Below are 57,671 nucleotides of genomic sequence, written 5' to 3'. Positions count from 1 at the left end.
CGGACAACTCGTGGTAGTGATCCACCATCGAGAGTGCCAGGGCACCGATGAGCGCCAGCGCGAAGGTGCTGCCGGACGAGGTCGATTCGCGGTGCTGGCCGCGCAGCCGCACGGTCGCCAGATGGCGTCCCGGTCCCGGCGTCGAAGTCATGATCCGGGCATCGCCGGGGAGCAGGCGCAGCGCCGCCGATTCGAAAGCGCCCGCCGCCACGCTGCGCATGACCTCGACCTCGCGCGAGGGGCACATCGCGGCACCCCCCAGGCCCTGGGGGCGCAGCCGCATGAGCACGCCCATCGCACGCACGTAGCCGGCTTGGGCGTCCGGGGCGGCGACAGTCGACGACAGGGCAATATTGTCGACCTCCGTAAGCCACTCGGAGAAGCGGTGGGCAACTGCCATGGGCTGTTTTTACTCCTTGATCTCGTACATTGAAATTGCCCCACGAAACCCTTTTTGCACCGCATCATTGCGTTGACGGGAAGGCCGGCATACGTATTTTTCCTAGGCCTGCTTGCGATCGGCGCTTCCCTTCGATCCGAAAGCCACCCCGCGCCGCGCCATGAAGGCCGCGCGCCTTGGTCCGCATGGCCTTCAACCCGCAAGCATTTTCCGCAGTTTTCCGCCGCGCAGCGCGAATTCACGGCTCGTGCGGACGGGAACCTTGAGGCGGCATTCGACGCCCCCCGGATTGAACTTGAGATCGACATTGGACTTCAATTCGTGCGCCACGATCTTTTCGATCAGGTCGCGCCCAAAGCCGCGCTTGGCGGGCTCGCTCACCGTCGGCCCCCCTTCCTCGCGCCAATGGATTTCCGCGCAATCGGGCGAGACCAGCGACCAGAAGATGTGAATGCGGCCCTCCACGGTGGTGAGCGCGCCGTATTTCGCGGCGTTGGTTGCCAGTTCGTGGATGGCGAGGCCCAGCGACATGGCGTCGTTCGGCGCCAGCTTGATGTCTGGTCCGGACATTTCGACATGACCCTCGTTGCCGTCCAGGTAGGGCGCCAGCTCGGACCGGACGATGTCCCCCAGCGCCGCGTTGCCCCAGTCGGACTGCGAGAGCAGGTCGTGAGTCGCCGACAGGGCGCGCAGGCGCGCCGTCAGACTTTCGGTGAAATCGTCGATGTCCTTGGAGCGCCGGCGGGTCAGCGCCGCGATCGACAGGACGTTGGCAAGCGTGTTCTTGACGCGGTGGTTGAGTTCGCGGGTCAGCGAATCGCGGATCGAAGCCTGGCTGGTGAGCCATTCGAGCACCCTGCGATCCTCCGCCGCGCGCCGCGTTATCAGCCGGCCGATCGCCATGACCATCAAGGAAGCCAGCATCCCGAAAAACAGCGTGATGCGCGAAAGAGGCGAAAGCACGCCGCCCTTCGTGTCGCTGATCTGAACCACCCAGGAATGGTTGCCGACATCGATCCGCCGTTCCATCGTCGGACCCGTCAGTTCTTCGGCCTGGCGTTCGGCCAGCAGCGTATCGGGCGCGACGTGGTCATCGTAGATCGCCACCTCGATACGGCTGTTACGATAGAGCTCGCTCGCCGAATCGAGGAAACTCGCGGCGCGAAAAGGACTGTAGACGAAGCCCTTGACCTGCCGCTGCCCGCCCCGCGCCACCATCACCGGCATGTAGATCAGGAAACCCGCGACCTCGGGAGCGTTCCGGTCCTGGATGAGCCGGACCTTGCCCGAGGCGACCGGCCCGCCCAGCCGCATCGCATTCTCCATCGCCGAGCGGCGCACTCTCTCCGAAAACATATCGTAGGCCACCACCCGGCGGTTGTCTTGCGAGCGCGGCTCGAGATAGACGATGGGCGCGGCGTACCCCTGATCGCCCGAAGGCCGCGGCCAGACGATGAAATCTTCCTGCCGGTCCTTCTGCAGCGCGGCTTCCAGCGTCGGGATCTGGTCCACCGGAACCAGCGGAGCCCAGCCGATCCCGAGCGAACCGTACAGCGTGCCGTCGCCCTGCAAGTCATCGGCGAATTCCGCGAACTGTTCGGGAGAAACCGTCTCCTGCGTGGCGAACAGCGCGCTGCCCGCGCGCAGCAGGGCGATGTTTTCCGTCACCCGCCGCTGCAACGCCGAGGCGATTTCGGTCAGGTTGCGATCGAGCTCGACCTGGCGCGTCTGCCGATCCGCCCGCTCGATCGCCATGACCGAGACGGCCGTGGTGATGCTGGCCAGGAGGAACAACAGGAAGGGCCAGCCGCGCGGATACCTGTAGAACCACGCCTGCTTGTGCACCCTGTCGAGCAATGCCTGGTCAATCACCCCGCACTTTCCACTTTCCCGAAGCCGACGATCGCGGCCCCCCGCGCCGGCGACAAACCTATGGCAACACTTTGCTTGCAGGGGAACCTTGAAGCAGGTGAATTGTTCCAAGGCCAATTGACGTCCGCGCGCCTTGCCGCCGGACGGGGCTCGCGAAGCGCCCGGCCCACGCCGGCGGCGCACCAGGCTTGACCGGCGCCCGGTCTCGCAGCAAGGATGGTCGGCGAAAGGGAGTTCGTGTTGAGTCAGTCCAATGGACGTGGGCATCCCGCGAAAATATCGGGATTGCCGCCCGAGGTGCGCCGCATCCCGCCAAGGGATGGCGAACCGGGTTGGGCCGGGGGTCTGAGGAAGCTTTACAACTCCGTGGTCGAAGAACCGCTGCCGGACAGCTTCAAGGATCTCCTGAAGAAGCTGGATGACAGCGACGATGCCTGAGCGGATCAAGACCTCCCCCGCCGACGAGAGATTTCGCGATGAACTGCTGGCGGTCCTGCCGCACTTGCGCGCCTTCGCCCGCGGCCTTTCGGGACGCCCCGATTTCGCCGACGATCTCGTCCAGGAAGCCGCGATAAAGGCGTGGACCGCGCGTGATCGCTACGAGCCCGGCACCAACATGCGTGCCTGGACTTTCGCGATCCTGCGCAACCATTATTTGTCCGAACTGCGCCGCAGCAAGCGCCAGACCGACCTGGACGAGGGCGCCGCCGAACGCCTGCTGGTGATGGAACCCGACCAGGAAGGGCCGCTGCACCTGGACGACATGGAAGCGGCTCTCCAGAAGCTCGCTCCCGAACGGCGCGAGGCGGTGCTGCTGGTCGGCGCCTCCGGCTTCAGCTACGAGGAAGCCGCCGATATCGCCGGCTGCCCGATCGGCACCATGAAAAGCCGCGTCGCCCGCGCCCGCGCCGACCTCGCCCGGTTGCTCGATGGCGAGGTCGAGGCCGTTGAGAGCAAGTCACGGCGGCCCTGATACCAAGTCACCTCGAGCGAGACTCATTTTCACCTTTCGTCGTTGCGAAGGCGGCAAGGGGGAAAAGAGAAGAAGAATCTCGCTCCAACAGACTTGGCATGACCGGGCCCGATGTTTTTATGTACAAGGGGGTGCATTGATTGGTTAACCTGCGTTATCATGGCCGCGATGCGATGTATCGGCAGGAAATGGATCGAGAGGCGCCGCCGCGCGGGCGCCGGCGAAGATGATGTCCGCCGAAGGTGAGGATCGCCGGGAGCGGCCCGGCGTCCCCGAGGCCGGGCTGCTGCGCACCTTCTCCAGGCTGACCGCCAAGCAGCACGAAGTCCTGCGCTTCGTCGCGGAGAACCGCACCAGCAAGGAAATCGCCTGGGAACTGGGTATCTCCGAAAGCGCGGTAAATCAGCGGATAGAGGGCGTGCGCATCCGCACCGGCTCACCGCCCCGCGCAGAACTCGCGCGGGCCTATCGCCAGTACCAGCAGGACCTGGAAGCGCAGTGCAAGCCGCGGCCGGACGATATCGCCCAGGCTCCCGAGCCGATTGCCGTCCGGCACGTCCTGATCGGGAGCGAACTGGATGAGACCTTCGTTTTGCCCGATGCGGCGATCTACACGTTCACCGATCCGTGGCCGGAAGAGCGCGCCGGCCGTATCTTTCCAAAGCTGCGCGATGGCCCGCATGCCGGGCTCAGCCGCACCGCCGCGCTGATCGCCATCGTCGCCGGGATTCTTCTCATCGCCGTGGCGGGCCTGGCCGTCGCCGACGCGCTGCGCGATCTGTTCTGACCGGCGGCGGGCGATTTCGCATCCCTGCCGGGCACGATTGGCCTTGCGGGAATCGCGGCGACAGTGATCTATCCGCTCGAAGATTCGCGGTCGCCAGGCGCGGCCCGGTCCGTCGCCGTAAGGAGAGCCTTGCTTGAGCCAGATCGTTACCGTTCCCACCCAGCCCTTCGACGGACAGGCCCCGGGCACCTCCGGCCTGCGCAAGAAGGTCAGGGTGTTCCAGCAGCCGAACTATTCCGAAAACTTCATCCAGGCGGTGTTCGACGTGGTCTCGCCGGAACCCGGCGCAGTGCTGGTGATCGGCGGCGACGGGCGCTTTCACAACCGCACGGTGATCCAGCAGGCGATCCGCATGGCGGCGGCCAACGGCTATGGCCGGGTGCTGGTGGGCAAGGGCGGCATTCTCTCCACCCCGGCGGCCAGCCACGTGATCCGCAAGTACCGGGCGAACGGCGGGCTGGTGCTTTCGGCCAGCCACAATCCCGGCGGGCCGGACGAGGATTTCGGCATCAAGTACAACATCGCCAACGGCGGCCCGGCGCCGGAAGGCGTGACCGGCGCGATCCACGCGCGCACCCTGGAGATCGACCGCTGGCTGACCGTCGAGGCCGACGATATCGATCTCGACGCGATCGGCAATGCGCGGGTGGGCGGCATGACCGTATCGGTGATCGATCCCGTCGCCGACTATGCCGACCTGATGGAGGACCTGTTCGATTTCAGCGCGATCCGCAAGATCGCGGCCTCGGGCTTCACCATGCGCTTCGATGCGATGAGCGCGGTGACCGGGCCCTATGCCATCGAGATTCTCGAGAACCGGCTGGGCTTCGCGCCCGGCACGGTCGTCAACGGCATCCCGCTCGAGGATTTCGGCGGGCACCATCCGGATCCCAACCTGATCCACGCGAAGGACCTTTACGACCTGATGATGTCGCCGGACGCGCCCGACCTCGGCGCCGCCTCGGACGGCGATGGGGACCGCAACCTCATCATCGGGCGCGGGCGCTTCATCACGCCCTCGGACTCGCTGGCGATGCTGGCGGCCAATATCGAGATCGCGCCGGCCTATCGCGGGCGGCTCGCCGGCATCGCCCGCTCGATGCCGACCAGCGCGGCGGCGGATCGCGTCGCCGAGGCGCTGGGCGTGCCGTGCTTCGAGACGCCGACCGGCTGGAAGTTCTTCGGCAACCTGCTCGATGCCGGCATGGCGACGATCTGCGGCGAGGAGAGCGCCGGCACCGGCTCCGACCACGTGCGCGAGAAGGATGGGCTGTGGGCGGTGCTGCTGTGGCTCAACATCCTGGCGGTGCGCGGGATCAGCGTGGACGAACTGGCCCGCGAACACTGGGCCCGCTACGGGCGCAACTACTACGCCCGGCACGATTACGAAGGCATCGAGACAGCGGGCGCAAACGCGCTGATGGACGGCCTGAAAGCCCAACTCGCGGTGCTGCCGGGCAAGCGCTTCGGCCCGCTCACGGTGAGCATGGCCGACAGTTTTTCCTACACCGACCCGGTGGACGGCTCGGTCAGCGCCAACCAGGGGATTCGCGTGCTGTTCGAGGATGGCAGCCGCGTCGTCTTCCGCCTTTCCGGCACCGGCACGCAGGGCGCCACCTTGCGCGTCTATCTGGAAAGCTACGTCGCGCCCTTCGGCCACCTCGATGCCGAGACCACGGCGATGCTGCAACCACAGGTCGCCGCCGCCGAGGACATCGCGGGCATCGCCCGGCACACCGGGCGAACCGGGCCGGACGTGATTACCTGATCTCATCCCCCTTCGCCTCTCCCTTTCGTCGCCCGCGAGGTGGCGAAGCCGCCGCAGCAATCCAGGGCGGTTTGGTGCCGCCCTGGATTGCCACACCGCCTGCGGCGGTTCGCAATTGACGAAGGGAAGGGGGTCCATGCGGGACTTGTTCCTACCGCCTGCGGGCGCCGTCCAATGCCTCGATCCGCTCCGCCGTTCCCGGTTCTTCCAGCAGGTCCTTGAGCGGCGCCGCGAGGCGCCGTCGCCAGTTGGGATGCTCGGTCACCGTGCCCGGCAGGTTGGGCTGCTCGCGCTCCGCCAGCAGATCCTCGAGCGGCGCGATGGCGAGCTGCGAGGCGGAGCCGCCGATGTGGCGCAGCGCGGCTTCGACCACGGGTTCGGGATCGCCGGGCGCGGGGCGCGGGGCCGCGTCGCGGGTGAGCGTCGCCCAGAGCAGGCCGCGATCCCAGTCGCGGCGTCCGGCCTCCCGCTCGGGACTGGAATCGGCGGGCAGGCGCCCGAGCTTTTCCGCCCATTCAAGGTCGTGCCCGCTCCACCACCCGGCGACGGTGGCGGTATCGTGGGTGCCGGTCATGGCGACGCTATCGGGCGCATAGTCCTGCCCGCCGATGAAGCCCCGGTCGGCGGCGCGCTCGAACCACAGCACGCGCATGCCCAGCATCTTCCGGTCGGCAACCGCCTCCGCGAAGCCCGCCGGCATGGTGCCCAGGTCTTCGGCCACGATCAGTGCGCGGGCGCGGTGCGCTTCCAGCGCGACCAGGCGGATCAGGTCGACGAAGGGATAAGCCAGGTATGCCCCCGCGCTCGATGCTTCCCCGGCGGGCACGACCCATAGCCGCGAAAGACCGAAGGCGTGATCGATCCTGAGGCCGCCGGCAAGGCTGAGCGCCGCGCGCAAGGTGGCGATCCATGGGGCATAGCCGCTGCGCACGAGGCCCCTGGGCGAAAAACCCGTGAGCATCCAGTTCTGCCCGTGGGGGCCGAGCGGATCGGGCGGCGCACCGATGGTGAGCCCTTCCAGCATGCTCTCGCGCATCGACCAGGCATCGGCCCCGCCGGTATGGACGCCCACGGCAAGGTCCGCGAGCAGGCCCACCGCCATGCCCTGCTGGCGGGCGTGGGCCTGTACCCTGGCCAGACTCTCGCGCGCCAGCCACTGGGTGAAGAGGTGGAATTCCACCTCTTCCGCGTGCTCCGCTGCGAAAGCCCCGACCGCCGCGCCCTCCGGGTCCTGGTACGGCAGCGGCCAGTCACGCCAGCCATCGGCGCCGCCGGGGCGAAAATGCACATCGAGCGCGTCGAACAGGGCCTGCCGGCGCAGGCCTTCGCCATGGACCGCGTTGTCCCGGGCGATGCGCGCGCGCGCGCCGGCATCGAGGCTGGCGAACAAGGTCCGCAGATCCGCCAGCCGGCGCGGCAGGGCGCCTTCCCAGTCGATCAGCGGGCCGCCCTCGCCCGATGGCAGGGGCGGTGGCAGGGACTGTGGCAGGGACGGCAGGCCCAGCAGCTCGGGGGCGCCCATGGCGCTGTTGAGATAGAGCCGGCTGGAAGGCGAATAGGGCGAGAAACCCATGCCATTGCCGGGAAACAGCGCGTGGACCGGGTTGATCGCAAGCACGTCCGCGCCCCGCGCGGCGAACAGCGAGACCGCTTCGTCCAGCTCCCCGAAATCGCCGAAGGGTCGCGCCGTGCTCCCTCGCAGCGCCGGAATCTGGACGGCGGGTCCCCACAGCTTGCCCTCGGCGAAGTCGCGCACGGCGGGGCAGCGGCGCGGCGCGACCGCAAGGGTCAGTACATGCCCGGCAAGCTCGAGGCGATAATAGCCGGGCTCGGCGATGGGCGGCAGCGTCCAGTCGCCGACCGGCAGCGTCCGCGCGACGCCGTCCTCGCCGGTCAGTTCGGCGCGGGCGATGCTGGCGGGAAGCGGCGTGGGCACGCCGACTTCGGTGACGATCATCGCCGGCGGTTGCCGGCGCTCCGAAGCCTGCTGCTCAAGGCTGCGGGCGATCTCCGCCGCGCTGCCGGCCGCATAGCCGAGGGCGGTGGCGATGCTGGCCAGCGACGCGTCCGAAACCGTCCGCTCGGCCCCGTCGACGCCCCACCACTTGCGGGCAATGCCGATGGCCTCGGCAAGCGCGTGCAACTGCTCTATCTCTGCCTCCACCGCCCGCGCGGACGATGATCCCGCCACGAAGCGACGGCGAGCTTAGCGGCGCGGCCCCATCGCGGCAATCATACGGATAATGCCAAGTCTGCTTGAGCGAGATTCATTTCCCATCCTCGTTTCCCATCCTCGTTGCGAGGCGGCGGAGCTGCCGAAGGCTGGGCACAAGTATTTGTTGTAAATGGGTTAAACGGGAAGTGTCTCGCCTTCGTCCACAAGCAATTCACAGGCAGTTCACAGGCTTGCCCCCGCGCTTGTGCGCGGGCAAAGCGGATCGCGATGACACTTGAACGCTACCTCGCCCGCATCGGCCTCACTGAAACGCCCGCCATCACCGCCCAAGGGCTGAGCGCGCTGCAATCCGCGCATCGGCTGGCGATCGCGTTCGAGAACCTGGACATTCCGCTGGGCCGCCCGATCCGCATCGACAGCGAGAGCGTGTTCGACAAGCTGGTGCTGCGCGGGCGTGGCGGTTACTGCTTCGAGCACAACCGGCTCTATGCGGACATGCTGGCGGCGCTCGGCGTGCCCAGCCGGCCGCTGCTGGCGCGGGTGCGGCTGGGCATTCCCGCAGGCATCACGCCGCCGCGCACTCACGTCTGCCTGCTGGCCGAGGTCGAGGGGCGGTTCTGGCTCGCCGATGCCGGCTTCGGCGGAAGCAATGTTCCGCCGCTGCCGCTCAAGGACGGGGTGCGGGCGCGAACCGCCGACGGCGCGGTGCACCGGCTGCGCCGCATCGGCGAGACCGGCATGGTGCGCGGGCAGTGGCTGCTCGAACGCGCAGGACCGCCCGCCGCCACCGACGGCCGCGCCGCTCCGCACCATGACTGGCAGCCGCAGTACACCTTCGACCTTTCGGAAGTGGCCGCCGACGATCTCGAACAGGCCAGCCACTGGACCGCGACCCGGCCAGGCACCCGCTTCACCACGCTGCACGTCGCCAGCATCCCGCAGGCGGCGGGCTTCGCCTCGATGGTCGATCGCGAGCTGACCGTGCACCATCCGGGCGGCACCGACCAGCGCACGATAGCCGACCCGGCGGACTACGCAGGCACCTTGGGCGCGGTGTTCCGGATCGCGCTGAGCGAAGCGGAGGTGGCGGGACTGGCGCTGTTCGCCTGACGCGCCGGTTCCGCCGGCGGGATCATGCGACAGCAATCGCCAGCGCCCCCTCTCCTTCCTCGATATGCACCGTGCTGCCATCCGGGATTTCGCCGGCCAGCAGCTTCTCTGCCAGCGGATCCTGCAAATAGCGCTGGACCGCGCGCTTCAGCGGACGGGCGCCGTAGACCGGATCGTAGCCCACCCGGCCGAGCCACCGCTCGGCGGCATCGGTAAGCTCCAGCCTGATCTTGCGATCCTTGAGCAGCTTCTGGACGCGGCCGACCTGAATTTCGACGATCGGGCCCATGTGCTCCTGGCCCAGGCGGTGGAACAGGACGATCTCGTCCAGCCGGTTGAGGAACTCCGGCCGGAAGTGCGCGCGCACGACTTCCATGACCTGCGGCTCCACGCTCTCGACATCCTGCCCGTCCGCCAAGGCGGCAAGGTACTGGCTGCCAAGGTTGCTGGTGAGGATGATGAGGGTGTTGGTGAAATCCACCAGCCTGCCCTGCCCGTCGGTGAGGCGGCCGTCGTCGAGCACTTGCAGCAGCACGTTGAATACGTCGGCATGCGCCTTCTCGACTTCGTCGAACAGCACGACCTGATAGGGCCGGCGCCGCACCGCTTCGGTCAGCACGCCGCCCTCCTCGTAGCCGACATAGCCGGGAGGCGCGCCGATCAGCCGCGACACCGCGTGCTTTTCCATGAACTCGCTCATGTCGATGCGCACCATCGCGGTGTCGTCGTCGAACAGGAAGCCGGCGAGCGCCTTGGTCAGTTCGGTCTTGCCGACGCCGGTGGGGCCCAGGAACAGGAACGAGCCCAGCGGCCGGTTCGGGTCCTGCAGGCCGGCCCGGGCGCGGCGCACCGCCTTGGAGACGGCTTCCACCGCATCCTTCTGGCCGATCACGCGCTGGCCGATCACCTCTTCCATCTTGAGCAGCTTCTCGCGCTCGCCCTGCAGCATCTTCTCTACCGGCACGCCGGTCCACTTGCTGACGACGGCGGCGATATCGTCCTCGGTCACTTCCTCGCGCAGCAAGGCGTTGGTCGCTTGCGCCTGGGCTTCGGAAAGCTGCTTTTCCAGGCTCGGGATGGTGCCGTAGGAAAGCTCGCCCGCCCGGGCGAGATCGCCGAGGCGCTGCACCTGCTCCAGTTCGATGCGGGCGGCATCGAGCTGTTCCTTGAGCTTGCCTTCGGCGGCGATCTTGTCGCGCTCGTTCTGCCAGCGGGTGGTCAGTTCGCTCGACTGCTGCTCCAGGTTCGCCAGTTCCTCGCGCAGGGCCTTGAGCCGGTCCTTGGAGGCCTCGTCGGTCTCCTTGCCCAGCGCCATCTCCTCGATCTTGAGCTGGATGATGCGGCGATCGAGCTTCTCGATCTCCTCGGGCTTGGACTCCACTTCCATGCGGATCCGGCTGGCGGCCTCGTCCATCAGGTCGATCGCCTTGTCGGGCAGGAAGCGGTTGGTGATGTAGCGGTTGGACAGCGTCGCCGCCGCCACGATCGCGCCATCGGTGATCCGCACCCCGTGGTGCAGCTCGTACTTCTCCTTGAGCCCGCGCAGGATCGAAACGGTGTCCTCGACGGTCGGCTCGCCCACGAAGATGGGCTGGAAGCGGCGCTGGAGCGCGGCGTCCTTCTCCACGTACTTCTGGTATTCGTCGAGCGTGGTCGCGCCGATGCAGTGAAGCTCGCCGCGCGCCAGCGCGGGCTTCAGGAGATTGCCGGCGTCCATCGAACCTTCCGAGGCGCCCGCGCCGATCAGCGTGTGCATCTCGTCGATGAACAGGATGATGTCGCCCTCGGCGCCCTTGACCTCGTCGAGCACGGCCTTGAGGCGTTCCTCGAACTCACCGCGATACTTGGCGCCGGCGATCAGGGCGCCCATGTCGAGCGCCATCAGTTGCCGGTCCTTGAGGCTGTCGGGCACGTCGCCATTGGCGATGCGCAGCGCCAGTCCCTCGGCGATGGCGGTCTTGCCCACGCCGGGATCGCCGATAAGGACGGGATTGTTCTTGGTGCGGCGGGCGAGGATCTGCACGGTGCGGCGAATTTCCTCGTCGCGGCCGATGACCGGGTCAAGCTTGCCTTCGCGCGCCGCCTGGGTGAGGTCGCGCGCGTACTTCTTCATCGCGTCATAGGCGTTCTCGGCCCCGGCGCTGTCGGCGGTGCGGCCGCCGCGCAGCTCGGTGATGGCGGCCTCCAGCGTCTGGGGCGTGAGGTTGGCGGCCTTGAGCGCCTGCCCCGCCGGGGTGGCGGCGGCAAGCGTCAGCGCCAGCAGCAGCCGCTCGACCGTGACATAGCTGTCGCCCGACTTGGTCGCGGCCTGCTCGGCGGCGTCGAGCAGGCGCACCGTATCGTTGTCCAGCCCAGGCGCGGCCTGCGCCCCGCCGCCCGAGACCGCCGGCACTTTGGCCAGGGCCTTGTCCAGTTCCTGCGTGGCGAAGACCGGATTGCCGCCCGCGCGCTTGATGAGCCCGGCGGCCATGCCCTCGGGATCGTCGAGCAGCGCCTTGAGCACGTGCTCCGGGGTGATGCGCTGGTGGTTCATGCGGATCGCGACGGTCTGCGCCGCCTGCAGGAACCCTTTTGCCCGGTCGGTGAACTTTTCGAGATTCATGGTTTGAGATGCCTCCTGATCCCGATGATGTAGTGTTGTATATTTACAACACAAGAGCCTCTCCGCTCCCTTTTTCCTATGCCGCGCATCTCGCGCGAAAACCTTGATCGAGCACAAGGACAGCAACCGGAGCCGGCCCGCCCACACATGGGGGCGGGTTTTCCGGATTGCCAGTGCCCGAAGAGCCGGCGGAACGACGGTACAGGAATGACGGACTGGCCAAAGCTCCCGGCGCGCATCCGTGAAGGCTTCATCCGGATGCTTTACAGGTCGAGCTGGAGCGACGATGATCGGCCCGATGGGCGATGAACTGCCGAAGCTGTTTTTAAACTTGGGCAAAGCCCTGGAATCGGAGCCGACCGTGCCGCAGCTCCGCGACATTCGCCAGATGTTCGATTCCTACGTCCTGTCGGAAAGCGTGCGGCGTGGACTGGATCGGTTGAACGATCCGTTGAGCGTCGCCCACATGCTTGACACCATCATGCATTGCAAGCGTACCGCTGAAGAGCTGAGATCAAGGCGTCTGAATGCCCGCGAAACTACGCGCCTGGTGGGCATTGCCGGAGGCATAGGGCTTGCTGCGGGAGCAGTGCTTGCCGCATTGGCTTTGACTACGCCCGCGGTAGCGTTCATTCCATTCCTGGCCGGGACGATCATATGCACCCGGTCGATCAAGCAGGCATCCGAGTCGTCGGAGGAAATCACCGTCCTCGATCAGATCATAGAGCGGCTTGGGGAACTGGCGGGAACCTGAGATGACGGAATTCCTTTCCCTATTCACCGGCCGGTCCGCCGAGACATGGATCAATCTTGCGTCCGTCGGCGCAGTCTTGCTTCATCATGTGTGGCTTGTCCGTCTTCGCAGCCGGTCAGGTATTGCGGACGAACTGCTGACGCGAATTTCGCGGCTTTTCGCCGCGTTGCCGCCCCCGCAACGCACCGAACCGGATAGCCCGCCGGTCACTTGACCACCTTGCCACGCAGTTTCTTGCTTCCTGCCAGAAGGGCCAATCTGTGAACCGCTCCAGTTCCCACGCCGCAAAACTTACTCTGCTCACCCTTCCCCTGCTCCTCTCCGCCTGCGCCGGGACCACGCCCCCTCCCTCGCCCGTCGCGCCCGGCGGCGGCGCGCCGGGGGTGGAGCAGAGCGCGGCGCCCGCGTCCGTTTCGCCGGCCGAGCTGGTCGCCAAGGTCGACATTCCCTATGAGAAGTTCCTCCTGCCCAACGGGCTGACGACGATCGTCCACACCGACCGCAAGGCCCCGATCGTGGCGGTCACGCTCTACTACAAGGTCGGATCGAAGAACGAGCCGCGCGGCCGTACCGGCTTCGCGCATCTCTATGAGCACTTGTTCTTCGGCGGCTCGGCCAACGCGCCCGATTTCGACGTTCCGCTGGTGGCCGCCGGCTCGACGCCGACCAACGGCTCGACCTGGTTCGATCGGACCAACTACATCGAGACCGTGCCCACCGGCGCGCTCGACCTGGCGCTGTTCATGGAGAGCGACCGCATGGGCCACCTCCTGCCGGCGGTCACCCAGGACAAGCTCGACAAGCAACGCGGCGTCGTCCAGAACGAAAAGCGGCAGGGCGACAACCAGCCCTATGGCCTGTTCGACTATGCCCAGAGCGAAGGCCTGCTTCCGGTGGGCCATCCCTACCGCCATTCCACCATCGGCTCGATGGCGGATCTCGACGCGGCGACGCTGACCGACGTGCGCCGGTGGTTCGCCGATCACTATGGCCCCAACAACGTCGTCCTGGTGCTGTCGGGAGACATCGACGCGGCGGCGGCGCGCCCGAAAGTGGAGAAGTGGTTCGGCGAGATCCCGCGCGGGCCGCAAGTGGCGCCGGTCGCGGCCGAGCCCTTCACCCTCCCTGCCCCGGTCAAGCGCGACATCGCCGACCAGGTCCCGGTCCTGCGCCTGACCCGCAACTGGACCGCGCCTGGGCTCAACGATCCGGATACCCCGGCGCTGCGGATCGGCATGCACATCCTGGGCGGCCTGGCCAGTTCGCGCCTCGACAACGAACTGGTGCGCGGCAAGGAACTCGCCGTGGCCGTCACCGCCTACGATCAGGTCTTTCAGCAGCTCAGTTTCCTGCAGATGTCGATGGACGTGAAGCCCGGCGTCGATCGCGCCCTGGCCGAAGCCGCGTTCGACAAAGTCCTTGCCGACTATCTGCGCGACGGCCCGACCGAGGACGAAGTGCGGCGCGCGGTCGTGAGCACCTTGTCCGGCGAAATCGGCGGCCTCGAGCGCGTCGGCGGCTTCGACGGGAAAGGGGCGACGCTGGCCGAGGGACAGGTCTATTCGGACGATCCCGCCCGCTACAAGCACGATCTTGCCGCCATGGCCGCGCTCACGCCCGGGGCCGTCAAGGCCGCGCTCGGCAAATGGCTGTCCCGGCCGGTCTACGAACTCGATGTCGTCCCCGGCACGCGCACCGCCAGCGGCGATGCCATGGGCGGCTGGGGCGACGAGGCCGGCCACGCCGCTCCGCCAGCCGACCCCCATGCCAAAGCGCCGGCACTGCCGCCGGCTCCCCGGCGAAGCCCGCCGCCGGTACAGCCGGTGGGCGAACTCGCCTTCCCGCGGATAGAGCGCACGACCCTGTCGAACGGCATCCCCGTCGCGCTGGCGCGCCGCATGGCGGTGCCGAAGCTGGTCCTCTCGCTCGATTTCAATGCCGGCTTCGCCGCCGACGCGCTCGACGCCCCGGGCACGCAGGGCCTGATGCTGGACATGCTCGACGAAGGGACGACCACCCGCAACGCCACCGAGATCGCCGAAGCGCAAGAACGGCTCGGCGCGCAGATCGCGACCGACGGTTCGCTGGACACGAGCAGCGTGATACTCTCGGCCCTGTCCGACAACCTTGCACCCTCGCTGGAACTGATGGCCGACCTCGTCCTGCACCCGGCCTTCGCCGACGATGACGTGGCGCGGGTGAAAGGACAGGCGCAAGCGGAACTGGCGCAAAACCTGTCCACGCCCAATGCCCTGGCGATGCGCACGCTCGGCGCCTCGCTGTTCGGCGCCCACCCTTATGCCCAGCCCACCGACGGCCTCGGCAATGCCGCTTCGCTGGCGGCGCTGACGCCGGCCGCGCTGCGCGCCGCCCACGACAAGTGGCTACGCCCCGATCTCGCGCGGATCACCGTGGTCGGCGACATTTCCATGGACCGGCTCAAGCCGCTGCTGGAACGGGCTTTCGGTTCCTGGCAGACGCCGGCGGGCCCGGCACCGGTCAAGCCGCTCGACGCGGCCATTCCCGCGGCCAGTGACCGCATCATCCTGATCGACCGCCCCAACTCGCCGCAATCGGTCATCATCGCCGGACGGGTCCTGCCCCTGACCGGCCGCACGCCGGACGCCGAGGACCTCGACCTTGCTAACGACGTGCTCGGCGGCGATTTCCTTTCGCGCCTCAACAAGGACCTGCGCGAGGAGAAAGGCTGGAGCTACGGCGTCTACAGCCAGGTCTCCCAGCCCGTCGGTCCGCGCACGCTGGTCGTACGCGCGCCGGTCCAGGCCGATCGCACCGGCGATGCGATCAAGGCCATCATCGCCGACATGCGCGCCTTTCCCGGCCGGAAGCCGATGACGGCCGAAGAGCTGCAACGCGTCACCGAAGGCACGATCCGCGCCCTGCCCAATCAGTTCGAGACGAACGCCGCCGTCCAGGCCAGCATCCGCAAGAACGACCTGCTCGGCCGCCGCGAAGACTACTACGTCACGCTGGCCGCCAAGTACCGCGCGATCGGCGCCGATGCGATATCGACAGCCGCGACACGGTATCTGCGGCCGGCCGGCATGACTTACGTCGTTGTGGGGGACCGCAGGATCGTCGAGCCGCAGCTCAAGAAGGTCGGCCTTGCGCTCGAAGTCCACCAGGCGCCGGCGGCCCCCGCCGAAACGCATTAACCGGAGGAGTTGCGGAATGTCCCCAGGCGGCACTTACGATTGCGTTACGAAGACCCCGCTGGGGAACCAGGCGGGCGTGCTGACCGTGGTGCCCGGTGAAGCGGGCGGCTTCACCGGCAACATCGCCGGCGATCTCGGCTCGATGGAGGTCATCGATGGCCGGATCTCCGGCAACCGGCTGACCTGGCGGATGAAGATGACCATGCCGATGCCGATGGACCTCGAATGCACCGCGACCGTCGAAGGCGATGCGATCACCGGCACGGTCAAGGCCGGGATGTTCGGCACGATGGAACTCAAGGGAACGCGGCGAGCCTGACTTCGCCGCCGCGAAGCATCGTGCCGGGCTTCGGACAAGCGCGGGCGAGCGGACCAGGCATGCGAAAGGCGGCGGTCCGCGAATTTTTAAGGCATTAGGTTTAGGTGCCCGGCCTGTCCCGCATAGGGACGGCGCGGAATGCGTGGATGCGGCGCCCGTCAAGGCGGGTTAGGCCCACGCCTGCGATATCGCGCCCGCACGCCGTGAAAGGGACCGAGTGCCTTCAGCCGCCGCCTTGCCTGACCAGCTCCGGGCCGAATGGTGCGAAGCGCGCCCGCGCGATTTCGCCGCCCGGTTCGAACGCAGGGCACGCGGCGCCGGCAATCCGCCGATGCGCCTGAAGCGCCGCTGGACACTGGGCGTGACGGCCATGGCCGCCATCGCCCTGCCCGCCTTCGCCGCGCCCGGCGGGTGGGATCGCTTCGCCATTGCCGATGCGGTGGCGCAGAAGGCCGCTGTCGAACCCATGCCCTTCGAACAGGCCGGGGCGAGCTTTCCCGGCTCCGCGTTCTACTACCTGGAGGCCGAAGCGCCGGTGCTGCAGGTGGGCGAAGGCATCCGCTTCGACGCCGACGACAGCGTTTCCGGCCCCGCCATCCAGGGCGGGCCGGCGGCGCGGCCACTCCGGATCGACAATTCCGGCGTCGACCGCACCCGGGCGCTGCAATGCCTGACCGCCGCGATCTATTATGAAGCCGCCAGCGAGCCCGACGGCGGCCAGCGGGCGGTGGCGCAAGTGGTACTCAACCGCGTCGCCCACCCGGCCTATCCCAAGACCGTGTGCGGCGTCGTCTACCAGGGCTCGGAACGGTCGACCGGCTGCCAGTTCTCGTTCACGTGCGACGGTTCGCTGGCCCGCCGTCCGTCGCGGATGTTCTGGGACCGCGCCGAAAACGTCGCGCGCCAGGCACTGGCTGGCTACGTCTACATCCCCGTGGGCCTGGCGACGCATTATCACACCGTACAGGTCAATCCCTATTGGGCGCCGAGCCTGCATTACCTGGGCACCATCGGCGCGCACCGCTTCTATAGCTTCAATGGGCAGGCCGGCAGGCCGGCGGCGTTCCGCTTCGCCTATTTCGGCGGCGAACCGGTCGCCGCCCCGCATGCCCGCAGCCAATCCGCCGTTCCGGACGCGGTCGTTGATCCGCTAGCGGTGCAGCGCGTCTTCGATTCGCTGGAACAGGCCAGGATGGCCGGAAAGGTTAACGCCGCCGCGGCCGCCACCGGGACGCCGCCGCTCTACACCAGCGAGCTGCGCGAACGCGGCGGCGATGCGCTCTACCGCGCCCGCAATTTGCCCGAAGCACAAGGAATCAAAGCGGAATACGCCAACACCGGCCGCTGGATCACGCAGCCGGGAAGCTAGGAAGTCAAACGATTGCAAGGGCCTGGCCTCAGGAAAGACTCCGATCGGGTAAATCAAGACTTCGGCAACCAAAGCCTATCATGAATGTTTAGAGTTTCACTGGCTAATTCGATGTTATACGCAGCTGACACGTTAAAGGCCCCCCGACCATGACAATCCGTTTTGCTGCTGCCTGGGGTGGAACGACCCCCGCGATCGTGCGGGCGTTGTGCCCCTCGGCCCCGCTGGGCGCGGTCAACGACAACCGCCGCGCGGTGCGCCTGGCCGTGTGCACGGCGGATCGGGACCGCGCGATGCCATTGATCGCGTCTTCGGCCGACGAACAACTGCTGGTCGAAACGCTGCGCCACTTCGCCCGTTTCGGCCTGGCCGCCGCCGCGAAGGCGCGGGCGGAAGCCGAAGCGGCCGAATCCGCCGGCAACAGCGCCGGCCGTGACCGCTGGATCGCGATCTGCCGCCAGCTCGATCGCCAGATGGCCGATGCCTGCACGCGCGAGCTCATCCCCTAGCAGGCTGATACCAGGTCCGACCGATCGGAACTCTTGTTCCTACTCCTGTTTCGTCGTTGCGAGCCGCCGGAGCCATCGAAGCAATCCTGCGCCTCGCCCACCCTGCCCTGGATTGCTTCGACGGCTCCGCCGTCTCGCAACGACGACGAGAGAAGACGAGTCTCGCTTCAAAAGACTTGGCATGAAATCGCCTTCGCCGCACGGCCCCAGCGACCTTTCCGGCAATCTCCCAGGCCCGGAGCAGTCCCGTTGGCGTTGCCGCGCCGGGCCTGCGCGGGCCTTCCATTCGGGTTTCGGTGAGCCCAAAAATCTATTGTTGCAATTGCGAACTATTATCAGAATCTTCCGCCGCAATAGCCGCGAAATGCGTCGTTTCGCGGTTGCAATGTCGCACGCAGGGGCGTAGGGCGCGCGGTGCAAACACCGGCGCCTGCCTTTAGCGGGATGAAGCAGGCCGCCTTGAAGTCCGGGAATCCCGCCCTGGGAAGGACACGCACGCAATATGGCTCGTAAGAAGATCGCCCTTATCGGCGCTGGCAACATCGGCGGCACGCTGGCACATCTCGCCGCGCAGAAGGAACTGGGCGACATCGTCCTTTTCGACATCGCCGAAGGCATTCCCCAGGGCAAGGCGCTCGACCTGTCGCAGTGCGGCCCGATCGAAGGCTTCGACGCCTTCGTAACCGGCACCAACGATTACAAGGACATCGCAGGCGCGGACGTCATCATCGTCACCGCCGGCGTTCCCCGCAAGCCGGGCATGAGCCGCGACGACCTGCTGGGCATCAACCTCAAGGTCATGAAGTCGGTCGGCGAAGGCATCAAGCAGTATGCCCCGGGCGCCTTCGTGATCTGCATCACCAACCCGCTCGACGCGATGGTCTGGGCGCTGCGCGAATTCTCCGGCCTGCCGCACAACATGGTGGTCGGCATGGCGGGCGTGCTCGATTCGGCGCGCTTCTCGACCTATCTCGCCTGGGAATTCGGCGTCTCGGTGCGCGACGTCACCAGCTTCGTGCTCGGCGGCCACGGCGACCAGATGGTGCCGATCCCCGAATATTCGACCGTCAAGGGCATCCCGGTTCCCGATCTCATCAAGATGGGCAAGTCGACGCAGGAGCGCATCGACGCCATCGTCAAGCGCACCGCCGGCGGCGGCGGCGAGATCGTCGCGCTGCTCAAGACCGGTTCGGCCTTCTATGCGCCCGCGGCCAGCGCCATCTCGATGGCGGAAAGCTACCTCGGCGACATGAAGCGCGTGCTGCCTTGCGCCGCGCACATGACCGGGCAGTACGGCATCGACGACCTCTACGTCGGCGTTCCCGTGGTGATCGGTGCCGGCGGCGTCGAGCAAGTGATCGAAATCGCCCTCGACGACAAGGCCAAGGCCGGCCTGCAGATCTCGATCGACGAAGTGAAGACGCTGATCGCGGCCTGCAAGGAACTCGATCCGAGCCTTGCGTAATTCCCACTATCGCGACGGAAGCGGCGAACGCTTCCGTCGCGTTGACGCAGGAATGTGAAAGACCTAAATTTACACATATCCTGTGTAACCGCGGAATTCGGCCATGACCAAGAACATCACCCTTGCTGTCGACGAAGAAATTCTGGCGCGATACCGGGCCGAAGCGGTGCGCCTGAAAACCAGTGTGAACGCCTTGATCCGCAAGCACATGGAAGAAACCGTCGGCGCACGCAGCGAAGAGCAGCGGGCCGCGATCGCGCGCATGATCGCCCGTTCGAACAACGCCCCCCGGGCGATCGACGCGCCTCGGTTCGACCGGGCCTCGCTTTGGGATCGGGGGGCGGACTGCTGATGCTCGCCGAAACCTTCCTCGACACCAACGTCCTCGTCTACGCGGCCTACCCCAAGCACGACGAAGAGTGGAAGCGCAAGATCGCTTCGGACCTCATCGCGCGCGAGCGATTCGCGATTTCAACGCAAGTCATGGTCGAATTCGTCAATTCGACCACCCGCAAACGCAAGCCGGGGCTTTCGCCCGACACCGTCCGCGAATGGCTAAACGATTTGCGCGCCTCCCCGGTAATCGGCGCCGACGACGTCCTGGTCATGGAGGGCCTGGACCTGGGCCTGCGCTTCAAGATCGACTTCCTTGACGGGCTGATCGTTGCCGCTGCCCGCCGCGCCGGTGCGCGCACGCTCTATACCGAAGATCTCAACCACGGGCAGCGCTATGGTGAGGTCACCGTGGTCAACCCCTTCCTTCCTTTCGCCCATTGAACCGGGAGCAGACATGTCCATCCTCATAGACAAGAACACCAAGGTCATCACCCAGGGCATGACCGGCTCCACCGGCATGTTCCACACCCAGGCCGCGCTCGATTACGGCACGCAGATGGTCGGCGGCGTCACCCCCGGCAAGGGCGGCACCGAGTGCATCGGCCTGCCGGTCTTCGATACCGTGGCCGAGGCCAAGGCCAGGACCGGCGCCACCGCTTCGTGCATCTACGTGCCGCCGCCGTTCGCCGCCGATTCGATCCTGGAGGCGATCGATGCCGAGATGGAACTGATCGTCTGCATCACCGAAGGCATCCCGGTGCTCGACATGGTGCGCGTCAAGCGCGCGCTCAGCGGCAGCAAGTCGCGCCTGATCGGCCCGAACTGCCCCGGCGTGCTGACGCCGAACGAGTGCAAGATCGGCATCATGCCCGGCAACATCTTCTCGAAGGGTTCGGTCGGCGTCGTCAGCCGTTCGGGCACGCTCACGTATGAGGCCGTGTTCCAGACCACCAATGCCGGGCTCGGCCAGACCACCGCGGTGGGCATCGGCGGCGACCCGGTGAACGGCACCAACTTCATCGACGTGCTCGAACTGTTCCTGGCCGACGATGCGACCACGTCGATCATCATGATCGGCGAGATCGGCGGCAGCGCCGAGGAAGAGGCCGCGCAGTTCCTCAAGGACGAGGCCAAGCGCGGCCGCAAGAAGCCGATGGTCGGCTTCATCGCCGGCCGCACTGCCCCTCCGGGACGGCGCATGGGCCATGCCGGCGCGATCGTCTCGGGCGGCCAGGGCGGCGCCGAGGACAAGATCGCGGCGATGGAAGAAGCCGGCATCCGTGTCTCCCCCTCTCCCTCGGAGCTGGGCGTGACACTCGAGGGCCTGCTGAAGGAACTCGCGTAAAGTGATCGGGGCGGCTAAGCCTTCGGTGCCGCATCGAAGGCGTGCCCGCCCCGGCAAAGACATTATTGTACGTACACTGTACTCTGACGACACACTGTACTTTGACGACTCTGACGGATTTCGGGTCTAGTCCTCCCCGGGGACCCTGAGGACCGCCGCGAATGCTCGATGGCGTCGGACCACCTGTTCCGGCGCGGAAAGGTATTTTCCGATGGGCGACGAAAGCTTCGATTTCACTCCCGACTCCGAATTGAACGGAGGCGGCCCGCAGCCCGGCCCCAGCTGGCAGCGCAGCAACTGGCCCCGCGTCGGCGCCGAGTTCGAGGATGACTGGACCCAGGGGCTTGACCCCACGACGCTCAAGGCCGGGATCGAAAGCGCCGCGAAGCGGGCAGGCTTCAAGGTCGACGCCGCCCGCGTGGAAGTGGCGGCCGCCGATTCGATCCGCGCCATGCTGCTGATCCGCACCTACCGCGTGCGCGGGCACCTGGCCGCCGATCTCGATCCCCTGCACCTCTCGCAGCGCGAACTGCCCCAGGACCTGACCCCGGAATACCACGGCTTTTCCGGCGAAGCGCTCGATCGGCCGGTCTATGTCGGCGGCAACCTCGGCCTGGAATGGACGACGGTGCGCAACATCGTGCAGATCCTGCGCGCCAACTACTGCGGCACCGTCGGCCTTGAATACATGCACATCTCCGACACCGAGGAGCGCCGCTTCCTGCAGGACCGCATGGAAGGCGCCGACAAGGAGATCGAGTTCACGCCCGAAGGCAAGAAGGCGATCCTGCGCGCCGTGGTCCGCGGCGAGCAGTACGAGAAGTTCCTGGGCAAGAAATACGTCGGCACCAAGCGCTTCGGCCTCGACGGCGGTGAATCGATGATTCCGGCGCTGGAAAGCGTCATCAAGTACGGCGGCCAGCTCGGCGTCAAGGAGATCGTCTACGGCATGGCCCATCGCGGCCGCCTCAACGTCCTCGCCAACGTCATGGCCAAGCCTTACAAGGTGATCTTCCACGAATTCTCGGGCGGCACCGCCAATCCCGAGGATGTCGGCGGATCGGGCGACGTCAAGTATCACCTGGGAACCTCCACCGACCGCGATTTCGACGGCGTCAAAGTGCACATGAGCCTGATGCCGAACCCCAGCCACCTGGAAACGGTGGACCCGGTGGTGCTCGGCAAGGTCCGCGCCTACCAGGTCATCGCCGACGATATCGGCGACGACATCGGGCCCGGCGCCAGGCACAAGCAGGTCCTACCCGTGCTGATCCACGGCGACGCCGCCTTCGCCGGCCAGGGCATCGTCTGGGAATGCCTCGGCCTTTCCGGCGTGCGCGGCTACAACACCGGCGGCTGCCTGCATTTCATCATCAACAACCAGATCGGCTTCACCACCAGCCCGCAGTTCGCGCGCAACTCGCCCTATCCCTCGGACGTCGCCAAGGGCGTCCAGGCGCCGGTGCTGCACGTCAACGGCGATGATCCGGCGGCGGTGACTTTCGCCTGCAAGCTGGCCATCGATTACCGCCAGACGTTCGGCCGCGATATCGTGATCGACATGTGGTGCTATCGCCGCTTCGGCCACAACGAGGGCGACGAGCCGAGTTTCACGCAGCCGCTGATGTACGCGCAGATCCGCAAGCATCCGCCCGTCAGCCAGATCTACGCCGCCCGGCTCAAGGCCGAAGGCGTGATCGACGACGCGTTCCTGACCGAGACCGAAGCCGCGTTCAACGCCTACCTGGAAGAGCAGTTCGAAGCGGCCAAGACCTACAAGTCGAACCAGGCCGACTGGTTCGGCGGCCAGTGGAGCGGCTTCAACAAGCCCGCCGATCCCGAGACCGCGCGGCGCAACGTCCACACCGGCATCGAGGCCAAGCTGTTCGACAGCCTCGGCCGCGTGCTGACCGCGCCGCCCGAGGACCTGACCATCCACAAGACGCTGGGCCGCGTGATCGATGCCAAGCGCGAGATGTTCAAGACTGGCGAAGGCTTCGACTGGGCCACCGCCGAGGCGCTCGCCTTCGGTTCGCTGTGCTCAGAAGGGTACGCGGTGCGTCTCTCCGGCCAGGACTGCGGGCGCGGCACCTTCAGCCAGCGTCACGCGGTCTGGGTCGACCAGAACGATGAACACAAGTACGTGCCGCTCTCGACCCTGCCGCACGGCCGCTTCGAAGTGCTGGATTCGACGCTGTCCGAATATGGCGTGCTCGGCTTCGAATACGGCTATGCCAGCGCCGATCCCAAGACGCTGGTGCTGTGGGAAGCCCAGTTCGGCGATTTCGCCAACGGCGCGCAGATCATCATCGATCAGTACGTCGCCGCCGCCGAGGCCAAGTGGCTGCGCGCCAACGGCCTCGTCCTGCTGCTGCCCCACGGGTACGAAGGGCAGGGTCCGGAACATTCCTCGGCCCGCCTCGAACGCTTCCTGCAGCTTTGCGCGCAGGACAATATCCAGGTCTGCAACATCACCAGCCCGGCCAACTACTTCCACGTACTGCGCCGGCAGATGCACCGCCCGTTCCGCAAGCCGCTCGTCATCATGACGCCCAAGTCGCTGCTGCGCCATCCGATGGCGAAATCGCGCGCTTCGGACTTTGTCGGCGAAGGCCACTTCTTCCGCATCCTGTCCGATATCCGTCCGGCGGCGGACAAGGACACCCGGAAGGTCATCCTGTGTTCGGGCAAGGTCGCCTACGACTTGTTCGAGGCACGCGACGCGGCCGAGATCGACGATGTGCAGATCATCCGCCTGGAACAGCTCTACCCCTTCCCGGGCGAGCCGCTGGCGCTGCGCCTCAGCCGGATGACCAACCTGGAGGAAATCGTCTGGTGCCAGGAAGAACCGCGCAACAACGGCGCCTGGTTCTTCATCGAATCGCAGATAGAGGAAGCCGCCAAGGAGGCCGGCATCAAGAACCCGCGCCCGCGCTATGCCGGCCGCAACGCGGCGGCCTCGCCCGCCACCGGCCTCGCCAAGCGCCACACCGCCGAACAGGCGGCGCTCGTAGCCGACGCGCTCAGCCTTTCCGTCCGTTCCGAACTCCGTCGCAAGCAGAAGGCTTGAGATAAATCATGTCCACCGAAATCAAGGTTCCCACGCTCGGCGAGTCCGTGTCCGAGGCCACCATCGGCCAGTGGCTGAAGCAGCCCGGCGAGGCCGTCGCCGCCGACGAGCCGATCGCCAGCTTGGAGACCGACAAAGTCGCGATCGACGTCATGGCGCCGCATGCCGGCGTGATGGGCCAGCAATTCGCGCAGCAAGGCGACACCGTTGTCGTCGGCGCGCTGATCGCCACGATAGAGGCAGGCACCGGCACGGTTCCGGCCCCGGCTCCCATCGCGAAAGTCGCCGCGCCCGAGGCACCGAAGGCCAATGCGCCGGCGCAGCCCGCCGCGCCCGCTCCGGCTCGCAGCGCCGAGGAAGCTTCTTCGGATGCCGCGGTGCTCTCGCCCGCGGTGCGCCGCGCGGTGCTCGAATACGGGATCGATCCCTCGACCATCAAGGGCACCGGCAAGGACGGCCGCATCACCAAGGATGACGTCGTCGCCGCCGCCAGGGCCAAGCCCGCCAGCCCCGCGCCCAGTGCCTCGGCTCCGGCCGATGCGGCGCCGGCGCGGCGCGAGGAACGCGTCAAGATGACGCGCCTGCGCCAGACCATCGCCAAGCGGCTCAAGAGCGCGCAGGAAACCGCCGCCCTCCTCACCACCTTCAACGACGTCGACATGTCCGCCGTCATCGCCGCGCGCGACAAGTACAAGGACCTGTTCCAGAAGAAGCACGGCATCAAGCTGGGCTTCATGAGCTTCTTCGCCAAGGCCTCGGTCCTCGCACTCAAGGACATTCCGGCAGTCAACGCGCAGATCGACGGCGACGAGATCGTCTACCACGACTATATCGACATCTCGATCGCGGTCTCCGCACCCAACGGCCTGGTCGTGCCGGTGGTGCGTGACTGCGACAAGCTTTCCTTCGCCGGCATCGAAAGCGCCATCGCCGACTTCGGCAAGCGCGCCAAGGACGGCACGCTGACCATGGAAGACATGAAGGGCGGCACTTTCACCATCTCCAACGGCGGCGTGTTCGGCGGCCTGATGAGCACCCCGATCATCAACCCCCCGCAGTCCGCCGTGCTGGGCCTCCACCGCATCGAGGATCGCCCGGTGGTGCGCGACGGCCAGATCGTCATCCGCCCGATGATGTACATCGCACTCAGCTACGACCACCGCCTGATCGACGGCCGCGAGGCGGTTACCGCGCTCAAGACCATCAAGGAAGCGATCGAGGATCCGACGCGGCTGCTGATCGATCTTTGAGGACGGAAACGTTGCGCGACATCCTTCGACAAGCTCGGGATGAGCGGAGGTGGAGCATCGAGCCCCTCCCCTTCAGGGGAGGGGAGGAAAAACCAACCCCCTTATGATTGACCCAAACCCGCCCAGGCTGAGCTTGTCGAAGCCCGCGCGCCACGGAGGCCTCCATGGCTGAGAACTACGACTACGACGTCCTTGTCATCGGTGCCGGCCCCGGCGGTTATGTCGCGGCGATCCGCGCGGCGCAGCTGGGGCTGAAGACCGCCTGCGCCGAAGGGCGCGAGACGCTGGGCGGCACCTGCCTCAATGTCGGCTGCATCCCGAGCAAGGCCCTGCTCCACGCCTCGGAATACTTCGAGGCGGCGGCCAGCGGCAGGATGGCGGCGATGGGCGTCAAGGTCACTCCCGAGCTCGACCTTCCCACCATGCAGGGCCAGCGCATCGATGCGGTCAAGGGCCTGACCGGCGGCATCGAGTTCCTGTTCAAGAAGAACAAGGTTGACTGGCTGAAAGGCTACGCCACCTTCAAGGATGCGCACACCGTGGATGTCGCGGGCAAGTCCGTCACCGCCAGGAACATCGTCATCGCCACCGGGTCCTCGGTCACCCCCCTGCCCGGCGTCGAGATCGACAACGACCCCGGCAACAAGAACGGGGGCGTGGTGGTGGACAGCACCGGCGCGCTGGAACTCACCGCCGTCCCCAAAAAGATGGTCGTCATCGGCGGCGGCGTGATCGGGCTGGAACTGGGCTCGGTCTGGCGGCGGCTGGGCGCGGAAGTGACCGTCGTCGAATTCCTAGACCAGCTGCTGCCCGGGATGGACGGCGAAGTGCGCAAGGAAGCGGGCAGGATCTTCAAGAAGCAGGGCATGACGCTCAAGCTCTCGACCAAGGTCACCGGCGTCACGGTCAAGGGCAGGAAGGCCACCGTCACGGTCGAACCGGCGGCGGGTTGCGCTACCGAGAAACTGGAAGCCGATGTCGTGCTGGTCTCGATCGGCCGGCGCCCCAACACCGAAGGGCTGGGGCTCGACAAGATCGGGCTGGAACTCAACGCGCGCGGCCAGATCGAAACCGATCATGACTTCGCCACCAAGGTCGACGGCGTCTGGGCGGTCGGGGATGTCATTCCCGGCCCGATGCTGGCGCACAAGGCCGAGGACGAAGGCATTGCCGTGGCCGAGAACATCGCCGGCCTCACCGGCATCGTCAATCACGAGGTGATCCCCGGCGTGGTCTACACCATGCCCGAGATCGCCGGAGTCGGCCTGACCGAGGAAGCCGCCAGGCAGCGCGGCCCGGTCAAGGTCGGCAAGTTCCCGATGCTCGCCAACTCGCGCGCCAAGACCAACCACGAACCCGACGGCTTCGTGAAAGTGATCGCCGACGCCCAGACCGACCGCGTGCTGGGGGTGTGGTGCATCGCCGCGGTCGCCGGCACGATGATCGCCCAGGCCGCGCAGGCCATGGAATTCGGCGCCACCAGCGAGGACATCGCCTACACCTGCCACGCCCACCCGACGCATTCCGAGGCGATCAAGGAAGCGGCGATGGCAGTGACGGGCAAGCCGATCCATATTTGAGGGCAAGACGGCCGCTTTGATCTAGCAAAATGCTCATTCTTGAGGCTATCCCATTCATCTATCTAATTGGCGGGGGGAAATGAGATGCCAGTTATTTGGATCGCAGCGACCACTCTTGCCGTGCCATCGACGGGTATGCCTTTTACCCGGAGTGTGCTGCAAAGTTACCCAACCTGGGCCGCAAGGCAGGGTAAATCGGCCGCTGCAACTTTCGACCTGTTGATTGATGAAGCGGGAAAGCCGATCCGCTGCGAGGTTGGACAGACGTTTGGCGACGACAAGCTTGCGAAGGAGATTTGTCCCATACTGATGAAGCAACGCTGTAAACCGGCAACGCTTCGCGATGGGAAGAAAGTGCCTGGTGTCGTGCGTTCGTGGATCTCGATGTCGGTGGATCAAACGAACCCCTTCGCGGGATTAAAGCTGGCCCCCGATTTTGAACTGCAAGTTAACCACCTTCCTCATGGGGCAGACAGCGCCGAAGTGCGGTTGGTGACAGCCGTCGACCAGACGGGCGCGATTGTCGATTGCGGCCCCGATATAGGTGAGAACGACAACTTGCTCGTCGATGTAGTCTGCGCCAGTCGCAGCTTGCTGAAGCAGTATCCCCGGACGGACAATCAAGGCAATCCGATCGGTTACGTATCTACGACCAAGGTGCGACTGCATATCCCCGAGGCGAAATTCGCCGCCGCACCACAATAGCGAACCTTCTGACGCCTCGTGCCAGACAACGCGTGTACCCCCGCCAGCGTGAACAAACCATAGAGCCATCGGCCCTGCATCAGCGCCTCGGACTACGGCCCTTTGCGGGACCATGCCAAGTTGCTTGGAGTGAGAGTCATCCATTCGCTTCGTCGTTGCGAGGTGGCAAGGCCACCGAAGCAATCCAGGCGACGCAAACTACTCTGGATTGCCGCACCGCCTTCGGCGGCTCGCAAGGGACGAAACGAGGAAAGTTGCAGCTCCAGTCAAGGGAATTCGGGATCAGATCAACCCGTGCCCGTCGACCGCGACCGAGCGGATGCGGCCATCGTCGTCGATGCTGCAGGCATAGCCGCGCCCATCATCGAGCTGGCCTTCGACGCTGTAGCGCTCACCCATGCGGCGCACGCTGTCGACCGAGCCGATCCGGCGTTCGCCGCGCTCGAGTTCGCTGGTGCAGGCATCGACCGCGCCATAGAAGCCGGTGCGGGAACCGTCCCGATAATCGCCTCCGGCATAGGCCGGCTCGGCCGGCGCCCGGCCATAGCCGCGATCCTCGGGCGCGGGACCGCCGGGGTAGCCATAGGGTTCGGCGCGCGGCTCGTCCCGGTCCGAATTGTCCGAGGACTTGCTGGCCATGCTGGCGATCGCCGCGATGCCGCCGATCACCAGCAAGCCGGCCAGCACGTCGCCGCCGTCGATGCCATTGTCATGATGACGATGGTGCCGGCCGCCGCGCCAGCCATCGCGGCCATCCGCCATGGCCGGCGTCGCCGTCATGGCAAGCGCCGCCAGCACGGCAAGCGAGGCGGCGGCACGCGAACGCAGGATCGGCATCGTGTGAAATCCCCATTCCGGCGGCGCACCTTCCGCGCCGCCCAGGGTATCGGAATAGGCGGCTCATGCTTGCCTCGGCATGAACCGCCTGTCCGCTCATGTGCGGTTTACAATCCGCGGATACCCGAAAAATCGAGGTCGGCGACGCGGCCGCGATAATCGGTGGTGCATTCGAACCTGCCGGCATCGTAGCCGCGCAGCCCGCCGTTCCAGCCGCGATAGTCGTTGCCCCAGCCATTGCCGCGGTCACGGTCGCCATGGCGCCAGCCGCGGCCCATCGAATTGACCGCGATGCGGCCCTCGACCCGGTAGCCGTAGGCGCTCCGATCGACATCGCGAATATCGGTCACCCTGGCACTGCCGCCGTAGCTGTAGCGATTGGCGGTGCGGGTAGCGGCGGCGACGCACCGCTCGACCGCGTCGCGCGGGCTGATCCCGTAGCGGGCGCGGCCATAACGGCCGTAATCGCCGCGCTGATCGCCGCGATAGTCGCGGTCATAGCGCACGTCGTAGCGATCGTCGTCGCGGTTGTTGCTGCTGGCGGCGGCTATGGCGGCGATACCGCCGATCACCAGCGCCCCGGCGATCACGTCACCGCCGTCGATGCCGCCGCTGCGGTGGCTGTTGTTGCGGTAGGTGTCGTGGCGGTAGCTGTCAGCAAGGGCCGGAGTCGCCGCCGTGACCGCCATGGTGCCGGCGGCGACGGTTCCGACCAGGGTCTTGATAAAGGTCCGCATGGCTCGTCATCCTCGTATCGCGCCGGACCCATTTGTCCGGCGATGAGGATGGTCTACCAAGGGGCCCGTGAGACGACGCTGAACTGACCTTGCAGTCAACGTTCAGATAATTGACTATTTTCCTGAACGATCCTCCCCATCATCCGGCAGCTTCAGCCCGGTCCATCGCGCCAGGAAGGCCAGGATATCCGCGCCTTCCTCGATCGCCTTGTCGGTCGGCTTGCCCGATCCGTGGCCGGCGCGGGTCTCGATGCGGATGAGGTGCGGCTTGTCGCCCAGCGCCGCAGCCTGCAACGCCGCCGCGTATTTGAACGAGTGCCCCGGCACCACGCGGTCGTCGGTATCGGCGGTGGTGACCAGGATCGCCGGGTAGGCCGCGCCGGCGCGGATGTTATGGTACGGCGAATAGGCGCGCAGCACCTTGAAATCCTCCTCCCGGTCCGGGTGGCCGTAATCGTCGACCCAGTAGCGGCCGGCAGTGAACCGATCGAAGCGCAGCATGTCCATCACCCCCACTTGCGCGACGGCGGCGGCGAACAGGTCCGGCCGCTGGTTCACCACCGCGCCCACCAGCAGGCCGCCGTTGGAGCCGCCCTGGATGGCGAGGCCGTCCTTCTTCGCCACGCCCTGGTCGATCAGGAACTCGGCCGCGGCGATGAAATCGTCGAACACGTTCTGCTTGTTGGCGCCCCTGCCCGCGTCGTGCCATTCGCGCCCATACTCGCCGCCGCCGCGCAAGTTGGCGAGCGCGAAGGCCCCGCCCGCCTCCAGCCAGGCCATGCGCGTCGCCGAAAAGCCCGGCGTCAGCGAAACGTCGAAACCGCCATAGCCGTAGAGCAAGGTCGGCACCGGCCTGCCCGCCTTGGCCACAGCCTTGGCGCGCACGATGAACATCGGCACCCGCGTGCCGTCCTTCGATCGGTAGAAGCGCTGCTCGACGATATAGGCGCTGGGATCGTAGCACAGGCTGGGCTGCGCGAAGGGCACGGTTTCGCCCGAATTCAGGTCCATGCGATAAATCGCGGCGGGGCAGTTGAAGCTGGTGAAGGCGTAGAAGGTCTCGGGATCGCCCGGCCGCCCGCGAAAGCCCGATGCCGTGCCGATGCCGCTCAGCGTCAAGGCGCGCCCGGGCTTGCCGCGAAGGTCGACGATCTCGGCATGGCTGGCGGCATCGCGCATGTAATTGAGCACGAGCTGGTCGCCGACGATCCCGGCACGCTCCAGGATATCCTCGCGCTGGGGCACCAGTTCGACGAAGGTGGGAGTGCGCGCGGCTAGGTCGATCGTGACCAGGCGATAGCGCGGCGCGTCCTGGTTGGTCACGAACCACAGGCGGCGCTCCGCGCCTTCGACGAGCTTCCAGTCGTCGGTGAAGCCGGTGACGATGGGCTTGGCGTTCCAGCCGTCCCGCTCGCGGTGCGCAAGGTCGATCGCCCGCACTTCGTACCGCGCATCGGTGCCGACGTGGCTGGTGATGAGCGCGATCCGCCCGTCCTGCGTCACTTGCGCGGTGTGGCCGTAATCGGGATGGTCGGGCGTCGCATAGACCAGCTCGTCCTGGGCCTGCGGCGTGCCGAGGCGGTGGAAGTAGACCGCCTGGTTGTAATTGAGCGACTGGAAGGCGGCGCCCTGCTCCGGCTCGGGAAAGCGCGAGTAGAGAAAACCCTGCTCGCCGATCCAGGCCAGGCCGGTGAACTTGGCCCAACGGATCTCGTCGGCCAGCGACTTGCCGGTCTTCACGTCGAGCACCCGCAGGATGCGCCAGTCGCTGCCGCCGTCCTGCACGCTGTAGAGCAGGTATTTCCCCTGGTCCGAAGGCTCCCAGGCGTCGAGCGCGGTGGCGCCGTCGCTGGCCCAGCCGTTCGGATCGATCAGCAGGCGCGGCTCGCCCGCAAGCCCCTCGCGCACGAACAGTTGGGCCTGGTTCTGCAGCCCGGTGTTGCGCATGTAGAAATAACGGCCGCCCGCCTTCACCGGCAGGCCGAAGCGCTCATAGTCCATGAAGGCGCGGATACGCTCCTGGAAGCGCGCGCGCTGCGGCAGGCGGGCAAGATACCCCTCGGTCACCGCGTTTTCGCGCGCGACCCAGTCGGCCACCTCGGGCGCGTTGCGCACGTCGGCCTCCAGCCAGCGGTAGGGATCGGCGATCTCCTGGCCGAAATGGGTTTCGACGAGCGAGTCGCGGCGGGTTTCGGGATAAGTGATCTCAGGCATGGATTCCGCCCAGATGGGCCCCGCCGCAGCGCATGACAAGATCGCCAGCGCCACTCCGCCTATCAGCGCCCGCAAACCAAGCATTTTTGTTCTCCCCCAGCCCCTTATGCCGACCGCCCGGCGAAGTGGCCGGCTATCCTGAACTTGCTCCGGGATGGCGGGGCGATCGATCGGGCGATTGGCACTACGCCCTTCCCCTAGAACATCGAACCGAAAATACGAACCACTTTGCTCACCCTGCTCGCCGGGGATCGCCTGTCCGAGGGTTGTTGCATCACGGATAACCGCATTACCGTTTCAGCCTTGGGTCGCAGGCGCCCGATCCCGAGCGGCTTCCGTCGCGCGCCCGGTGTTTTCGCACCCCCTAATTGCGAGTCATTCGCACTTGAGTTAGGGAATGTTCGCCATGTCGACCAATGCTCTTTCCCTGACGCGCCTTCTGATGCGTGAACGGCCGTCGCTGTTGCGGGTGGCGCAAAGAATTGTCGGCAATGCGCCAGCGGCAGAGGATGTGACACAAGCCCTCTGGCTGCGTGTGCAACGGATCGAGGACGATCCGCCCATAGTCCATAAGCGGGCCTTCCTTTACCGGCTCGCCTCGAATCTCGCGACCGATCGGTTGCGCGCCGAGCGGCGATATGACGCGCTGTTTGATTCGGGGGAACCGGCGCTGGACATTCCCCTTGATGCGCCATCGGCGGAACAGCAGCTTCTCGACCGTGAGCAGCTTGACCGCCTGATGTGTGCCGTCGATGACCTCAGCCCAAGGTGCCGGGAAGTGTTCATCCTTCGCAAGCTGGAAGATATGCCCGTCCATGAAATCTGCCAGCGGCTCGGCATCACACGCAGCATGGTCGCGCGTCATATGCACAATGCGCTTCGCCATCTGTTTGCACGGATGCAAGATAACGGCGAATGAGCCCATATTTCACGGGCGCGCATCTACATGCGCCGGTTCCAAACGTCATAGTCTATGACCGGCTCGTGTTGTCACGGTTCCGGGTATGACAGGGAAGGCAAGACTTGGCGGCTGAACGGCCCATGCCCAAAGAGATCCGTGACGCGGCTTCGCACTGGGTGGCGATGCGTGACGCGGGCACCATGACGGCGAGGGACGAATGCGACCTCGCAACGTGGCTTGCAGCCGATCCGCTGCACGCCCGCGCCTTTGCCGAGGCCGAAGCCTTTTGGGGGACCATGAGCGGTGCCCAGGTCAAGGCCGCGCTCCATGATCGCTATGGCAGGACGACAGTGCCGCGGGGGCTGCGCCCGGGCGCTTGGCTGTCGTCGCAATGGGCCCGCCCAGCCTTGGCCGCCAGCCTCGTGTTGATCCTGGTCGGCAGCGCCCAGGATTGGCCGACACGGATACGCGCCGATGCGGTGACGGAAACAGGCGAGCGTCGCGATGTTTCCCTGGACGATGGCTCAATGGTCCAACTCAACACCGGCAGCGCCATCGCGATCGACTATACGGGCAACCGCCGCGTGATCCGCCTGCTGAAAGGAGAAGCGGCCTTCACCGTCGCACCCGATCGAACCCGCCCGTTCACCGTGCGATCGGGCGAGGGATCGACAACGGCGCTTGGGACGCGTTTCATTGTCCGTCACGATGACGAAAGCACGAATGTCACGGTAACGGAGCATCGGGTGCGCGTCGCCTGGCCAACGCCGTATATGGCGACGCTCGATCTCGATGAAGGGCAGGCAACGCGCTACGGACCCGGCGGAATTGAGCCGGCGCATCGCGTTGATGCCAGTGCCGCCACTGCCTGGACGCGCGGCGTGCTGGTGTTCGTCGATCGGCCGCTTGGCGAAGTGGTGGCGGAACTGAACCGCTATCATCCGGGCATCATCCGCGTGATCGGTGCAGACCTCGCCGCTCGGCGTGTCAGTGGCGGTTTCCGTACCGACGATCCGGTCGGGGCGATCGGCACCCTGCAACACACACTCGGCATCCGTTCCACGCGCATCACGAACCGGCTGATCTTCCTGCATTCCTGACCGAGCGGCAGCGGCGGAAAAAGATTCCGGCGCACGTCTACATCTGAAAATCCGAAACGTCTCTATCTATTGAGGATCGTTCTCATTAGCAGAAACGGTTCCCCATTTTCTCATAGGGGGATGAAGGACAGTGCGGATTTTCAAGAGCGAACCGGCAGTTTCTCAAGGGGTTTGTAGAGCGATGGCTTCGGCCTTCCTCGCGGCGACAGTGCTGGCGACCGGCACGCTCATCGCACCGGCAACGGCCAACGCCCAAGCGTCGCAAAGCTATGATATTCCCGCCGGATCGCTTGCAGCCGCGCTCAATCGCTTTGTCGAGGCGAGCGGTGTGGCACTGGTCTACGATTCTGCGTTAACCAGCGGCTTGTCCAGTTCGGGCCTCAAGGGCAGCTTCGGCACCGTAGAAGCCCTGTCCCGGCTACTGGCCGGAACGGGCCTGACCTACCGGCAGACCGGCCCTAATGCTTTCACGCTGGAACGCGCGCCGCAAGCGGCGGCTGGCGCGGTGCAACTTGGCCCGGTGCGAGTCGAAGGAGATGGCGCGGGTGCCACCGGTCGCTATGCCAATATTCAGGAGAGCGGAACCGGCCCGGTCGTGGGCTATGTTGCCAAACGGACGGCCACAGGCACCAAGACCGACACGGCGATCACCGAGATTCCCCAGTCCGTTTCGGTGGTGACAGCCGATCAGGTCGAGGCCTTGAAAGCCCAGAGCCTGACCGAGGCTCTAGCCTATACGCCGGGCATCGCCCGGCTCGAAGGCTATGATCGAACTTCCGATGGCTTCATGGTTCGCGGCTTCGAAGCCTATGCCGGTGGCGGTAGCATCTATCGCGATGGCACCAAATATACCGCCAACCTCTATGACGGACAGCAGGAGCCCTATGGGCTGGAGCGTATCGAGATCCTGCGCGGCGCGGCATCTGTCCTGTTCGGCAGCGCGGCGCCCGGCGGCATCGTGAACACGATCACCAAGAAGCCGACCGATACGCCCTTGCACGAGCTCAATCTGGAACTCGGAAATTATAGCCGCAAGCAGATATCGGCGGACTTCGGTGGACCGCTGACCGAAGGGGGAGCATTATCCTACCGATTGACCGGCCTGATGCGCGATAGCGATACATTTATCGACCATGTGCCGGACAACAGGATCTATATTGCCCCGGCGCTGAAATGGCAGCCGGCGACGGGCACCTCGCTTACCCTGCTCGGCTTTTACCAGCGCAATCGCACCACCTACGCCTATGGCCTTCCCCCGGTTGGGACGCTGTTTGCCAATCCGAATGGCGCCATCCCGAGCACCTTCTTCGTCGGCGAGCCCGACTACGACAAATATGAAGGCGAGATCCTTTCGGCCGGCTATCAGTTCGAACACGGATTGGCGGAGGGCGTGACTCTCCACAACAGCCTGCGCTGGCTGCGGGCCGATATCGCGTTCCCGAACGTCAGCGGGGACTATCTTGATACCGATCAGCGTAGCTTGATCCGGTCCGCCTATGACCGATGGGACCGCTCATCCACGATCAGTAGTGACAGTTCGGTCGAAGTCCGGCGCGCGACCGGTGGCCTTACCCACACAATCCTGATGGGGTTCGACTATACACGGCAGCACTTCGAGACCGAGCGCTATACCCGCACGATCGATCCGATCGACATCTACGCCCCTGTCTACGGCGCCAAACCCGGCGACCCCATGCCGATGGGCTGGTCAAGCATGAGCAAATCGGATCGCTTCGGGGTTTACCTGTCGGATCAGATCAAGGCTGGCAAGCGGTGGGTAATCGTGCTCGGCGGGCGGCATGATTGGTCGCGGGACCGAACCTCGCCCTTTTTCACACCCAGTTGGACCACCGACAAGAGCAGCGCGTTCACGGGGCGCGCCGGTGTCGTCTATCTCGGTGAAAACGGCCTGGCGCCGTTCGTGAGCTTCAGTCAGTCCTTCGAGCCGCAGAGCGGCACGGACAGCGCGGGTGAGCGGTTGAAGCCGACCCGCGGGGAGCAGGTCGAACTGGGTTTGCGCTATCAGCCCGTTGGATCGGACGTGTTGCTATCGGCGGCGGTGTATCAGTTGAAACAGCGCAACGTGGTGTCCTATTCACCTGATTACAGCTTTGCCAATCAGACTGGTGAGGTACGCTCGCGCGGCGTGGAACTGGAAGCCAAGGCCAATCTGAGCGCATCGTTCAGCCTGATCGGGGCCTATGCCTACACCGATGCCAAGATCACCAAGAGCAATAATCCGGACGAGTTGGGCCACCGGCAACATGGCGTTCCGCGCCACCAGGCATCTGTGTGGGGCGAGTATCGCTTTGCCGTCCAGGCGCTGCCTGGCACTTTCAAGGTAGGGCTCGGCGCTCGCTATGTGGACGACATACCGTCCATTTGGTGGGCGGGGGATCTGACGGTGCCCGGTTACACGGTCTTCGACGGCATGTTGGCCTATGAAACCGAAGGCTGGCGCTTCAGCGCCAATGCAACAAATCTTGCGGACAAGAAGTATATATCGAACTGCACGTACGGGAGCTGCTTCTACGGCAACCGCCTTCAAGCTATCGGTGCGGTCCGCTACCGTTGGTAGCGTCACCGACATCTATATCTAGTGGAAGAAGTGCGCGGTTCCGCAATCCGTTGTTCTGGATGGAGGCGTCAATGCTGCTGAATCAGTTCCGCAGCGACACCGATGCTCGGGCGTTGCCGCCCTATGATGTTCCGCCACCGGAGCCCGGCGCGGTCGAACATCATGGCTACCGGTCTTCCGGCAACAATCGCTGGGTCGGCCTCGGCGGCACTGCCCTAGTCTATATGCTGGTGCTGTCGGGATTGTTCCTGACCGTCAACCATATGATCCCGATGAAAGCGCCACCCACGCTGACGGTCATGGACCTCAAGCATCCCGCCTCTCCGCCGGAAACGCCGCCCGAGGAAAAGGAGGCTCCCAACCCCGTCAAGAAGAAGATCACGCTGCCCGAACCGGTCCCGGCGGAGCCGTTCAAACCAACGATCCGGCCCATATCGGAAGTGACGATCCCGATTCCGGACGAAGCCAGACCCGCCGATCCAACTCCGAAGCAAGTGGAGACAGCCGCACCCCGGACCACGCCCGCGCCGCCAGCCCCCGAGGTGTCCGGCAACGGCCCGGACACCTGGGAAGGCCGGGTCCTGGCGGCGCTCAACAAGCATCGCCGCTACCCCCGTTTTGCCATGGCGCGCAGGCAGCAAGGGATGCCGTGGGTTCGCTTCGTCATCGACCGTGACGGCAAGGTGCTGTCGGTGAGCCTCGAACGCTCATCGGGATTCCCTGATCTGGACAGGGAAGCACTGGCCCTGCCCAAACGCGCACAACCCTTGCCCAAGCCGCCGAACGACAGGCAAGGCGACACGATCGAACTGGTCGCGCCTGTCGAGTTCTTCCTCAAATGACGGCGATGCCATGCTGACACTGACCATCGCGCATTGCGCCGGGACGCTCGACGCCAATATCCTCTCATCAATGAAAAACAAGCGGGTCGGGGATTTCGCCGGCTTGCGTAAGTTGGCCACAGCCACGTCCTGGCTGCCGACCGAAATCGCGGCCGAATTCCGGCACCATGCCAAGCGCCCGGTCGATCGTGAGGGGCTTGACGCAGTTGTACGGGAATCGATCGGGATTTATGAAGTCACGCGTAGCGTCGCCGCGTGGAAGGTCGAGCATGCAGCGCGTCGTCGCGCGGTCGATTTGAGCGCTACGCTCGATTCGGTCGCACCGCATCGATAATTCAACAGGATGCGCCACGTCCGTGACGTTTAGTTAGCGATTTAGCTGACGGCGCTGTACAGCGCCGCCTTACCGTTTCGACCGCAAATGACCGCCAATCATGTGGCCTGCAGCGTTCTCCTCCTGAAGACTGAAACCTGACCGATGGAGGCCGCAAGCAAACCGACACCGATAAGCCCGAGAGCGCCATCGACGATCAAGGCCATGCTATCGCCGATGCCTCTGAAAACAGGATGTGCAACAGCAAGGGCGATCAATAGCGCGCCCGTTCCAGCGCGTCCGATCCGCGACAGCGTGGCGGGCGGGAACAGCGCGGCCGCACCAAGCGCTGCAATGCTGACCGCAGCCCATGTCCAGATCAAAGGCCCAACCAAGGGCGTGAACAGCGCGACGATTGCCACGCCTGCCAGCGCGACCGGTTGCCCCCAAAGGCAAGCGGCCCACACGCGCTCCCAGCCCGGCGCCGGCCTGCCCTTGTCCCGCCTTCGCGCCAGCCAGATGTTGACGCCCCCCGCCGCGAGATAGGTAAGGCCAAGGCCCAGCAGGGCATAGGCGATCTTGATGACGCCGCCGCCGAACCAGCCAAAATGCAGGAGCCCGAGCGAGCCAAGGATCTGCTGGCCCACATTATTCCGTGCCGCCTTTTGTTCGTGATAGAGCTTGCCGGTGCGTTCGAACGCGTAGCTGTCCGCGTTGGCCAAGCGGGAAGAGCCGTCCTCGACCTCGAACAGCGCGGCCGCGCCCATTTCCGTGGGATGCTCGACGGCAAGATAACTGATGCGTCCCTCCGGCGCGCGTGCGTCGACACTGGCGAACAGGGGCCGCAGGTCGAGCGGCGGCGCGGGCCGCGCGTCCGCTGCCGGATGGGGCGGCGTGAAGATGGCATAGACCTTGGCGGTATCGCCCTGGAACACCGCAAGGCCGATCGCGCCGACGATGATGGTGCTGAGGCCAAGCAGCGCGCCGGTCAGCGAAACGGTGAAGTGGAAGGGCAGCGCCCACACGCCGATGCGGTTGTGCAGATCGGCTTCCTGCAGGCGCCGCGAGCCGCCCAGCCGCAGGTGGAAGGCATCGCGGAAGATGCGCGGATGGGCGAGCAGACCGGAGATCAGCGAGGAAAGCAGCGCGACGCCGGTCAGGCCGACGATGAAGATGCCCCAGCTTTGCGGCAGATGCAGGTTGATGTGCAGGCGGGTCAGGAATTTCGTCCAGCTCTCGCGAACTTCTCCCATGATGCGGCCCGCGCTGTCGGCGATCCAGGTCGTCTGGGTGCCGTCCGCGGCATCGACCCGCAGCGTCGGCCAGGGGCGATCTTCGCTCGGCATGAGGATGAGGACATGCTCGACCGGCCCGTCGGTGCGGTCGATCGCAGCGCGATAGGCGGCCTGGACAGCGTCCGCAGACATCGTCTCCATGCGCTCGGCGCCAGGATTCTCCCAGCGTTGGAACTCGTTGGCGAACACCGCGATCGTGCCGGTCAGGCACACCAGATACAGCAGCGCGGCGAAGGCCAGGCCCAGGCCGCTATGCCCCTTGAGCACCGCGCGTACGAGATCGGGCGAAGGGAAGCCCGCGCCCTTTTTCGTCTTCGTCATGTGAACCCCTTGAGCATGGCCGCGCCGAACCCGACGATGGCGGTTCCCACCAGCACTGCAGTCGCGCGCAGGATGCGGCTGTCCGCCAGCGTCCACGCCATCGCGCCGCCCCAGGCCAGAGGCACGATCAGGCCGCCGATCAGGAGGCGCGTCTGCATCTCACCGGGTGCCCAGACGGCATAGCTGATCCCCAGCCCCATCGCCGCCACCATCCCGATCGGGCCGGCGAGCGACCAGCGCAGCGTGGTGCGCCAGGCGCTCGGCGCGCGCTCCGCCGGTTCGGGCGCAAGTCCCTCGCGCGCGGCGCGGCCCGCTTTGGCCGGCCGGAGCGTATAGCCGGAAGCGATGACGGCGAAGGCTGCAACCGACAGCAGTGTCAACGCGGTGAATGGACCGCGCGCTTCTCCCAGGACCCATGCGGGCCAGAGGATGCTGAGAGACAGGAGGGACAGTCCCGCCCATCGCCACGGCGCCTTGCCGGCCTTGAGGCTCCAGGCGCGGCGCAGCATCCAGGCTCCCGCGACGCCGCCGCCGAGAATGACCGCCATCGCGCCGGGAACCACCGCGCCCGTCAAAACCCGGCTTCCAGGATCACGCCGACGCTGCGCGGCGTACCGATGATGGAAAAATTGGTGAAGCTGTTGATATATTGGTCGTACTTCTCGTCGAACAGGTTGTTGGCGAACAGCGACAGGCTCCAATGCTCGCCCTCATAGCCGATCCGGGCATTGACCAGCGTTCGCGCGCCGACGCGGCTGTCCGATTGCGGGATCGACACATCGGAATAGACCGCGCTGCGGTAGCTGGCGTTGACATTGGCGTTGAAGCCGCCGCCGAAGCGCACATTGGCGCCGCCCGCCAGCGTCCATCTGGGCGCATAGGGGAATTCTAGACCCGACAGGTCGGTGATGGAGCCGACATCGGTGACGAACTCGTCGAACTTCGTGCGCGTGTGACCCACGCTCGCATACCAGTCGAACGCCGGCGACACGCGATGCGCCAGCTCCAGCTCGAAGCCGTAGAGATGCGACTTGCCGGCATTGACCGTATGCGTGTCATAGGTGCCGTTACCGAAATTGGCGGTGGTCTGCTGGTCGGTCCAGTCGATGTAGAAGGCGTTGGCGTTCACCGTCAGCCGGCCGTCGAGCCAGGCCGAGCGCAGCGACAGTTCGTAGTTCCAGGTGAATTCGGGATCATAGGGGAAAAGCTGCGAGCGGGCGGTGTTGAACCCGCTGCCGCCCGAACGATAGCCGCGCTGCACGACGAAGGCGGTTGCAATGTCCGGCGTCCACGCCATCTCCACGCCGCCCTTGGGCAGGAAGGCATTGAAGGTGCGCGTACCCACCGGGGCCGAACCGCTCGCGTCGTCGACCAGCCCCAGGACAGCGGCGTTGATACCCACGAATGCCGGCGCCAGCGCACCGTAAGCCGTGGGATCGGGCAAGGTGCCGACGAAGGTGGCCACCGCCTCGCCGCCGATCTTGTTGCGCTCGCGATCATAGCGGAAGCCGCCGAGCAGCGAGAGCCGGTCGGTCAGGCGATAGCGCGCGTCTGCGAACACGGCCATGGTCGCGACCTTCGTCGGAAAGTTCGAGGTATAGTCCACCGGGATATTGGGAAGCGCGGCGGTGTAGAGCGACGCCACCTGCGCCGCCGTCTGGGCGCCCAACACAGGAGTCAACAGGTTTGCGATGGTTGGGCCGGGCGTCGGCACCAGGGTGACCTGATGCGCGCGCCGATACTGGTCGCGATTGTAGTAGAACAGGCCGGCCAGGCCGCTCAGCCGGTCGCCCTCATAGTTGAGACGCAGTTCCTGCGTGAACGTCTCGGCCCCGCCGACGATGTCGCTATAGGCTCTGTTGACGGCCGAATTGTCGCCGTCATATTTGCGGATGAAATCAGTGTCCGTCCAAGTGCCCAGCGTGCTCAGCGACAGGCCGCCGCCCAGGTCATAGCGCAGGTCCAGCGTCACCTGGTCGTTATCGACATCGCTGCTGTTGGGATAGTTCGACGGGTTGGTCCGGTTGTCGAAATAATCCCCGACCGATCGGTCGACATAAGTGAAGAGGTAGCCGCCCTTGGTCTCGAAATGATGATAGCCGAGGCGCGCTTCGAAACCAGGCAGTGCGGAGGGTGTCCACAGCAACTTGCCGCGGATCGAGGTGGAATCGACCGGACTCTCCGGCTCATCCCGCGTGATGTTGCGGATGTAACCGTCCGAATCCCGCTTCTCGGCCGAGACGCGGAAGGCGAGTTCCCCGGGCACCAGCGGGCCGCCGCCCGCTACCGCGAATTGCGTGGTGTCGAAGGAGGAGACAAGCGCGCGGCCCTTCAGGCTCCAGTCGAAGGTCGGATCCTGCGTGCGGATATGCACCGCGCCCGCCAGCGCATTGAGGCCCTGGATGGTCGATTGCGGCCCGCGGAAGATCTCGACCTGCGCCACGTCCCACATGTCGGTCGGGCCGTTCGACAGCACGTCCTGCGGCACCGGCGCGCCATCGACGAACACCGTCGCCGTCGCCGCGTCGCCGCCGCCCGAGACGCCGCGCTGATCGATGCCGCGGATCGAGAAGCCGGACGCACCGTAGGTCTCCGAAAGGTTGGCGGTGCGCTGAAAGATTTCCTGGATCGTCACGACATTTTCCTGCGCGATCCTCCGGCTGGTGGTCACGCTGACGGAGGTGGTGGTCTCCTGCAAAGTCCGATCCGTCTTTTCGCCGGTGACAATGATTTCTTCACCGGACGGTCCGGTCAGTTCCTCGGCCAATGCAGATGGTGACCAGAGCCCAGCGATAAGAGACGACGACAACCAAAGCCAAGTGTGACGCATTCATTCCCCCATTTCTTCTCCTTGGCTTAGCATATCGTTAATGCGAGTCAATCGCATCTATGGCGATTGACAGAGCGATCGCATATGAAGCTTCCCTCTCCAAGGTCGTCATCCCGGACTTGCTTCAGGGTGACGATGACGGGGAAAATCGGCGCATATGCGGTCCGCCTTGCGGCCGATCGATCGTCACGGTCGGCTGGGGACCGACCAGGCACTTTTGCTTAACAGCCTGAGGGAGCTGAAATTTTCTCGCACGCTTCTCGATCGGTTCGCACAAGCCTCAGATTGGCATATTGCTAATGCGAATAGATATTACTAGAGGGCGCTGAAACGAAAGGGGTATCATGGTCGCGTCAAAAATATCTCTGCTGTTCTCGGTTTCCGTCTCCCTGGGTATCGCGCCTTTCGCGCACGCGGCCGAGGTCGACGGCGAAGCGTCTGGTGACATCATCGTCACCGGCCGGGCCGAGAAGCTCTATCGCGTGGAATCGACATCCGCCGCGCGTGGAACAAGCGACCCGCTTGACATTCCGCAATCCGTGACAGTCATCAACGAAGCGTTGATCGACGACCAAGGCGCACGCGATGCGACGGACCTCTATCGCAACATCGCCGGTGTCACGATCTTCAGCTATTCGGGCGTCACCTTTCGCGGCTTCCGCCAGGATCGGGTTTTCTACGACAACCTGCGCGGCGACCCGTTCATCGCGTTCTCGGTGCCCAGGCTGTTCAATATCCAGCGCGTGGAAGTGCTCAAGGGGCCATCGGGCATGCTCTACGGTCCCGGAGAGCCGGGCGGCCTCATCAACTATGTCACCAAGACGCCGACGGACGAACTGGCCGCGCAGGCCAGCCTCACGGTCGGCAACTATGATCGCTACGGCGCGTCGGGCGAGATTTCCGGGCCGATCACCGGCAGCGGCGTCCTGCTGGGACGGATGGGCGCTTATTATGAGCAGATGGATCCGTTCCGGAACAACACGCGCGAAAAATCCCTGATCCTCGACGGCGGCCTGACCGTGAAGCTGGGTGAGGATGCCCGGATCATCGGGCAGGTGACGCATTTTGACCAAAAGAACCGCGGAGCGCGGCTGCGCGGGGTGCCCACTGACGACGACGGTAATTTTCTGGCTGACCGAAGCTGGAATACCAACGAGAAAAGCGATTTCCTCAACCTGCGCGCGACCGTCTATCAAGCGCGGCTCCAGGCCGAACCGGCCGACGGCATCGCGGTGGAACTGGCTACCCGTTATTTCAATGCGCGCGAGCGGCAGCAATATCATGAGGCACGCGGTCTGGTGGACACCGACGGCGATGGCGTGGTGGACGCTTCACGGCGCGAGCTGCGCGATCAGGAGCGTACCACTAAGGGGCTGACCCTTTCGGGCAACGCGACCATCGACCGGCGTATCGCGGGCCTCGACAATCGCTTCCTGATCGGCGCCGACTGGTATCGCGAGGATGCGGACTTCTGGGGCCGGACGGTCCCGTTCGCTCGGATCCCGCTGCTCAGCCTTGCCAATCCGGTCTATGGTCTATCCGGCGCGTCCTTCTACAATCTGGAAGCGATCGCCAAGCGGCCCACCGACACGCGCAGCACGCGCTACGGCTTTTATCTCCAGGACCAGCTTCACCTATCGGAACAGTGGATATTGGTCGGCGGTGCCCGCTATGATCGCTACAAGGATGCCGATCTGCTTGGCGGAACCACCTACAGCGACGGCGACTGGACATTCCGGAGCGGGCTGATCTTCAAGCCGCGCTCCGACATCTCGGTCTATGCAAGCTGGTCCGAAGGCTTTGAACCGCAGGCCGTCGCTTCGCAAACCCCCTTGGCTGGCGGGCCCTTCGCGCCGATCACTGGCGAACAGGTCGAAGCCGGCGTCAAGCTGGCGCTGATGGGCGGCAAGCTTCAGGCGAATGCTGCCGTCTATCAGATCAAGCGCCGCAACATGCTGCAAACCGACCCCAACGGAGACAGCTCCGATGGCGTCGACGATCTTACGCCCATCGGCGAAGTCACCAGCAAGGGCTTCGAAATCGAACTGGCGGCTGACGTCACGCCAGACTGGGTGCTGACCGCCAACTATGCCTATAACGATGCGCGCATCACCGCGACCGTGCCGGGCCAGTCGCTGACCAATGCGGTGGGAGATCGCTTCGCCAATGCGCCAAAGCATGAGGCGGGGCTGTGGACCCGCTATCAGTTCCGCTCGACCGGAACCGCCGTCGCGCTCGGCAGCGAATTTGTCGGCGAGCGCCTCAGCATTGAGGGGCAGCGGGTGAAACCCTATGTAATCTTCGACGCTTCGGTGATCCAGCAGATTACTCCGCAACTGAGCGTTCTGCTGCGCATCGACAACATTTTCGACAAGACCTATGCAGCCTCCGGCTTCATCGCCCGCACCGGCCATTTCCCCGGTGAACCGCGCACCGTCTTCGCCGAGTTGCGCTGGAAGCCGTGATGGCGACTGTCGCCGCCACGGGCATGCCAAAGAAAGGTCAGGTCAGGCGCTCGCTCTGGTGGCGGGTCCACCAATGGGCGGGGCTGCAACTCAGCCTGTTCCTTGCCTTCGTTCTGGCGACCGGCACCATCGCGACGCTCTCGCATGAAATCGACTGGCTCCTGACACCCGCCATGCGGGTCGCGCCTCAAGAAACAGCACCAGTCTCTTGGGGAAAGCTGGCCGCTTCGGCGCGCGACGCGGCCGGAGACGCGCGGATCGAGTGGATCTACGCGCCTTCGGAACCGTGGTTCGCGGTCGAAGCGGTCGCCGAGCAGCCGAGCGGCGACCGGTTTCGCATCCAGATCGATCCCTGGACGGCCGAGGTTCGCGGCCGGACGCCCTGGTTCAACGCGCAGCGGCTATTCCGTGAACTTCACCGCAACCTGATGATGCCCACCGCGATCGGCGTTCCGATCGTGACCGCGCTTGCCTTTCCGCTGCTCGCCTCGGTCGTGACCGCCTTCTGGGTCTATAAGAAATGGTGGCGCGGTTTTTTCCGCGCGCCGCGCCGCAGAAAGGGCCGGCGCAATGACGGTCGCCGCTTCACCGGTGACCTGCATCGCTTCGTGGGCCTCTGGAGCCTGTGGTTCGTCGCCCTGATCGGCGTGACCGGCATTTGGTATTTCGTCGAAAAGATGGGCGGTGCTGCGCCCGTCCCGCGACCGCCCGAAATGCTTGCGCCCGCTCAAACCAGCGGAACACAGCTCGACGTGCTGGTAACGAAAGCCCGGCAGGACTTTCCCGATCTGCACATCAGCTCGATTGGATTTCCCAAAGGGAAGCCCGGCGGCATTGTGGTCATGGGACAGGCCAAGGCGCTGCTCGTGCGCGAACGGGCCAACGCCGTGATGCTCGATCCGGACAGTCAGGCCGTGGTCGAAGTCGTGCGTGGCGAGGAACTATCGCTTCACCAGCGCATATCCGAAGCCGCCGACCCGTTGCATTTCGGCACATGGGGCGGCCTGCCAGCGCGGATCGTCTGGTTCCTGCACGGCGCGGCGCTGACCGGCCTCGCCGTTACCGGCGTGCTGATCTACGCGCTGCGGTTACGGCAGGACGTTGCTGCACGGCAAGGCGGCGGCGTCCTCGCCGCCATGTGGCGCGGCATGGGCTTCATGGCATGGCCCTCGCTTGCGCTCGTCATCCTCGCTTTCGCGCTCATCCCCACCAAGCTTACCGGAGAATGACGCCGATCCCTCTTCGAAGGCGGCCTGTGGTATTATCTACCGCTGGATTCCTATGGTGGTCGCGTCCGCATCGATCTTGGCGTGAAGAATATCGGCGATAAGCGCTATTTCTCGGCATTGGGCGGTACGTTCCGCATCACCATTGGCCAGCCGCGCACCTTCTACGGCGGCTTGCGTTTCGAATTCTAAAACTGTCTTCGCCCGAAATCGCGCTGCATCGTTAGCAGCATTCCGACCGCAGGTTTTGCGATTTGTTCGCAATAAGAGAAGTGCTAGTGGTTGGACCTGTCGTCATTGGTAACCAAGGGAGCAGTCGCGGGTGTCTAGGGTGGATACCCTCCAGGTTTTTGTCGCGGCACAGCCGGAGCTTCTCCGTTACGCGGCAAGGCTAACGGGGGATTCGGCCGAAGCTGAGGATGTCGTGCAGGAAGCCTGGTTGCGTTTCCGGGCGGCAACCAGCACGCGCATGCTTGATGAACCTAAAGGCTATCTTTTCCGGATCGTCCACAACCTCGCTCTCGATCGGTATCGGCGTCGGAGGCGCGAGAATCAAATCTTCGGATCGGAAGCTACCGTCGCTGCGGCGTTCGTACCGAGTGACGAGCCGTCGCAGCACACGAATCTGGAGGCGAAGGATGAGCTGGCACTGCTCCACAGGACGGTGACACAGCTGCCGAAACGGACACGGCGGGCCTTTGAAATGCATCGGTTCGAAGACATGAAGCTTGTCGAGATCGCCGCTGAACTGGGTATTTCGAAAAGCCTTGCACAGGAACTGGTGATGGAGGGCGTCGAATATTGCAAAAAGGCTCTTCGGCGTCGTGATTGAGCCGCTGCTGCAAAAACTCCCGGAATTGTGAGAGCCCCGTTCGTTCAATCTATGAAGCCACCCAAAATACTCGTCGGCGGGGCCATGCCCAACATAATGTGGAAGCGGAGATGAAATCGGGAACGACGGCGGACGGGATGCGGGGCGATATCAGTCGTCAAGCCACCGCATGGCTGGTGCAGCTTGAGGACGCCCCCGAAAACGATGCGCTACGCGCGGAATTTATCGATTGGCTTACCACCAGTCCGGCCCATCTTGCTGCATGGGAGGAAACCGCACGGGTCTCCGATCTGATCGCTGCCGCCGGTCCCCTACCTCGGCGGACCATATCCGTCCTGCCAATCGCGTCAGGTCCCCGTGGCTGGTTTCGGAACATCCGGCCCGCTAGCACGCTCGCTTCGCTTACTGTGGCCGCCTGCCTTGCATGGGTCGCGGTGCCATATCTTGCACTCCGGCTCCAATCGGACGCGATGACCGGAACGGGTGAACTGCGTCTTGTGAAGCTCGAAGATGGGAGCACGGTGGAATTGGCGCCGACCACGGCGATCGCTTTCACGAATGAGGCTGCGGGTCGGAGGCTAAGCTTGCTGCAAGGCGAGGCCTGGTTCGACGTCGCGCACGACAAGGAGCGGCCGTTCAGGGTCATGGCGGGCGACAGCAGCGTCACCGTTCTCGGCACAGCCTTTTCGGTGCGATTGACGGACGCTGGGACGGACGTCGCTGTGCAGCGTGGCCGTGTTGCCGTAACCTCGGACCGCGCACGATCCGATCGCGTGGAGCTCGTCGCTGGGCAATCGCTGACGGTGGTCGAGGGCGAGGCCATTCGCGGTGCAATCCGTCCCGACCGGGTGGCGAGCTGGCGCGATGGTGTGGCAATCGTCAACGACCTGCCGATTGGCGATGTCATCGACCGCATCCGCCCCTGGTATGGTGGCTATATCATCGCCAAAGGGCCGGGGCTGAGAGACCGCCGTGTGAGCGGAATATACGATCTGCACGATCCCGATCTCGCGCTGAAAGCGCTGACGCGAGCACATAAGGTTACGGTTTCCCAGGTGTCGCCGTGGCTGAGAATCGTGACAGTCGGCTAGCCGCGCGCAGACTTTTTTCTCCCGCCTGAATTTTTTCCCGGAATTCACCGCCGCTTGAACGTTGAGTTCATGCAAATGACTCGCATTAGCGTATTCATTGCGTATCGAACTTCAACGAGAGGAACAGGCCAGGTGAATTCGGGGGGTATTTTTCAAGAGTTTGGGAAGCGTCGGTTTTGGGCCGGCGCGCTGCTCGCCTCGGTTGCCGTCGGCGGTTTGAGCGCACCGAGCGCCACATGGGCGCAAGCGGCGGCTGCCGAGGAAGTGCGGTCGTTCGACATTGCATCCCAATCGGTGGCCGGCGCGCTGGCGGATTTCGGCCGCCAGTCGGGGTTGCAGGTCAGCATGGACGCCGATCAGGTGCGTGGACTTTCCACGCCGGGCGTCAAGGGCACGATGACAGCGTCACAGGCGCTGGCCCGGCTACTTGCCTCCACCGGCCTTGCCGCGCGGATCGAAGGCGAGATCGTGTCGCTTCACTCCGCAACGGTCGCGTCAGCCGGCCAGTCCGGGGCCGGCACGATCGTGCTCGATTCCCTGCGCGTGGAGGGTGGCAGCGCTACCCCGGCGAATGAAACCGGCGCGGAGCGCGACCTGCGGCAGAAGGATGCGATCTACGATCAGGATCTGTCCTCCACCTACATGGGCAAGGAGGAGGTCGAGCGATACAAGGGCGTGACCCCGTCCGACGTGTTGAAAGGCATGGTCAATGTCTTCAGCGGCGACGCACGCAACAGCGGCGCGATCGATCCCAGCATCCGCGGCATTCAGGGGCCGGGACGCGTGCCGGTCATCATCGACGGCACCGAACAGGCGCTGACCGTCTGGCGCGGCTATAATGGCGCGAGCAACCGCAGCTATATCGACCCAAGCCTGATTGCTGGGGTTCAGGTGCTCAAGGGGCCGGTCTCGACGCGTGATGTCAACGGTTCGACCGGCGGCGCGGTCGTCATCAACACGCTCGATGCCGGCGACATATTGCAGCCAGGCCGGAATTTCGGGATCGAGTTGAAGCTGGAAGGCGGCAATAATTCGACCTCACCGCGCCTGCCGACCCTGCTCACCGGGCAGGATTACCGCACCGTGGAGGGGTTTCCGGGTTCTCCGGGGACGCCGGGCTATCCGACCTCGCCCTATGCCGACCCGTCGCTGCGCGTGACGCTGCGGACAGCGGAGGACAATGACTTTCTTTCAATGGGAGACAAGGCGGCGCGCCTCGCGGTCGCCGGCCGCATAGGCGACATCGACGTGTTCGGCGCCTACGCCTGGCGCAAGCGCGGCAACTATTTCTCGGGCGAGAATGGGGCAGGCTATTACTCGCAAGACGATGTGGAACAATCCTCGGCGACCTACATCCAGCGCATGGCGCTCAGCTATGAGCCGGGCAACGAGGTACCCAACACCTCGTCCGAAACGAAGTCCTGGCTGTTCAAGGGCACCTGGCACATTGCCGATGACCAGTATCTCCAGTTCGGCTTCCGTGACAGCAAGTCGGAATATGGCGAGATCATGCCCTCGCGCATCCTTTCCGCCGAGGATTTCGGGGCGATCCAGTGGCCGCTGAGCCGCGTCCATGCGCAGGCCTACAACGCCGAGTACAAGTGGCAGCCCGAAAGCCGGTGGATTGATCTCAAGGCCAATCTCTGGGCGACCCGCACGGCCAGCCATACCTACAGCGCGGGCGGCTTTCCGAACTACGCTTCATACGACGATCCCATCCTGCGCAACACGGCGATTGCCAATTCGCAGAACAACCGGATCGGCTTTTCCGCCAGCAACCAGATGAAGCTGTCGTCGCGGCTCGACCTGCTTCTCGAAGGAAACTGGAGCCATGAAAAACTGCGTTCGCAGGATGAATGGAACGGCGTCTATGACGGCTGGCGCCAATATCCGCGCGCGGGACGGCGCGAGGAGTATCGCATCAACCTGAAAGGTGAATGGCGCCCGGTCAGTTTCCTGAAGTTCAATGCCGGCCTCACCTATTCCGGTTATTCGGCGGTCGACGACTTCATGCGTGCGCAGATCGCCGCGGGCAATGCGAGCCAGTTCACCGCCTATGCGATCACCAGCTACACCGCTTCCTACGAAACGGAGGAATTTGGCGCGACCGCCTATGAGGCCTATCTGCGGTCGCGCTATACGAGCGAAAGCATCATCCAGCGCAGGCTTGCCGCCTATATCGCCGCCCCGTTCACCTTCACGATGAACAACAGCGCCCCATGGGAGCCGGACGCGGACGGGAACTTCCACCGGGCGGACAATGTCTGCATCAACGGATCGCTGGATAGCCTCTCCAGCTATCTGGGCACCTGCAATCTCGTCTCCAACCAACAGGCGTTCACGCCGAGCAGCGCGGATCGAAAGTCCGGCCATGGCTGGGCGCCGATGCTGTCGGCGACAGCCTATCTCAGCGGCAGCAACCGCGTCTATCTGCGCTATGCGGAGGCCTATCGCTTCCCCAGCATGTTCGAGAGCACGGTCGGATTTTCGGCATCGTTCAATCCGCTCGAAGAGCTGAAGCCGGAGCATCTCTACTCCTGGGAAGCCGCGTACGTTCAGGATCTGCGTGGCCTGTTCGGCCTGAACGGCGAAGGGCAGGCGGCCGATCTCAAGCTCACCTGGTATCGCAACACCACACGCAATGTGATCGAGCGCACCACACGGCTGATGTTCAACAATATCGACAGGCAGGTGATTGCCGGATTCGAGTTCCAGGCGCGCTACGACAATGGCGGCTTCTTTACTGAAATTGGTGCAGGTCACATGACCACCAACAAGGTCTGCGACGAAAGCGTCGCAGTCCAGATGGATTATGGCTCTGGCCGCGTGCCCGACTGCGTCAAATATGGTTTCCACGGCGGCTATCTGCTGACCCAGGCAACCCCTGAAGATACGGTGAACTGGACGATCGGCGGACGCTTCTTGAACCGGCGCCTCGAGGTCGGCGGCCGACTCACCTGGTACAGCGAATATGACAATCCATTGCTGGCTGAACTCATCGGCGGCGATGACCCCATCGATGGAAACGCTCTGAACGTTCCCTATGCCTGGGGTGAGACGCTGACTCTCGATGCCTATGTGAAGTTCCGGCTGAACGACCGTTTTTCCGCCGAACTGGTCGGCACCAACCTCACCGACAAATATTATGCCGATCCGCTGACCCGTGCGCTCAATCCCGCTCCCGGGCGCACGGTGCGTCTCAGCCTCACCGGCCGGTTCTGATCATGGAAATTCAGGGCCGCCACCACTTCCCGATCCCTGATGAAGACGTGGATGCGGTGGCGAACCCTGGGTGCAAGCGCCTGTTCGCAGGCAACTCGAACGTAGGAGAACTAACATGAAACTCTCGAACCTCAACAGGATTGCCATCGCTCTTGTGGCTTCAACGGCGTTCGCCGGAGCCGCCCATGCCAGCATTGCGGGTGAATCCAGCGACACGAGCAAGGTCGTGGTCGGGACCAGCACGATCAATGGCGGTCCTCATGTCTCCGGGCGTCCAGGCATTGCAGTGCCTGCCACCGGACTCAGCAATCTCGTCGACTTCCAGGGGCTACAATCCTCGGTCGGCACCGATGGTAACGGTGTCAGCTCGATCAATTCCGGAACAAGCGTTCCCACCGACCACAGCAACCTTGGTGTATTCCATTTCGCCAAGGTCGGAAGCGCCAACCTGTACTTTGGCGAATGGTCGCAGACATCCAGCGTGACGGCAGGCGACCACACCGTCTATTATGTGGGCGACGATGGCGGCACGACGACCGTGCCGACAAGCGGGACCGCGACCTATTCAGTCAAGGGCATCAGCGACTATGCCAACAAGGGTCTGCTGACCGGAACCTTCACCGCCAACTTCGGCGCCTCCACGCTGACCGGCAGCATCGCCAATTCCGGTTCCGGTTACACCGTGAACATCGGCACGGCCGACATCGATGGCGTCAACATCATCGGCGATGGCGCCAGCGCGACATTGTCCGGCTCGACCGTGGCGTCGGGCGGCGATGTGAGCGGGCGCTTCTATGGCAGCAATGCCGCAGCGCTGGCCGGCATCGTGACGTTCTCCAGCAACCAATATGACACCGCGTTCGGTGGCACGAAGAACTGAAGCTTCGCAGCCGACACGGCAACGGGACAGGGGCTCCGCCAGGGGCCTCTGTTTCCCAGCCGTTCCCCTTCCGTCCATCAGGATTCCCCTATTTCGTGACGATCGACCGCGCCCGATTTCTGCACCAGCTTGCCTGGAGCCTTGCCATGGCTAGCGCTCTGGCAAGCACCGCCGCCGCGCAGACATCGGGCAGCGCCGATACCCGGCTGCGCCTCGACCACGAGCGGGACCGGCAAAGCGCCGAGGCCGAGCGGCCATTGCTGAGGGATGCCGACGATCTGGGCGGCGTTCCATCAACCATCGAGATCGACGGCAAGAGCTACACCGTCGCCAATACGGTCAGCGAAATTGGCGAGGCGCTCTACATCGCCATTGCACGCAGGCAATGGGCTGATGTGCAAAGATTCCTGAAGGCCTATCTGGCATTTGGGGAGCGTGACCCGATACTCGTCGCTTATGCTCGGGGGGCGCTTGCGCGGACCGACGGCAAGCTGGACGAGGCCGAGCATCAGTATCGGACGCTTCTCGCCCTCCAGCCCGATTTCGTGCCCGGCCAGCTTGAACTGGCGCGGGTGCTGTTCGAGAATCACAAGGATCGCGAAGCACGCCGCATGTTCGAAACCGCCCGTGCCGCCCTTGCGGAGGACGGCGATAAAGCGGCAGGCGTCCGCCGTACCATCGACAGCTTCACCCAAGCACTCGGCAAGCGGCAAGGCTGGCAGGGCTTGGTGGCCATAGGCCCGGGTTACAGCAGCAATCTCAACCAGTCGTCGGCCAGCTACACTTGCCTGCTGGCGGCGAACGACGGCACTTGCCTCATCGATCGCAAGGTGCCCGATCCGATCAAAGCGGCCGGGATCAACTTCGAGAGCAGCGTCAGCCGGCGCATTCCCCTTCGCGGACACAGCGGTATCACCGGCCGCGCGCTGTTTTACGGCGACATCTATCCCGGTCATGGCCGTTACAGCCAGACGACGCTGACGACGCAACTGGGCTATGACTATCGCACGGCCCGGGCAAGTTTCACGCTGTCGCCGAGCTTCGACCTCGGCTCCCTGGGATCAGACATCCTCTACGACGCCATCGGCATCCGCGCGGAGACGATGGTCAATCCTTCCGCCACTTCGGCGATCCGGATCGAGGCCAGCCGCCGCTGGTTCAACTATCGCCCGCCATCCTATCGGAACTTTGATGGCGCGCTCACCGAAGCTCTGCTGACTGGTTGGAAAGTGCTCCCGCGCGGCTGGACGTTGTTTGCAGGCCCCGACTTTGCCGCCAAGGAAGCCGATGATCCGGTCAACGCCTATCGCCAATATGGTTTGCGGCTAGGGGTGAACAAGCAGTTCGGACAGGCGGTCAGCCTGCTTGCCTTCGCGTCATTTCGGCAGCGTGATTATCGGGCCTACAGCGAATTGCTCGAGGCCAAGCGCCGTGACCGTGAACAGAATTATGTCGGGAACATCCGGTTCCCGGCGTTGCGGTTCGCCAGCCTGACACCGAGCGTTCTCGTCCAGCACAGCCGCGTCCGCAGCAACGTCGACTGGCTCTACTCTTATCGAAAAACCAGCGTGGCCGTGAGGATGGACTATGCCTTTTAGCGCCCTGCCTGCTGACCCAAGCGCCAACTCTCGGACCGCGCGCCCAAGCATCTTTCTTCATCACAATAGGAGCATCTATGACGACTGATATTCTCGAACCATCCCGCGCGAAGCGTCTGAAGGCATCGACCCATGAAACCCATGACCGGCTCGACACGTCGATCATGGCTGCCGCGCCCTTTGCCACCATCGAGGGCTACGGCCGGTTCGTGACGGTGCAATATCTATTCCATCGCGACATTGGCGCGCTTTATGACGATGTGGCTTTACAGGCCATTCTGCCTGGTCTGATGGAACGGCGGCGCCTGCCGCTGATCGTGGCCGACCTCGCCGACCTGGGCCTATCCCTTCCCCAGGACGATACACCACCGGCATTCGCGCAGACCGCTGCGATCGATATTCCCGAAGCGCTGGGCTGGCTCTATGTGGCGGAAGGATCGAACATGGGCGCGGCCTTGCTCCGCAAGGAGGCGGCGAAGATTGGGCTCTCCGACGAGCATGGCGCGCGCCATCTCGCTCCCACCCCCGAGGGGCCTGCCGCGCATTGGCGTACCTTCACCGCCGTTCTCGATGCGGCGGAACTGACAGCCGAGCAAGAAGCCCGTGCGGTGGCAGGCGCGAATGCCGCATTTGCACGCGTGCAGGCGCTGGTCGATGCGCGCATTGGCTGAACTCGGTGCAGAACCTGCGGCTGACGACCTGCTCCGGCGCGGGCGGGCAGTCCGTGCCGCATGGCTGGCGGTTGGGTTGTTATTGGTGGCTGTGGGATTTGTCGGCATCTTCGTGCCGCTCCTCCCCACCACCGACTTCATGCTGCTGGCGCTTCCCTGCTTCGCGCGGTCCTCGACTCGATTGGAAGCATGGCTGCTGGATCATCCCCGCTTCGGTCCCGGCCTTCGGGCGTGGCGGGCGACAGGCGCCGTTCCGCGTCACGCCAAGGTCGCAGCCTGCTTGGGCATGGCGGTCGGCTATGCATTGTTTTGGCTGCATGTACGTCCGCGTTGGGGGTTAGCCTTCGCCGTAGCGACGGGGATGCTGGCCGCTGCCGTGTGGATCATTCGCCGTCCGATGCCGGGAGATGAGCAATGAGATCCAATCTGCAGAGGCTGACGGACCATGAGGGCAGATTGCTCGCCGGCAATGTCGCCATGGTCTCCTATCGCTATGACCGATTCGCCGACGACGTCAACGCTAGCCCGCAAGCAGCCCATCCCCTTACTCGCGGCTACAGCCGCTATTGCGATCAACCGATGGACTGGCGGACCCGGATTGTCGGGGTCGTCGGCACAGCGGCAGTCGCTGCAATGGTTCTGGCCTGTGTGCTTTTCACCTGGCGGATCGTGCGACCGGCGGTCGTCTCGCCCTCCGCGCCGCTGGTCGTCGAGTTGCAACCACTCGCCGCCCCTCCCGGGCCAGCCCGTGAGGTAGCTCCTGGCCCTGAACAAGTCGAGCGGCGGGAAGTAAGGCCCAAGCCTGAACCTGACATAGTCCCGCCGCCGCTGGTGCAGCTTCCCCTGCTCACACCGATGGCGCGCGAGGTACGGGAGCCGGTGGGCGAGGTGATCGATCCCGGCCCACCTGTTCCCGAAACGACAGCGCCGAAGACCGTTGCCGCGCCCGCCGCAGACAGGCTGTCCAGCGACGCAAGTCAGAGCTGGGAAGCCCGGCTGCTAGCACATCTGGAGCAGTATCGCCGCTTCCCCGCGCGCGCTCGTGCGGCTCGCCAGCAAGGCACGGTGCAGATTCGGTTTCGGATGAACCGGGCCGGCTCCATCCTCACCGCATCGGTGCAGCGAAGCTCAGGCTTCGCGACATTGGATCAGGCCGCGCTCGACACCCTGAAACGGGCACAGCCCCTTCCCGCCATCCCCAAGGGTCGGCCCGACGAAATCGAGCTGACGATCCCGGTCGAATTCTATCTGAGCGCGCAAAGATGAGTTTGCCAGGCAGTGGTCCGGACAGGATGATATTCTCCGTCGACCCATACCCACTCCGCACGGTTTCTCGATGATGACGCAGGCCTGGCAAGAGACGTGTAATACGCCCGGCCTGATTGCTTGACTCACTGGGGGTTGCCATTGGAATTCAGCTGTGATTCGCTGCATTCGTGCAAACAAGGAGGCGGAGATGGGCGCGGCTATCAGGATTACGCGTATGGATTTGGATGCTGCCGGGCTGCGCCGTGCGGCTCGGTGTTCATCGGATGCGGCGGCGGCGCGGCGCATGCTGGCGCTGGCGTTGGTGCTGGAAGGCAAGTCGCGGGCGGAGGCGGCGCACGCTGCGGGAATGGACCGACAGACCCTTCGCGACTGGGTGCATCGCTACAACGAAGAAGGCTTGTCCGGATTGTCGGATCGGCCTGGCGATTTCGGACCCAAACGCCTTCTTTCGCCCGAACAGGAAGCGAAGGTGGCGCAGTGGGTTCGTGCCGGCCCCGACCCGGCCGAGCATGGCGTCGTACCCCTTCGACTTCGCTCAGGAGGCGCCGGGCCGACCTCGTCCGTGAGATCAAGGCCGAGTTCGCCATCGATATGGCGGAACGCACGGTGAGCACGGTGCTGCGGCGGCTCGGCTTCCGGCGCCTGGTCCCGCGGCCCCGTCACCCCGGCCATGACGCCGCGGCGCAAGCGTCTTTCAGCGCGACTTCGCCGCCCTCATAGACACAGCGCTGCCAGAGCAGGCCAAGGCCAAGCCTTTGGAGCTGTGGTGACAAGACGAAGCCCGCGTGGGACAGCAAGGCACCTTGACCCGGGTATGGGCCGAGCGCGGCTCCCGGCCTCCCGCACCCCGTGACCAGCGCTATGCCTGGGCCTACCTGTTCGGCGCCATCTGCCCGGCACGCGGCACCGGCGCCGCGCTCGTCCTGCCTTTCGCCAATGCCGAGATGATGAACCTGCATCTGCTCGAGATCAGCATCAACGTGACCCCCGGCGCGCATGCCGTCCTGGTCATCGATGGTGCGGGATGGCACCAGACCGGCGACAAGCTGCGCGTCCCGGACAACATCACCTTGCTCCACCTGCCCCCATACAGCCCGGAACTGAACCCCGTCGAAAATGTCTGGGCCTATCTGCGCGGCAACAAGCTCAGCAATCGGGTCTTCGACACTTACGACGCCATCCTCGATGCCGGCTGCGACGCCTGGAACTGGTTCATCGCACAACCCCAACAAATCACATCTATCGGAGCACGACCATGGGCAACGGTCAATCAATAAAGCCGGACGTATAAGTTGCCTTCCATCATAAATGCGCCAATAATGGCTTTTGTCAGGAGTAGACGCTGAGACCAGTCTGACGAATGGACACGTTACACTCAATCCGCACCATCAATTACAGTTAAGCCCTTTCCATTCCCCACCCTGGCTCTATTGTGGCACGTAACGCCGGACGTGAGCATGTCCCCCCCGGCAATCCCTTGCGGAGCGCGGCTGGGCGGGCCTTAGAATGCGCGACATTAGCGCGCTGGCTAGTAGCCATGTTTATCGTCCGGCGTGTGATAGGCGTCATGCGCCGGAAAAGGCATGGGAGAGAATAATGAGAAATACGATGGCAGCACGCGCCTCGGTCGCCTGAATGCAGAGCCAAGATTCGGCACCAGTCCATTTCGTCGGCCGGAAGGCCTGTCCCGTTTGCAGTGACGGCGATCCCGCCCGCATCTACGAATGCAGCTATTCAGACGATCCGGTCAGGTCGCTGATCACCTCGCACTTCGCCGGGCAGGGTGAGGTCGACTGGACTTTGCTGAAGTCTGCAAATTTCTTCGTCGACCATTGCCGCCAATGTGACCTGATCTACCAGACCGAAGTGCCGGGCGATGATCTGCTCAACACAATCTACACCCGGATGATTAGGCCGAAAAATCTCGAGGAGTACGAAAGCGGGCTACTGACGCTCGACAACTATCAGCGCATATCGGGAGAGTTCGCGAGTATCTTTCGCAAGCTGGGTAAACCGATCGGCGAGATCCGCGTGCTCGACTATGGCATGGGTATGGGGCGCTGGGCCCGTGTCGCGCGCGGCATGGGCGCGAAAGTATATGCGACGGAGATTGGAGCCGACAAACACAGGCACGGTGTATCGCTCGGGATACAGATGCTCGATGACCACAAAATCGACGGCATGACCTTCGACCTCATCCACACCGAGCAGGTCTGCGAGCATTTGGTCCATCCCGGCCGGGATTTCGCGCGGTTAACGAAAACGCTGGCTCCCGGCGGCCTGTTCAAGGTCGCGATTCCTTTCCGGGGGCGGCTAGAGAACATCCTGCGTGCTGGCAAGCTGCACAACGTGTCCCTCTTCGCCACCGAAGGCGCTCGCGCGATCCCGGGTGACGCGGAGGCGTGCGGCGCCATCCAACCGCTCGAGCATCTCAACGCATTCAGTTCCCGGACGATCGATTGGCTCGCGTGCGAGAACGGGCTTGAAGTCATCGCGCAGACCCGCCGCCGCAGCATTGCTATCAATACCGACAGCCTGCGGAGCTTCGCGACCGCAATGGGCCAACTCGGCGTCGAACTGGCCAAGGCCGCCATGCGTTTACGTGTGGGCTACTACCTGCTGCGTAAGCCTCGCTGAGGTCACGCATTTGCCGCATTCGTCAGGATGGCGATGGCGCGCAAAACTCGTCCCACTTCATATTCGTCGCCCTCGCAAAGGCGGGGCCGACGCTGCCTCTTTCCTGCGTTACGTGGCCGAAAACAGGATTCTCACCTCGCCAGCGTAGCAGTCAGTAAGTATCCCCCGGCAGAGCCGGGGGCTTTACGATGTGAGCCGCTCAAAGCGGCTGGTTCAGGTCGCTAACGCGGCCTGACGGTTTGGAAC

General features: G+C 64.8%; 45 protein-coding genes and 1 pseudogene (1 of these 46 running past the window's edge). 36 read left to right on the top strand and 10 right to left on the bottom strand.

Annotation, left to right across the window (positions count from 1 at the left end; translation table 11 throughout):
* Both BM052_RS15650 and BM052_RS15645 read right to left on the bottom strand, forming a co-directional pair.
* Positions 1 to 400 carry the 5' portion of a hypothetical protein gene (locus BM052_RS15650; protein ID WP_091148401.1) on the bottom strand. It extends 11 nt beyond the left edge of the window, so only the first 400 of its 411 coding nucleotides appear in the window; it begins with the start codon at positions 398 to 400; its stop codon lies off the left edge, out of view.
* 192 nt (positions 401 to 592) lie between these two features.
* A complete protein-coding gene (locus tag BM052_RS15645; protein ID WP_091148399.1) occupies positions 593 to 2,272 on the bottom strand; it encodes a CHASE domain-containing protein in 1,680 nt (559 codons plus the stop codon).
* A 240-nt stretch (positions 2,273 to 2,512) separates the two neighbouring features.
* Here BM052_RS15645 and BM052_RS15640 point away from each other — a divergent pair, with 240 nt between their 5' ends.
* From BM052_RS15640 to BM052_RS15625, 4 genes are all read left to right on the top strand, one after another.
* Positions 2,513 to 2,710 carry a NepR family anti-sigma factor gene (locus BM052_RS15640; RefSeq protein ID WP_143084864.1) on the top strand — a complete coding sequence of 66 codons (198 nt, stop codon included), beginning with the start codon at positions 2,513 to 2,515 and terminating at the stop codon, positions 2,708 to 2,710.
* Positions 2,703 to 3,245 (top strand): sigma-70 family RNA polymerase sigma factor, encoded by a 543-nt coding sequence (locus BM052_RS15635; RefSeq protein ID WP_091148395.1) that lies wholly within the window; start codon positions 2,703 to 2,705, stop codon positions 3,243 to 3,245. Before BM052_RS15640 ends, BM052_RS15635 begins: the two co-directional genes overlap by 8 nt.
* A 229-nt stretch (positions 3,246 to 3,474) precedes the next feature.
* The gene (locus BM052_RS15630; protein WP_091148427.1) at positions 3,475 to 4,032 is read left to right on the top strand and encodes a helix-turn-helix domain-containing protein; all 558 of its coding nucleotides are present in this window, start codon (positions 3,475 to 3,477) and stop codon (positions 4,030 to 4,032) included.
* Between the two features lie 133 nt (positions 4,033 to 4,165).
* Positions 4,166 to 5,800 (top strand): alpha-D-glucose phosphate-specific phosphoglucomutase, encoded by a 1,635-nt coding sequence (locus BM052_RS15625; RefSeq protein ID WP_091148394.1) that lies wholly within the window; start codon positions 4,166 to 4,168, stop codon positions 5,798 to 5,800.
* 151 nt (positions 5,801 to 5,951) lie between these two features.
* On the opposite strand, the gene malQ is transcribed toward BM052_RS15625, so the two are convergent.
* On the bottom strand, positions 5,952 to 7,991 hold the full coding sequence (malQ, locus tag BM052_RS15620) for a 4-alpha-glucanotransferase (RefSeq protein ID WP_255406195.1): 2,040 nt from the start codon (positions 7,989 to 7,991) through the stop codon (positions 5,952 to 5,954).
* 252 nt (positions 7,992 to 8,243) lie between these two features.
* Between malQ and BM052_RS15615 the strand changes: the two genes are divergently transcribed.
* On the top strand, positions 8,244 to 9,086 hold the full coding sequence (locus tag BM052_RS15615; protein ID WP_091148393.1) for an arylamine N-acetyltransferase family protein: 843 nt from the start codon (positions 8,244 to 8,246) through the stop codon (positions 9,084 to 9,086).
* 22 nt (positions 9,087 to 9,108) lie between these two features.
* On the opposite strand, the gene clpB is transcribed toward BM052_RS15615, so the two are convergent.
* The gene (gene clpB, locus BM052_RS15610; RefSeq protein ID WP_091148392.1) at positions 9,109 to 11,688 is read right to left on the bottom strand and encodes an ATP-dependent chaperone ClpB; all 2,580 of its coding nucleotides are present in this window, start codon (positions 11,686 to 11,688) and stop codon (positions 9,109 to 9,111) included.
* Positions 11,689 to 11,974: 286 nt separating this feature from the next.
* Here clpB and BM052_RS15605 point away from each other — a divergent pair, with 286 nt between their 5' ends.
* The 14 genes from BM052_RS15605 (at position 11,975) to BM052_RS15540 (ending at position 27,566) form a co-directional block, all read left to right on the top strand.
* Complete coding sequence (locus BM052_RS15605) at positions 11,975 to 12,442, top strand: hypothetical protein (protein WP_091148391.1); 468 nt, start codon at positions 11,975 to 11,977, stop codon at positions 12,440 to 12,442.
* 1 nt (position 12,443) lies between these two features.
* Complete coding sequence (locus tag BM052_RS20115; RefSeq protein WP_091148390.1) at positions 12,444 to 12,656, top strand: hypothetical protein; 213 nt, start codon at positions 12,444 to 12,446, stop codon at positions 12,654 to 12,656.
* A 46-nt stretch (positions 12,657 to 12,702) separates the two neighbouring features.
* Complete coding sequence (locus BM052_RS15595) at positions 12,703 to 15,618, top strand: M16 family metallopeptidase (protein ID WP_091148389.1); 2,916 nt, start codon at positions 12,703 to 12,705, stop codon at positions 15,616 to 15,618.
* Positions 15,619 to 15,634: 16 nt separating this feature from the next.
* Entirely contained in the window at positions 15,635 to 15,937 is a 303-nt protein-coding gene (locus tag BM052_RS15590; protein ID WP_091148388.1) for a hypothetical protein, read from the top strand.
* A gap of 217 nt (positions 15,938 to 16,154) precedes the next feature.
* Positions 16,155 to 17,306, top strand: coding sequence for a cell wall hydrolase (locus BM052_RS15585; protein ID WP_255406194.1), 1,152 nt, complete (start codon positions 16,155 to 16,157; stop codon positions 17,304 to 17,306).
* A 149-nt stretch (positions 17,307 to 17,455) separates the two neighbouring features.
* Entirely contained in the window at positions 17,456 to 17,815 is a 360-nt protein-coding gene (locus BM052_RS15580; protein ID WP_091148386.1) for a hypothetical protein, read from the top strand.
* Positions 17,816 to 18,317: 502 nt separating this feature from the next.
* Positions 18,318 to 19,280, top strand: a complete 963-nt coding sequence (mdh, locus tag BM052_RS15575) for a malate dehydrogenase (protein ID WP_091148385.1) — start codon at positions 18,318 to 18,320, stop codon at positions 19,278 to 19,280.
* 103 nt (positions 19,281 to 19,383) lie between these two features.
* Complete coding sequence (locus tag BM052_RS15570) at positions 19,384 to 19,632, top strand: hypothetical protein (protein ID WP_091148383.1); 249 nt, start codon at positions 19,384 to 19,386, stop codon at positions 19,630 to 19,632.
* The gene (locus BM052_RS15565) at positions 19,632 to 20,057 is read left to right on the top strand and encodes a PIN domain-containing protein (protein ID WP_091148379.1); all 426 of its coding nucleotides are present in this window, start codon (positions 19,632 to 19,634) and stop codon (positions 20,055 to 20,057) included. Before BM052_RS15570 ends, BM052_RS15565 begins: the two co-directional genes overlap by 1 nt.
* 13 nt (positions 20,058 to 20,070) lie before the next feature.
* Positions 20,071 to 20,961, top strand: a complete 891-nt coding sequence (sucD, locus tag BM052_RS15560; RefSeq protein WP_091148378.1) for a succinate--CoA ligase subunit alpha — start codon at positions 20,071 to 20,073, stop codon at positions 20,959 to 20,961.
* Positions 20,962 to 21,172: 211 nt separating this feature from the next.
* The gene (locus tag BM052_RS15555) at positions 21,173 to 24,031 is read left to right on the top strand and encodes a 2-oxoglutarate dehydrogenase E1 component (RefSeq protein WP_091148377.1); all 2,859 of its coding nucleotides are present in this window, start codon (positions 21,173 to 21,175) and stop codon (positions 24,029 to 24,031) included.
* 8 nt (positions 24,032 to 24,039) lie between these two features.
* Positions 24,040 to 25,281, top strand: coding sequence for a 2-oxoglutarate dehydrogenase complex dihydrolipoyllysine-residue succinyltransferase (gene odhB / locus BM052_RS15550; protein WP_091148376.1), 1,242 nt, complete (start codon positions 24,040 to 24,042; stop codon positions 25,279 to 25,281).
* A gap of 164 nt (positions 25,282 to 25,445) precedes the next feature.
* Positions 25,446 to 26,861, top strand: a complete 1,416-nt coding sequence (lpdA, locus tag BM052_RS15545; protein WP_091148374.1) for a dihydrolipoyl dehydrogenase — start codon at positions 25,446 to 25,448, stop codon at positions 26,859 to 26,861.
* An 84-nt stretch (positions 26,862 to 26,945) separates the two neighbouring features.
* Entirely contained in the window at positions 26,946 to 27,566 is a 621-nt protein-coding gene (locus tag BM052_RS15540) for an energy transducer TonB (protein ID WP_091148373.1), read from the top strand.
* 282 nt (positions 27,567 to 27,848) lie between these two features.
* On the opposite strand, the gene BM052_RS15535 is transcribed toward BM052_RS15540, so the two are convergent.
* From BM052_RS15535 to BM052_RS15525, 3 genes are all read right to left on the bottom strand, one after another.
* Positions 27,849 to 28,403 carry a hypothetical protein gene (locus tag BM052_RS15535; protein WP_255406193.1) on the bottom strand — a complete coding sequence of 185 codons (555 nt, stop codon included), beginning with the start codon at positions 28,401 to 28,403 and terminating at the stop codon, positions 27,849 to 27,851.
* A 107-nt stretch (positions 28,404 to 28,510) separates the two neighbouring features.
* Positions 28,511 to 29,140: a hypothetical protein gene (locus tag BM052_RS15530; RefSeq protein ID WP_091148372.1), complete on the bottom strand. Its 630-nt coding sequence runs from the start codon at positions 29,138 to 29,140 to the stop codon at positions 28,511 to 28,513.
* A gap of 114 nt (positions 29,141 to 29,254) precedes the next feature.
* Positions 29,255 to 31,438, bottom strand: a complete 2,184-nt coding sequence (locus BM052_RS15525) for a prolyl oligopeptidase family serine peptidase (RefSeq protein ID WP_091148371.1) — start codon at positions 31,436 to 31,438, stop codon at positions 29,255 to 29,257.
* A gap of 322 nt (positions 31,439 to 31,760) precedes the next feature.
* On the opposite strand from BM052_RS15525, the gene BM052_RS15520 reads away from it, so the two are divergent.
* The 5 genes from BM052_RS15520 to BM052_RS15500 all read left to right on the top strand — a co-directional run bounded on the left by BM052_RS15520 (position 31,761) and on the right by BM052_RS15500 (position 37,109).
* Entirely contained in the window at positions 31,761 to 32,273 is a 513-nt protein-coding gene (locus BM052_RS15520) for an RNA polymerase sigma factor (protein WP_091148423.1), read from the top strand.
* 122 nt (positions 32,274 to 32,395) lie between these two features.
* The gene (locus tag BM052_RS15515) at positions 32,396 to 33,355 is read left to right on the top strand and encodes a FecR family protein (RefSeq protein WP_091148369.1); all 960 of its coding nucleotides are present in this window, start codon (positions 32,396 to 32,398) and stop codon (positions 33,353 to 33,355) included.
* Between the two features lie 181 nt (positions 33,356 to 33,536).
* On the top strand, positions 33,537 to 35,933 hold the full coding sequence (locus BM052_RS15510) for a TonB-dependent siderophore receptor (protein WP_218151562.1): 2,397 nt from the start codon (positions 33,537 to 33,539) through the stop codon (positions 35,931 to 35,933).
* Between the two features lie 71 nt (positions 35,934 to 36,004).
* Positions 36,005 to 36,775 carry an energy transducer TonB family protein gene (locus tag BM052_RS15505; protein WP_255406192.1) on the top strand — a complete coding sequence of 257 codons (771 nt, stop codon included), beginning with the start codon at positions 36,005 to 36,007 and terminating at the stop codon, positions 36,773 to 36,775.
* Positions 36,776 to 36,785: 10 nt separating this feature from the next.
* The gene (locus BM052_RS15500; protein ID WP_091148366.1) at positions 36,786 to 37,109 is read left to right on the top strand and encodes a hypothetical protein; all 324 of its coding nucleotides are present in this window, start codon (positions 36,786 to 36,788) and stop codon (positions 37,107 to 37,109) included.
* A 98-nt stretch (positions 37,110 to 37,207) separates the two neighbouring features.
* Here BM052_RS15500 and BM052_RS15495 read toward each other — a convergent pair whose 3' ends face one another.
* Genes BM052_RS15495 through BM052_RS15485 form a run of 3 tightly spaced genes read right to left on the bottom strand, consistent with a single transcriptional unit; the run spans position 37,208 to position 41,534 of the window.
* Positions 37,208 to 38,704, bottom strand: coding sequence for a PepSY-associated TM helix domain-containing protein (locus tag BM052_RS15495; protein WP_091148365.1), 1,497 nt, complete (start codon positions 38,702 to 38,704; stop codon positions 37,208 to 37,210).
* A complete protein-coding gene (locus BM052_RS15490) occupies positions 38,701 to 39,279 on the bottom strand; it encodes a hypothetical protein (protein ID WP_255406191.1) in 579 nt (192 codons plus the stop codon). The genes BM052_RS15495 and BM052_RS15490 overlap by 4 nt, the downstream gene beginning before the upstream one ends.
* Positions 39,276 to 41,534 carry a TonB-dependent receptor gene (locus BM052_RS15485; protein ID WP_091148363.1) on the bottom strand — a complete coding sequence of 753 codons (2,259 nt, stop codon included), beginning with the start codon at positions 41,532 to 41,534 and terminating at the stop codon, positions 39,276 to 39,278. The genes BM052_RS15490 and BM052_RS15485 overlap by 4 nt, the downstream gene beginning before the upstream one ends.
* A 344-nt stretch (positions 41,535 to 41,878) precedes the next feature.
* Here BM052_RS15485 and BM052_RS15480 point away from each other — a divergent pair, with 344 nt between their 5' ends.
* From BM052_RS15480 to BM052_RS15425, 12 genes and pseudogenes are all read left to right on the top strand, one after another.
* On the top strand, positions 41,879 to 43,999 hold the full coding sequence (locus BM052_RS15480) for a TonB-dependent siderophore receptor (RefSeq protein ID WP_091148361.1): 2,121 nt from the start codon (positions 41,879 to 41,881) through the stop codon (positions 43,997 to 43,999).
* Entirely contained in the window at positions 43,999 to 45,228 is a 1,230-nt protein-coding gene (locus BM052_RS15475; RefSeq protein WP_255406190.1) for a PepSY-associated TM helix domain-containing protein, read from the top strand. Before BM052_RS15480 ends, BM052_RS15475 begins: the two co-directional genes overlap by 1 nt.
* Before the next feature lie 328 nt (positions 45,229 to 45,556).
* Positions 45,557 to 46,057, top strand: coding sequence for a sigma-70 family RNA polymerase sigma factor (locus tag BM052_RS15470; protein ID WP_255406189.1), 501 nt, complete (start codon positions 45,557 to 45,559; stop codon positions 46,055 to 46,057).
* A gap of 110 nt (positions 46,058 to 46,167) precedes the next feature.
* Positions 46,168 to 47,148, top strand: a complete 981-nt coding sequence (locus tag BM052_RS15465; RefSeq protein WP_091148354.1) for a FecR family protein — start codon at positions 46,168 to 46,170, stop codon at positions 47,146 to 47,148.
* Positions 47,149 to 47,364: 216 nt separating this feature from the next.
* Entirely contained in the window at positions 47,365 to 50,370 is a 3,006-nt protein-coding gene (locus BM052_RS15460; protein ID WP_255406188.1) for a TonB-dependent receptor, read from the top strand.
* A 115-nt stretch (positions 50,371 to 50,485) separates the two neighbouring features.
* Positions 50,486 to 51,250, top strand: a complete 765-nt coding sequence (locus BM052_RS15455) for a Slam-dependent surface lipoprotein (protein WP_091148350.1) — start codon at positions 50,486 to 50,488, stop codon at positions 51,248 to 51,250.
* 146 nt (positions 51,251 to 51,396) lie between these two features.
* Positions 51,397 to 52,848, top strand: coding sequence for a surface lipoprotein assembly modifier (locus BM052_RS15450; protein ID WP_091148419.1), 1,452 nt, complete (start codon positions 51,397 to 51,399; stop codon positions 52,846 to 52,848).
* 77 nt (positions 52,849 to 52,925) lie between these two features.
* Entirely contained in the window at positions 52,926 to 53,519 is a 594-nt protein-coding gene (locus tag BM052_RS15445; protein WP_091148348.1) for a biliverdin-producing heme oxygenase, read from the top strand.
* Positions 53,503 to 53,937 carry a YbaN family protein gene (locus tag BM052_RS15440; protein WP_091148346.1) on the top strand — a complete coding sequence of 145 codons (435 nt, stop codon included), beginning with the start codon at positions 53,503 to 53,505 and terminating at the stop codon, positions 53,935 to 53,937. Before BM052_RS15445 ends, BM052_RS15440 begins: the two co-directional genes overlap by 17 nt.
* A complete protein-coding gene (locus tag BM052_RS15435; protein ID WP_255406187.1) occupies positions 53,934 to 54,785 on the top strand; it encodes an energy transducer TonB in 852 nt (283 codons plus the stop codon). Before BM052_RS15440 ends, BM052_RS15435 begins: the two co-directional genes overlap by 4 nt.
* Positions 54,786 to 54,975: 190 nt before the next feature.
* Positions 54,976 to 56,065: pseudogene (locus BM052_RS15430) on the top strand (IS630 family transposase).
* A 358-nt stretch (positions 56,066 to 56,423) separates the two neighbouring features.
* On the top strand, positions 56,424 to 57,425 hold the full coding sequence (locus tag BM052_RS15425) for a class I SAM-dependent methyltransferase (protein WP_091148344.1): 1,002 nt from the start codon (positions 56,424 to 56,426) through the stop codon (positions 57,423 to 57,425).
* Positions 57,426 to 57,671: the final 246 nt, after the last annotated feature.

This window comes from Novosphingobium sp. CF614, from assembly GCF_900113255.1.
Taxonomy (GTDB): domain Bacteria; phylum Pseudomonadota; class Alphaproteobacteria; order Sphingomonadales; family Sphingomonadaceae; genus Novosphingobium.
Note: the sequence above shows the minus strand (reverse complement) of the source record. Positions and strands in the feature narration are given on the sequence as shown.

Coding starts and splice junctions, on each gene's coding strand:
- BM052_RS15515 (WP_091148369.1), top strand. CDS start 32,396: ATGCCCAAAGAGATCCGTGACGCGGCTTCGCACTGGGTGGCGATGCGT.
- BM052_RS15425 (WP_091148344.1), top strand. CDS start 56,424: ATGCAGAGCCAAGATTCGGCACCAGTCCATTTCGTCGGCCGGAAGGCC.
- BM052_RS15580 (WP_091148386.1), top strand. CDS start 17,456: ATGACAATCCGTTTTGCTGCTGCCTGGGGTGGAACGACCCCCGCGATC.
- BM052_RS15510 (WP_218151562.1), top strand. CDS start 33,537: ATGGCTTCGGCCTTCCTCGCGGCGACAGTGCTGGCGACCGGCACGCTC.
- BM052_RS15485 (WP_091148363.1), bottom strand. CDS start 41,534: ATGCGTCACACTTGGCTTTGGTTGTCGTCGTCTCTTATCGCTGGGCTC.
- BM052_RS15450 (WP_091148419.1), top strand. CDS start 51,397: ATGGCTAGCGCTCTGGCAAGCACCGCCGCCGCGCAGACATCGGGCAGC.
- lpdA (WP_091148374.1), top strand. CDS start 25,446: ATGGCTGAGAACTACGACTACGACGTCCTTGTCATCGGTGCCGGCCCC.
- mdh (WP_091148385.1), top strand. CDS start 18,318: ATGGCTCGTAAGAAGATCGCCCTTATCGGCGCTGGCAACATCGGCGGC.
- BM052_RS15605 (WP_091148391.1), top strand. CDS start 11,975: ATGATCGGCCCGATGGGCGATGAACTGCCGAAGCTGTTTTTAAACTTG.
- BM052_RS15455 (WP_091148350.1), top strand. CDS start 50,486: ATGAAACTCTCGAACCTCAACAGGATTGCCATCGCTCTTGTGGCTTCA.
- BM052_RS15630 (WP_091148427.1), top strand. CDS start 3,475: ATGTCCGCCGAAGGTGAGGATCGCCGGGAGCGGCCCGGCGTCCCCGAG.
- BM052_RS15530 (WP_091148372.1), bottom strand. CDS start 29,140: ATGCGGACCTTTATCAAGACCCTGGTCGGAACCGTCGCCGCCGGCACC.
- BM052_RS15565 (WP_091148379.1), top strand. CDS start 19,632: ATGCTCGCCGAAACCTTCCTCGACACCAACGTCCTCGTCTACGCGGCC.
- BM052_RS15445 (WP_091148348.1), top strand. CDS start 52,926: ATGACGACTGATATTCTCGAACCATCCCGCGCGAAGCGTCTGAAGGCA.
- BM052_RS15480 (WP_091148361.1), top strand. CDS start 41,879: ATGGTCGCGTCAAAAATATCTCTGCTGTTCTCGGTTTCCGTCTCCCTG.
- BM052_RS15555 (WP_091148377.1), top strand. CDS start 21,173: ATGGGCGACGAAAGCTTCGATTTCACTCCCGACTCCGAATTGAACGGA.
- BM052_RS15440 (WP_091148346.1), top strand. CDS start 53,503: ATGCGCGCATTGGCTGAACTCGGTGCAGAACCTGCGGCTGACGACCTG.
- BM052_RS15570 (WP_091148383.1), top strand. CDS start 19,384: ATGACCAAGAACATCACCCTTGCTGTCGACGAAGAAATTCTGGCGCGA.
- odhB (WP_091148376.1), top strand. CDS start 24,040: ATGTCCACCGAAATCAAGGTTCCCACGCTCGGCGAGTCCGTGTCCGAG.
- BM052_RS15520 (WP_091148423.1), top strand. CDS start 31,761: ATGTCGACCAATGCTCTTTCCCTGACGCGCCTTCTGATGCGTGAACGG.
- BM052_RS15500 (WP_091148366.1), top strand. CDS start 36,786: ATGCTGACACTGACCATCGCGCATTGCGCCGGGACGCTCGACGCCAAT.
- BM052_RS20115 (WP_091148390.1), top strand. CDS start 12,444: ATGACGGAATTCCTTTCCCTATTCACCGGCCGGTCCGCCGAGACATGG.
- BM052_RS15535 (WP_255406193.1), bottom strand. CDS start 28,403: ATGCCGATCCTGCGTTCGCGTGCCGCCGCCTCGCTTGCCGTGCTGGCG.
- BM052_RS15495 (WP_091148365.1), bottom strand. CDS start 38,704: ATGACGAAGACGAAAAAGGGCGCGGGCTTCCCTTCGCCCGATCTCGTA.
- BM052_RS15635 (WP_091148395.1), top strand. CDS start 2,703: ATGCCTGAGCGGATCAAGACCTCCCCCGCCGACGAGAGATTTCGCGAT.
- sucD (WP_091148378.1), top strand. CDS start 20,071: ATGTCCATCCTCATAGACAAGAACACCAAGGTCATCACCCAGGGCATG.
- BM052_RS15465 (WP_091148354.1), top strand. CDS start 46,168: ATGAAATCGGGAACGACGGCGGACGGGATGCGGGGCGATATCAGTCGT.
- BM052_RS15525 (WP_091148371.1), bottom strand. CDS start 31,438: ATGCTTGGTTTGCGGGCGCTGATAGGCGGAGTGGCGCTGGCGATCTTG.
- BM052_RS15615 (WP_091148393.1), top strand. CDS start 8,244: ATGACACTTGAACGCTACCTCGCCCGCATCGGCCTCACTGAAACGCCC.
- BM052_RS15590 (WP_091148388.1), top strand. CDS start 15,635: ATGTCCCCAGGCGGCACTTACGATTGCGTTACGAAGACCCCGCTGGGG.
- BM052_RS15475 (WP_255406190.1), top strand. CDS start 43,999: ATGGCGACTGTCGCCGCCACGGGCATGCCAAAGAAAGGTCAGGTCAGG.
- BM052_RS15540 (WP_091148373.1), top strand. CDS start 26,946: ATGCCAGTTATTTGGATCGCAGCGACCACTCTTGCCGTGCCATCGACG.
- clpB (WP_091148392.1), bottom strand. CDS start 11,688: ATGAATCTCGAAAAGTTCACCGACCGGGCAAAAGGGTTCCTGCAGGCG.
- BM052_RS15505 (WP_255406192.1), top strand. CDS start 36,005: ATGCTGCTGAATCAGTTCCGCAGCGACACCGATGCTCGGGCGTTGCCG.
- BM052_RS15435 (WP_255406187.1), top strand. CDS start 53,934: ATGAGATCCAATCTGCAGAGGCTGACGGACCATGAGGGCAGATTGCTC.